The 57671-nt window shown below is 42.5% G+C and carries 40 protein-coding genes; 23 read left to right on the forward strand and 17 right to left on the reverse strand.

The features are described from left to right. Positions 1 to 455: 455 nt before the first annotated feature. Together V7K40_RS16865 and V7K40_RS16870 are read right to left on the reverse strand one after the other, a co-directional pair. Positions 456 to 1508 (reverse strand): aldo/keto reductase, encoded by a 1053-nt coding sequence (locus tag V7K40_RS16865; protein ID WP_334961922.1) that lies wholly within the window; start codon positions 1506 to 1508, stop codon positions 456 to 458. 254 nt (positions 1509 to 1762) lie between these two features. Next, positions 1763 to 3622, reverse strand: a complete 1860-nt coding sequence (locus tag V7K40_RS16870; protein ID WP_334961561.1) for a protein kinase — start codon at positions 3620 to 3622, stop codon at positions 1763 to 1765. 348 nt (positions 3623 to 3970) lie between these two features. Here V7K40_RS16870 and V7K40_RS16875 point away from each other — a divergent pair, with 348 nt between their 5' ends. Further along, positions 3971 to 4168, forward strand: a complete 198-nt coding sequence (locus V7K40_RS16875) for a hypothetical protein (RefSeq protein ID WP_334961563.1) — start codon at positions 3971 to 3973, stop codon at positions 4166 to 4168. A 37-nt stretch (positions 4169 to 4205) separates the two neighbouring features. Here V7K40_RS16875 and V7K40_RS16880 read toward each other — a convergent pair whose 3' ends face one another. After that, entirely contained in the window at positions 4206 to 5282 is a 1077-nt protein-coding gene (locus tag V7K40_RS16880; RefSeq protein WP_334961564.1) for a tellurite resistance TerB family protein, read from the reverse strand. A gap of 679 nt (positions 5283 to 5961) precedes the next feature. Between V7K40_RS16880 and V7K40_RS16885 the strand changes: the two genes are divergently transcribed. From V7K40_RS16885 to V7K40_RS16895, 3 genes are all read left to right on the forward strand, one after another. Further along, positions 5962 to 7890 carry an alpha-amylase family glycosyl hydrolase gene (locus tag V7K40_RS16885; RefSeq protein ID WP_334961567.1) on the forward strand — a complete coding sequence of 643 codons (1929 nt, stop codon included), beginning with the start codon at positions 5962 to 5964 and terminating at the stop codon, positions 7888 to 7890. Positions 7891 to 8395: 505 nt separating this feature from the next. Further along, a complete protein-coding gene (locus tag V7K40_RS16890) occupies positions 8396 to 9136 on the forward strand; it encodes a hypothetical protein (protein WP_334961569.1) in 741 nt (246 codons plus the stop codon). Between the two features lie 213 nt (positions 9137 to 9349). Beyond that, positions 9350 to 9628, forward strand: a complete 279-nt coding sequence (locus tag V7K40_RS16895) for a hypothetical protein (protein ID WP_334961571.1) — start codon at positions 9350 to 9352, stop codon at positions 9626 to 9628. A gap of 347 nt (positions 9629 to 9975) precedes the next feature. On the opposite strand, the gene V7K40_RS16900 is transcribed toward V7K40_RS16895, so the two are convergent. Then, positions 9976 to 10380, reverse strand: a complete 405-nt coding sequence (locus V7K40_RS16900; RefSeq protein ID WP_334961924.1) for a hypothetical protein — start codon at positions 10378 to 10380, stop codon at positions 9976 to 9978. A 190-nt stretch (positions 10381 to 10570) separates the two neighbouring features. Between V7K40_RS16900 and ppsA the strand changes: the two genes are divergently transcribed. From ppsA to V7K40_RS16915, 3 genes are all read left to right on the forward strand, one after another. Next, complete coding sequence (ppsA, locus tag V7K40_RS16905; RefSeq protein ID WP_334961573.1) at positions 10571 to 13066, forward strand: phosphoenolpyruvate synthase; 2496 nt, start codon at positions 10571 to 10573, stop codon at positions 13064 to 13066. A 119-nt stretch (positions 13067 to 13185) separates the two neighbouring features. Beyond that, positions 13186 to 13776, forward strand: coding sequence for a GNAT family N-acetyltransferase (locus V7K40_RS16910; RefSeq protein WP_334961575.1), 591 nt, complete (start codon positions 13186 to 13188; stop codon positions 13774 to 13776). A 13-nt stretch (positions 13777 to 13789) separates the two neighbouring features. Beyond that, positions 13790 to 15298, forward strand: a complete 1509-nt coding sequence (locus V7K40_RS16915; protein ID WP_334961577.1) for a phospholipid carrier-dependent glycosyltransferase — start codon at positions 13790 to 13792, stop codon at positions 15296 to 15298. A gap of 286 nt (positions 15299 to 15584) precedes the next feature. Here V7K40_RS16915 and V7K40_RS16920 read toward each other — a convergent pair whose 3' ends face one another. Further along, positions 15585 to 16745 (reverse strand): calcium-binding protein, encoded by a 1161-nt coding sequence (locus V7K40_RS16920; protein WP_334961580.1) that lies wholly within the window; start codon positions 16743 to 16745, stop codon positions 15585 to 15587. A gap of 589 nt (positions 16746 to 17334) precedes the next feature. Here V7K40_RS16920 and V7K40_RS16925 point away from each other — a divergent pair. The 5 genes from V7K40_RS16925 to V7K40_RS16945 all read left to right on the forward strand — a co-directional run bounded on the left by V7K40_RS16925 (position 17335) and on the right by V7K40_RS16945 (position 23204). Next, the gene (locus V7K40_RS16925; RefSeq protein ID WP_334961582.1) at positions 17335 to 17619 is read left to right on the forward strand and encodes a helix-turn-helix domain-containing protein; all 285 of its coding nucleotides are present in this window, start codon (positions 17335 to 17337) and stop codon (positions 17617 to 17619) included. 12 nt (positions 17620 to 17631) lie between these two features. After that, positions 17632 to 18045, forward strand: coding sequence for a winged helix-turn-helix domain-containing protein (locus V7K40_RS16930; protein ID WP_334961584.1), 414 nt, complete (start codon positions 17632 to 17634; stop codon positions 18043 to 18045). Further along, the gene (locus V7K40_RS16935) at positions 17939 to 20668 is read left to right on the forward strand and encodes a peptidase domain-containing ABC transporter (protein WP_334961586.1); all 2730 of its coding nucleotides are present in this window, start codon (positions 17939 to 17941) and stop codon (positions 20666 to 20668) included. Before V7K40_RS16930 ends, V7K40_RS16935 begins: the two co-directional genes overlap by 107 nt. A gap of 78 nt (positions 20669 to 20746) precedes the next feature. Beyond that, the gene (locus V7K40_RS16940; RefSeq protein WP_334961588.1) at positions 20747 to 22270 is read left to right on the forward strand and encodes an HlyD family efflux transporter periplasmic adaptor subunit; all 1524 of its coding nucleotides are present in this window, start codon (positions 20747 to 20749) and stop codon (positions 22268 to 22270) included. 196 nt (positions 22271 to 22466) lie between these two features. Then, positions 22467 to 23204, forward strand: a complete 738-nt coding sequence (locus tag V7K40_RS16945; protein WP_334961590.1) for a peptidylprolyl isomerase — start codon at positions 22467 to 22469, stop codon at positions 23202 to 23204. Between the two features lie 113 nt (positions 23205 to 23317). On the opposite strand, the gene V7K40_RS16950 is transcribed toward V7K40_RS16945, so the two are convergent. The 9 genes from V7K40_RS16950 to trmB form a co-directional block, all read right to left on the reverse strand. Continuing rightward, positions 23318 to 24646, reverse strand: a complete 1329-nt coding sequence (locus V7K40_RS16950; RefSeq protein WP_334961592.1) for a tetratricopeptide repeat protein — start codon at positions 24644 to 24646, stop codon at positions 23318 to 23320. Between the two features lie 448 nt (positions 24647 to 25094). Continuing rightward, the gene (locus V7K40_RS16955; protein ID WP_334961594.1) at positions 25095 to 25265 is read right to left on the reverse strand and encodes a hypothetical protein; all 171 of its coding nucleotides are present in this window, start codon (positions 25263 to 25265) and stop codon (positions 25095 to 25097) included. A gap of 840 nt (positions 25266 to 26105) precedes the next feature. After that, the gene (locus tag V7K40_RS16960; protein ID WP_334961596.1) at positions 26106 to 26759 is read right to left on the reverse strand and encodes a PEP-CTERM sorting domain-containing protein; all 654 of its coding nucleotides are present in this window, start codon (positions 26757 to 26759) and stop codon (positions 26106 to 26108) included. Between the two features lie 75 nt (positions 26760 to 26834). Further along, positions 26835 to 27056, reverse strand: coding sequence for a hypothetical protein (locus V7K40_RS16965; protein ID WP_334961598.1), 222 nt, complete (start codon positions 27054 to 27056; stop codon positions 26835 to 26837). Between the two features lies 1 nt (position 27057). After that, the gene (locus V7K40_RS16970) at positions 27058 to 28335 is read right to left on the reverse strand and encodes a nif11-class peptide radical SAM maturase 3 (RefSeq protein WP_334961600.1); all 1278 of its coding nucleotides are present in this window, start codon (positions 28333 to 28335) and stop codon (positions 27058 to 27060) included. Between the two features lie 75 nt (positions 28336 to 28410). Next, positions 28411 to 28779: a Nif11-like leader peptide family natural product precursor gene (locus tag V7K40_RS16975; protein ID WP_334961602.1), complete on the reverse strand. Its 369-nt coding sequence runs from the start codon at positions 28777 to 28779 to the stop codon at positions 28411 to 28413. A 66-nt stretch (positions 28780 to 28845) separates the two neighbouring features. Continuing rightward, positions 28846 to 29283 carry a nitrogen fixation protein gene (locus V7K40_RS16980; RefSeq protein ID WP_334961604.1) on the reverse strand — a complete coding sequence of 146 codons (438 nt, stop codon included), beginning with the start codon at positions 29281 to 29283 and terminating at the stop codon, positions 28846 to 28848. Between the two features lie 30 nt (positions 29284 to 29313). Next, complete coding sequence (locus tag V7K40_RS16985) at positions 29314 to 29550, reverse strand: hypothetical protein (protein WP_334961606.1); 237 nt, start codon at positions 29548 to 29550, stop codon at positions 29314 to 29316. A 602-nt stretch (positions 29551 to 30152) separates the two neighbouring features. Then, complete coding sequence (gene trmB, locus V7K40_RS16990; RefSeq protein WP_334961608.1) at positions 30153 to 30857, reverse strand: tRNA (guanosine(46)-N7)-methyltransferase TrmB; 705 nt, start codon at positions 30855 to 30857, stop codon at positions 30153 to 30155. Positions 30858 to 31747: 890 nt separating this feature from the next. Between trmB and gyrA the strand changes: the two genes are divergently transcribed. From gyrA to V7K40_RS17005, 3 genes are all read left to right on the forward strand, one after another. After that, on the forward strand, positions 31748 to 34354 hold the full coding sequence (gene gyrA, locus V7K40_RS16995; RefSeq protein ID WP_334961610.1) for a DNA topoisomerase (ATP-hydrolyzing) subunit A: 2607 nt from the start codon (positions 31748 to 31750) through the stop codon (positions 34352 to 34354). Next, a complete protein-coding gene (gene lnt, locus V7K40_RS17000; protein WP_334961612.1) occupies positions 34335 to 36026 on the forward strand; it encodes an apolipoprotein N-acyltransferase in 1692 nt (563 codons plus the stop codon). The genes gyrA and lnt overlap by 20 nt, the downstream gene beginning before the upstream one ends. 280 nt (positions 36027 to 36306) lie before the next feature. Beyond that, positions 36307 to 37593 (forward strand): hypothetical protein, encoded by a 1287-nt coding sequence (locus tag V7K40_RS17005; protein ID WP_334961614.1) that lies wholly within the window; start codon positions 36307 to 36309, stop codon positions 37591 to 37593. Positions 37594 to 37764: 171 nt separating this feature from the next. On the opposite strand, the gene V7K40_RS17010 is transcribed toward V7K40_RS17005, so the two are convergent. Next, positions 37765 to 38235: a GAF domain-containing protein gene (locus V7K40_RS17010; protein ID WP_334961616.1), complete on the reverse strand. Its 471-nt coding sequence runs from the start codon at positions 38233 to 38235 to the stop codon at positions 37765 to 37767. Positions 38236 to 39061: 826 nt separating this feature from the next. Between V7K40_RS17010 and V7K40_RS17015 the strand changes: the two genes are divergently transcribed. The 8 genes from V7K40_RS17015 (at position 39062) to V7K40_RS17050 (ending at position 54916) form a co-directional block, all read left to right on the forward strand. Beyond that, positions 39062 to 40837 (forward strand): ShlB/FhaC/HecB family hemolysin secretion/activation protein, encoded by a 1776-nt coding sequence (locus tag V7K40_RS17015; RefSeq protein WP_334961618.1) that lies wholly within the window; start codon positions 39062 to 39064, stop codon positions 40835 to 40837. Positions 40838 to 40977: 140 nt separating this feature from the next. Next, positions 40978 to 43455 carry an S-layer family protein gene (locus tag V7K40_RS17020; RefSeq protein ID WP_334961620.1) on the forward strand — a complete coding sequence of 826 codons (2478 nt, stop codon included), beginning with the start codon at positions 40978 to 40980 and terminating at the stop codon, positions 43453 to 43455. Between the two features lie 70 nt (positions 43456 to 43525). Beyond that, positions 43526 to 45964, forward strand: coding sequence for an S-layer family protein (locus tag V7K40_RS17025; RefSeq protein ID WP_334961622.1), 2439 nt, complete (start codon positions 43526 to 43528; stop codon positions 45962 to 45964). 150 nt (positions 45965 to 46114) lie between these two features. Next, positions 46115 to 48661, forward strand: coding sequence for a CHAT domain-containing protein (locus tag V7K40_RS17030; protein ID WP_334961624.1), 2547 nt, complete (start codon positions 46115 to 46117; stop codon positions 48659 to 48661). A 188-nt stretch (positions 48662 to 48849) separates the two neighbouring features. Then, on the forward strand, positions 48850 to 49758 hold the full coding sequence (locus tag V7K40_RS17035) for a DUF928 domain-containing protein (protein WP_334961626.1): 909 nt from the start codon (positions 48850 to 48852) through the stop codon (positions 49756 to 49758). A 255-nt stretch (positions 49759 to 50013) separates the two neighbouring features. Continuing rightward, positions 50014 to 52791 carry a CHASE2 domain-containing protein gene (locus tag V7K40_RS17040; RefSeq protein WP_334961628.1) on the forward strand — a complete coding sequence of 926 codons (2778 nt, stop codon included), beginning with the start codon at positions 50014 to 50016 and terminating at the stop codon, positions 52789 to 52791. After that, positions 52788 to 54089: a response regulator gene (locus V7K40_RS17045; RefSeq protein WP_334961630.1), complete on the forward strand. Its 1302-nt coding sequence runs from the start codon at positions 52788 to 52790 to the stop codon at positions 54087 to 54089. Before V7K40_RS17040 ends, V7K40_RS17045 begins: the two co-directional genes overlap by 4 nt. Positions 54090 to 54574: 485 nt before the next feature. Next, on the forward strand, positions 54575 to 54916 hold the full coding sequence (locus V7K40_RS17050) for a hypothetical protein (protein WP_334961632.1): 342 nt from the start codon (positions 54575 to 54577) through the stop codon (positions 54914 to 54916). Between the two features lie 73 nt (positions 54917 to 54989). Here V7K40_RS17050 and V7K40_RS17055 read toward each other — a convergent pair whose 3' ends face one another. Then, complete coding sequence (locus V7K40_RS17055) at positions 54990 to 55994, reverse strand: transaldolase (RefSeq protein ID WP_334961634.1); 1005 nt, start codon at positions 55992 to 55994, stop codon at positions 54990 to 54992. Positions 55995 to 56147: 153 nt separating this feature from the next. Beyond that, on the reverse strand, positions 56148 to 57578 hold the full coding sequence (gene pyk, locus V7K40_RS17060) for a pyruvate kinase (RefSeq protein ID WP_334961925.1): 1431 nt from the start codon (positions 57576 to 57578) through the stop codon (positions 56148 to 56150). Between the last annotated feature and the right edge of the window lie 93 nt (positions 57579 to 57671).

Genomic DNA, 57671 nt, shown 5'->3' on the forward strand with positions numbered 1-57671 from the left:
TCTGCGGACACAAGCTGATCCAATGCACAGAAAGAGCCGCCAGTCTGAATGCCTGTTGCCATCACGCGCCAAAGGTTGCGGATCTGCCAGAAGTTTGGAGCCGTATCTGGCGTTGTAATATAGGGGCGAGCAGTAGTCATGATTTTTTCCTTAGAAACGTTGTTTATCTTCAGAGAATTTGCCACGTTTGATGATAGTAGAGTGGCAATCCGGGCACTCCACAGCAATCCAAACCAGGGCAAAGGCATCTAAATTACTGTTGATCGCAACTTAGGATAACGCTCTTCCATCAGTCTCATGAGAGAATAACATAGTGAAGTGGCCCAAAGCCCTGTTGAGTCTATATTTGAGGACAGTTTGCCTGTCGAAACGATAAAATTTGTAGATGATTACTGTAAATGGTATAGGAAGCTGTTTTCTACTCCATTTTTTGCAACACAATCGATTAGATTGCGTTAGGTGTTTGTGACCAGTTGGCGAGGATTATCAATTGCCTCATACATGCCGCTAAACGAGTTACCGCGCATCAAGTCACTCTTTAAAAAGTCATGGGGGAAACCCAGTTCGATCTGACTGACTCGATTTAGCTGCTGCAACTGCTCTGGCGATAACGTTACCTCTAAGCACTTCAGGTTATCTTGCAGTTGTTCCAGCTTCCGCGCACCCAAAATCAGAATCATTTGTGGACTCTGGGCACGAATCCAGGCGAGCGCAATTTGAGCAGACGAGCGTCCCAACTCTTGAGCAATTTCTCCAACGGTTTGAGCAATATTCAAACTGCGTTCTGGAATGTCTAAGCCACGTGAGGTAGATTGCCCGTTGCCATTCGATTGGCTATATTTTCCCGACAGCACACCTCCCGCCAACGGTGACCACGGTGTGACTGCCAGATCGAAGGCGTTTGCCATCGGTAACAAATCGCGTTCTGGCGTGCGTTCGATTAAGCTGTACTCAATTTGCAGTGCGATAAATTGCGTCCAGCCATTGCATCGAGCTAACGTATTCGCTTCTGACACAATCCACGCAGGCGTATCGGACACGCCAATGTAAAGCACTTTACCTTGCCGCACCATATCATCAAACGTTCGCATCACTTCTTCAACGGGAGTGGTGAAGTCCCATGCGTGCAGCCACAGCACATCGACATAATCTGTGTTCAAGCGCTTCAAACTGCCTTCAAGCGATTGCATGAGATTCTTGCGATGGTTGCCGCTGCCATTAGGATTTTTGCTGCTATCTTTCATCTGATTCGATAGCGAATACTTGGTGGCAATGACAAAGCGTTCTCGATCTGAAGCAATCAATTCACCGACAATCTTTTCGCTGCTACCGTTGGTGTATTGGTTTGCCGTGTCGATAAAGTTTCCACCCGCTTCAACAAACGTCTCGAAAATCTGACGGCTCGTGTCTTTGGGCGCACCCCAGCCCCAGTCTTCACCAAAGGTCATCGTGCCGAGACACATTTCAGACACGCGCAATCCACTCTTGCCAAATAATTTGTACCGCATGTTAGTAATTTTATTGTTGGGAGTTGCAATCAAATGACCAATAATCCTTTCTGATGAAACAATACCAACTTAACGAATACATCTACCGATTGAGATATTAGGGCATCAGCCTGAGAAACTGATTGATCGCGTTCACAATAGTTTGGCACTCCTGGCGATCGCAGATAATTGGGGATAAAGAAATTAGTTTGGCTGATGTCTATTCTAGTTGCATAAAGTACTTTAAACTTTTGAGAACAATGTTTCCCAGGTAACTAACACCTTTTGGCTGTCGATGGACTTACAAAATCATGTAAATCTGCATCCCAAATGCTGATGTAAATAAAATCACATTTTTGGCGGATAATCTGACCTTTAACTGAGCCATTCTGAAAACTAAAATTATCAGACTGGCGCTGTTGTACCTGTTTAAGTCCCTGCTGAATTTCTTCAGTGGCTTGCCCATCTAACATTCCATTCAAGGTAGCCTCCATTACCTGCGGATCTACCGATTGGGCAAAAGCTACCTCAGTTTGACGCAGCACTTTAGAATTACGATCAAATAAGTAGCCAAGGTCAATTTTGTTTGGCACTAGTTTGTAAACAACAGCACGCGTCTTGCCCCATGCGCCTCTTAAATCTTGATTTGGTTTGCCGAGGGTAGCTTCTACGATGTTTCTTGCTGTACCTGTAGGGAATGCGGGGACGCTTTGTCTGCTGGTAGTGGCAGCTAATTTACTCCGGGGCTTGTTCTGTGGTGTGGAACGCACTTCTGGTGTGGGAACTGCGTTGGCATTGCCTGCTTTTGGCATCGCCTCATTCTCTGGTTCTGGCTGTGGTGTGAATACTGCTACTGGCGCTGGAGTATCTGAAGTTACAGGCTTCTTTTTTGGCAGTGGTGTGGATACAACAGGGACATTAAAAGTTGGCAAGGGATCGGGAATTACTGGCTGTTGTGGTGGTGAGATCGGTACAACTGAAACTGGAGAAGTTTGGGAAGAAACAGGTGGTTCGGGAGATGTAGGAGTGGAAGGCAAAGATTTTGGCGATGGGGTGGGACTTGTGGCAATGGTTATTTCTGGTTGTTGCTGACGAGTGATGTTAGCAATTGCGATCGCACCAAGCAAGCCACCTACCAGCAAACTACCAACGATCACAGCAGGTTTTTGCCAGTTTCCACTAGAGGAAGACTCTGCGATCGCCGAATTTTTTTGCGGGGAATATAATGGCTGGGTTTGTCGAGTCGATGTCGCAGTGGGAGAAAAAATGACTGTGGAAGCATTTGCACCTGACTCAGGAGGTATATTAGTAGCAGACTGCAAGGCATCGAAGATTTTACTAGCAGTGCTGTAGCGATCGCCAGCATGAGGTTTAATTGCCTGATTGAGTACCGCCGCCAATTGGGAAGAGACGTTAGGGGCGAACTGAAGCCAAAGTATTTCCCCAGTTTTGAGATCAGTTAGTAGTTCTTGCGGGTGTTTGCCAGTCAGCAGATAAATCGCCGTTAAACCTAAGCTGTAAATATCAGTGGCGTAAACTGGGCGGCCAACGGCTTGTTCGCTAGGCATATACCCAGGTGTACCAATGACGAGCGATCGCGTCGGGTGTCCTGGAGAATTCACCACGGAACGGATTGTTTCTTTGACTGCACCAAAATCAATCAAAACTGGCTTGCTATCAACAGAACGGAGAATAATATTATCTGGCTTGATATCCCGATGAATAATGCCTTTGCTGTGGACATAATCCAAGACTGAAAGCAGACTCAAGAGAATTTGCCTAACAGCAGTTTCACTCTCAAATCCTTTGGCTTCGATAATTTTTGTCAGGGTTTGGCCGTGAATCCATTCTTGGACGAGGTAAAATTGCCCGTTCTCAGAAAAGTAGGCGTAGAGTTTGGGAATTTGGTCACTACTTTCACCCAAATACTCCAAGGTTGCTGCTTCCCGTTCAAAGCGCTGTTGGATAAGTTGGTAGGTTTGTGGGTCATTATTGGTTATCGGTTTGAGTTGCTTAATCACACAGCGACGGCGAGATGGCATATGGACATCTTCTGCCAGAAAGGTTTCGCCGAAACCACCAGCGCCGATTACTTGGATAACTCGATAGCGATTGTTTAGCAGGGTTAAAGTCATGAAAAATCACAAGCGTAGACACCGGAGACACTTCGCCCCTGGGCTTGTCGTCAGACATCGCCCTTTCCAAATGTACATCACATGAGTTGATGAGTTATGGACACTGAATTGAGAACGCCACCGTTCCCAATACCAATTACTTATTAAACCCTAAGAACCCCATCCCGCCAAAGCTATGCTTTGTCTCCCCTAAGAGCTTGCTCTTAGGGGATTAAGGGGAGCCAGCGTTAACTAGGGGTCCCCTAAGTGGAGCATCTGGCGTATGCGGTGCAATGACTGTGGGAACCATAACTAATTAGCCGGACATGATATAAGTACAACATTTGATTAATTCGTAGCGAAATAAATTTGGCAATACCCGGTAATGCCAATGCATCGGCTGCATTGTTAATGCATCGGTTTACATTGTTAATGCATCGGTTTACATTGTTAATGCGTCGATTTGCATTGTTAATGCGTCGGTTTACATTGTTAATGCATCGATTTACATTGTTAATGCGTCGGTTTGCATTGTTAATGCGTCGGTTTGCATTGTTAATGCATTAGTTTGCATTAAAAACGCTACACTTTACGCAAAGCTGTACTAATTGAACTCTATAGTTTCAATAAACTCTAAAATACTCTCCTTGATGTCTTCGGCCTCTTCTTCAAGGGAATCAGGAGTTTCGCCGTTAATAAAGCTGTGCTGACTACTAACTATATACAAAAATTCACCACTGATAAAGGTGAGCAGCCCCCGATAAGCGTCTAATCTGATCGCAGTTCCATTATTTTCTTGCTTAGAAATTGTCGAACCTTTGGGCATATCGATTAACACGTAGTAAGCGCCTCGCAAGGTATCTTTCAGATATTCGCTATACTCCACAGAAGCATCTGGTACATTGACAAAAATCGCTTGCGGTACATACTTGTCTACTAAGATTGTTTGTAAATATTCTTCTTGTCCAACAGACTCCAGTTCCTCTAACTGTTCTAGAGGAAAAGGATAATAATCGATTCTCAGCAAAGTACCGATGTCATCAGAAAAGCCAACTACTCCTTCCTGGCTTTGAATTCTACCACCCTGCTGCGGATCAACTGGAATTTGCACAGTAAAGTTACCTAAGGGTGATTGATATGTCTGTTGAGTAAAATCTTCTATGACTACTGTTTCATCTTCGTCGTCTGTATCTTCGTCGTCTGCATCTTCGTCATCTGCATATTCTTCTTCAGTTTCTTTAAAGGCTGCAACTACTTCCTTGATGATTTCCTCTGCTTCTTCATCCTCCAGTTCTAAGGCTGCTTGTAGCTTTTTGAGGTAGGCTTGTTTCGGTTTCGGGATGGCGAGTTCATCGTCTAAAAGCACTATCACCCCAGCTGCAAAACCATCGAGCACTAATTCATCAGACAGAGATACTTTGGCGGTATTAAACAGGGGCCCAATTCCCTCTTCTTCGGCAATGCCTATGAGTCTATCAACTATTTCGGCGATTTCATCTTCTGAATATTCCTCGAAGACCTCGAATTCCCAGAGGATACCCGCTAAACTTTCTGCATCTACATCGTCAATGGATGAATCAGCGATCACAGTCACAGTTGCGATCGCCGCCACCGCTTCCTCTGGACTTAGTGATTCCTCTGATGTCTTTGGTGAGTTAAAAACCAAGTCATATTTTGTCATAATTGCTACCTAAATTAATTCTTTGATAGTAATAACAGATTGAAAGTGACAATGGTCAGTTTACCAATGCAGCGAATCTTCTAGAGAAAAAGTTGACTAACTAAGTAGGACGGCGTAAATAAAAAGGTTTGTAGTGTTCCCATAACGTCTCGTAGAGAGGACTTTAGTCCTCTGGTGCGTCCGCTACGCCAGCAAAAAAGGGCTGGAGCCGCTGACTACGAAATCAATTACAATAATTTTACATTGCAAAACACATAGTTTGATTTATTCCCACCGACTTAACTTACGTCGTTTACTCGGTATTGCTCAGGGATAACGAAACCTTGTTGAGAGCTAATCTCCAGCGCTAATTAAGCCTTGCTGTAATCAGACTCTACAAAATGCTGACTTCCCATATCATCGGCTCAATATTTACCGCTGGCCACTTTGACTAAATATTGTAAATTTTTATGATCAAGCAATTACTGTTAATAATTGCTATCTATATTGATTAGTTTTTATTCTCTAGCAAATGAATTATATCTATCGATAGAATTAGGAACTAGCTAGCGATAGATCCTTACACCGTGGGCCGGATGTCACAATACCGAAATTTGTAGTTACACACAATACTCGAAACGTTGTACTGTTGGTTCTACAAACGTGAAAACGTGAATTTCATGAAATTTTGAGTTTTTTTATGGTACAAACCCCTCCATCTCAGTTTTCACCAGATCAATACAAAGTTGATTCTGCACACGAAAAAGTACAAGCTATTATAGAAACACCACCATCAGAGACTGAGATTGACCTAGAGTTTCTTTACACCAGAGATATTGAATTTCGTCAGGAAACCATTTACTTTCTTGTGGTCGATCGCTTTTATGATGGCGATCAAGATAACAGCGAAGGTGCAAACTCAGAACTGTACGATCCAAGTAGACAAGAATGGGGTAAGTACTGGGGTGGCGACTTGCAAGGTGTCATCGATAAATTAGATTATCTCAAAAATATGGGAGTGACTGCCCTTTGGCTAACTCCACTGTTCGAGCAGGTTGAAGAATTATTTGTTGGCAATGCAGCGTTACATGGCTATTGGACAAAAGACTTTAAACGGCTCAATCCTCGCTATATTGCTGAAGGAGAGAATCCTTCTTTAAATGCTACCCAAGAAGAAAAAAATACAACCTTTGATCGGTTAATTGCGGAACTGCACAAGCGCAATATGAAGCTAGTGCTAGATATTGTCTGCAACCATAGCACACCTGATACCAGCGGTAGCAAAGGTGAATTATATGATGATGGCGTGAAAATTGCTGACTTCAATGATGATGTCAATAATTGGTATCATCACTATGGCGAAGTGCAAAACTGGGAAGACGATTGGCAAGTGCAGAACTGTGAACTATCTGGTTTAGCAACCTTCAATGAAAACAATACTGAATATCGTGAGTATATCAAGTCAGCCATTAAACAATGGCTAGACCGGGGTGTAGATGCACTGCGGGTGGATACTGTCAAGCATATGCCCATTTGGTTTTGGCAAGAATTCACTGGCGATATGAGCAATCACAAACCAGATGTATTTATTTTTGGTGAATGGATTTACAGTAATCCTGCTGACGATCTCTCAGTGGAATTTGTTAACCACTCAGGCATGACAATTCTAGACTTTGGGTTGTGTGTGGCAATCCGAGCCGCACTGGGCCAAGGTTCAGAAATGGGATTCCAAACAATTCAATACATTTTTGACCAGGATTATCGCTATAAAGGTGCAGCAGAGTTAGTCACTTTCATCGATAACCATGATATGTGCCGCTTCCAATCGCTGAACCCCGATCCAGCGATGCTGAAGGTTGCGATCGCCTTAATTATGACATCTCGCGGCATTCCCTGCATTTACTACGGTACAGAACAGTATCTGCATAACGACACCGACGGTGGTAACGATCCTTATAACCGCCCGATGATGGAAAATTGGGATACTGAGAGTGAGATTTATCGTTGCATCAGGCTGCTGTCTGGTTTACGGCGACTAAATCCAGCCGTGTCAATGGGTAGCCACTGGCAAAAATATCTCACCTCCGACATTTACTGTTATGTGCGTCGTTATCGTGACTCCCTATGTTTTGTAGCTTTAAACCGGGGAGGAGAAGTTACTCTCCCGGAAGTAGAAACAGAATTGCCCGATGGGGAACATACCTGCGTAGTGACTCGCAATAAGTATGAGGTGAAAAATGGTAAGATTTATGACTTATTACTAGAAGAACGGGGAGTGATTGTTTTCAGCCACGTTGGGGAACGGATAAAAGCACAGACAATTGTGCGCGTTCAACTCAATGGTGTGGATACCAAACCCGGTGAAATCATTGTGGTAATTGGAGATTGCCCAGAGTTGGGTAATTGGGATATCAGCAAAGCATATCCCCTAGAGTACATCAACTCGAATACTTGGTCTGCTGAGATTCCCTTTGATGAGAGTGCTGGTAAGCTGATTGCTTATAAATATGCCATGTGGCGGGAAGGGCGATCGCCTCTGCGTGAAAATCTTGTAAATCGTCGCTGGGTAATTGCTAAAGAAGGGACTGTAAAATGGCGTGATACCTGGGCATCGGGAAGAGAGTCTTAGAAATTTCAGATAAACAATGAAGTGTGAAGGAGCAAAATTTTCATCCTTCGCACTTCATGTATGTGAATTGATAGCGCTTCTCCTACCCTGCCTTAAGAGGATGTTTTAAAAGGGTCTTTTGCTCTCATAGTTAGTACAGCAAAGCATCTAAGTACATGGCGCAACCTTGATTTTGCCTTGCATTTAACCTAGTGCAGAACTGCAAATTTATACCTTTCGGCAGTTTTAAAACATCCTCTAAGCTGCTATATGTCTATGTATGCAATACTCTAATTTTTAAATACTTCTTGAATATATTTAGTTTACAGTGACCGGGATCACACCAGTTTATTAGTAAAAATAGATAGTATCAAGCACATAAACACCAAATAACTGTCAAAAGGAGGAGTTAATAGGCTCTACTTTTACAGTATAAAGGGATGCATGATACCCTGATAAGCACTAAACTCATCAGTTTTTAATTCTTACCAAGTCATCTAAAAAAATGAGAAAAAGGTAAATAGTAATGCTCGACCTATTACAAAAAAATCAATTAAGTGTTACAAAAACACTAAAAGTTAAAAATGAAATTTTGGCACGAGTTCAAGAGCGAAAGCCAGAAACTTTAAATGCCGAAATGAAATTTTACAAAACTGAATTACTTCCCTATTTTATAAAGTTGAGCCAACATAATCCTGTTTTGAGTGTAACAGAGCAATTACGGCTTTTAGTGGGTGTTTGGACACCAATATGGTCTACCATATCGTTTCATGAAAGTTTACCAAAAAGAATACAAGAGCAGTCCTTCCAAATTTTTCAGCGTGATGGTTATTGTGCTAGTATAGCTCGCTATATACTGGGAAAAGAGTCGTCTTTATCCCAGAATTTCGAATCAAATTTACCAGCTTATGATTTCATGGTGATCCAAAAATATGGAGTTCAAAATGGTAAATGGTGTCTTCAAAACATTGATAGATTTCAGGCTTTTAAAAATAGAGAAATTCCTCTAACTTTAGAATCAGTCTACAGCTGGTTTACTAATGTAGTTAATACTAAAGTCAAACTGAATGCGTCAAAACTGGCTTTGCCTAAAGCTGTCAAATTAGAAAATTTAGAGATAAATCATACTAATGAATTTCAACAAACATCCTTAGCAACTTCTCAAGTGTTTGAGAATTTATATATAGATAATGACTGGCGACTTGTGAAAACTCAAACAGATGCCTCACATCTACCTAATTACACAATTGCTGTGAGGAGGCAATAAAGATAATAATTTCTGCAAATCGAAAAGTTTTTGGGAGATGCCAAGTAAAATACTCAATCTAAAAATAAGCAAAACCAAAAATCCTACTCTTCGTTGAAAAAATACTTTATTGAAGCTGTAAAAGATGAGCTTTCTGAGTTAGGCAGTTAGGCTTTATTCCTTGGGATTTGTTAGAATGACGCCCAGAGGCTTGATAGCAAAAGAACCGAGTCTATGTCTATCCTCATTTCTCTTAGTCCAGAAGTAGAAGCACAACTTTATGAAAAAGCTGCACACGAGGGGCAAGATATAAGTGTTGTTGCTGTTGAACTGCGAACTTGTATTCTGGAGTGGGAGTTGCAAGACTCGGAAGAAGTTTTTGCAGGTATCCAGCCTAGTTTGGATAATTTTGAGGCGAGAAGTTCCTATTCATTTCAGGTGTTTGCCAAGGAACAACGCTACAAGGATAATCTACCAAATACATTTGGCGAAAATATGGGAAAGTTTCTCTAACTTTGCTCTCAAATCCCCTCTTGGGCAAACCATCTGAATAAATACCTGATCTCAAATCCAATATCTAATTTTTTTGCTATGGTGATCCCAAAGGGATTGTTAAGTACTTATACCATTTCTTTGTGAGGCTGCGCCAAATTTTTTTGGCTTCTTATTTCTTTCTTTGTGTCCTACCCTGCGGTCAGCCACAACTCTTGCAGAGGCGGCGCGAACGTGGTTCGTTCCTCATATATGGCGCATCTTCATACAGAATTGGTATTACCAGATGTCAATCAGTTGATTTTTTAGTATATATATTAGACTTTAAGTATATACAAATAATTTATCTAAAAAGTGCATCTATTTTGTTACTTATTGGGTTGGGCAATACGTATTTCGATATCCTCCAAGGTTTGTAACAATAAACGAGTTGCCTGCAATTTCCAACCCCATTTCTGAATTCTGTAAGCTAATACAGTCCCAACTACAGATGCTAACAAGCCTATGGGTTGATTTAAAGAAATTCCCACTAACAAACCTAATCCAGCAATTCCCCAAAATGGTAAGGCTACCGCTTGTCTTTGTTCTTCGACAATTTGGGTAATTATATTAGATTTTATAGTAGCAAGTAATGCCTCTTTGACTTGCTGCTGTTCTGTTGCTGATACTGTTAAACCTATTTTACGGCGCAGTTTTTCAATTTTACGGGCATCAGTGCTGTACTTAGTTAGCTCATCTTCTGCCATTTTCAGCAGTCGTTCTAGTTGCACCATTGTGGATTGCTTCAGGTATTCAGATATAGCCATTATCTCGAATAATTGTTATTTCTAGACTATAGTTTCCAATTTAATTGCACAATCCAAAATCACCTCGCTGGCTGCAAAATCTAAAATTGAAGATAGGAAAAATATACTAGTGGTTAGGCACTGATCAAATTGAGTATAAACTGAAAAGGTAATTTTTATGGTTAATGTATCTAAAAGCACTTTATCTCTATCTGCAAAAGAGCGATCGCTGATTCTGTGGTTTGATGAAGTTGGCATTGCTGATATCCCTGTAGTTGGTGGTAAAAATGCCTCACTGGGGGAAATGATTCAACAGCTAACGCCCAAAGGTATTAACGTTCCCACTGGATTCGCCACCACCGCTTATGCTTATCATCATTTCATCCAATCAGCGGGGTTAGAAGCAAAGTTACGCAAACTTTTTGCTGACTTAGATGTTGAGGATGTCAAAAATTTACGAGAACGGGGAAAAAAAGCGCGATCGCTATTAATCCATACCCCATTTCCTGTAGAATTGCGAGAGGCGATTGCTAAAGCTTATCAGAGTCTCAGTGAACAATACAACGCAGAGACAGATGTTGCAGTCCGTTCCAGCGCTACCGCCGAAGACCTTCCCGATGCTAGTTTTGCTGGACAGCAGGAAACTTACCTCAACGTTGTCGGTGCTGAAGGAGTTTTAGCAGCTTGTCATAAATGCTTTGCTTCCCTATTTACTGATCGCGCCATTTCTTATCGCCACACCAAGGGATTTGACCACTTTAGCATTGCTCTAACTGTGGGCGTGCAAAAAATGGTGCGCTCTGACTTAGCAACCTCTGGGGTGATGTTCTCCATTGACACGGAAACCGGTTTTAAGGATGCTGCGCTGATTACAGCCGCCTACGGTTTAGGGGAAAATGTTGTTCAAGGGTCTGTAAATCCTGATGAATATTATGTTTTTAAACCAACTTTAAAAGCTGGTTTCCGCCCAATTATCGATAAAAGATTGGGCAGTAAAGAACTGAAAATGATTTATGATGATGGCTCCAAGTTTACGAAAAATGTTTCGGTTTCGACCAGCGAAAGAGGTAAATTTGCACTGAGTGATGAAGAGATTTTACAATTAGGAAGTTGGGCATGTTTAATTGAAGACCATTATTCCCAAGTCCACGGCATTTTCACTCCAATGGATATTGAATGGGCAAAAGATGGGATTACTAACCAACTTTTTATTGTGCAAGCGCGTCCTGAAACCGTCCAGTCACAGAAGACGGGAAATGTGTTGCGGAGTTATCGGTTGGTATTGGGGAATAGGGAATGGGGAATAGGAAATGGGGAAAATTCCTACTCCTCACTTCCTGATTCCCAATCCCCAATCCCGCTTGTTACGGGACGTGCGGTTGGGGAAGCAATTAGTCAGGGAAAAGCACGTCTAATTTTAGATGTTCACAAACTAGACCAGTTCCAAGTCGGGGAAGTTTTGGTGACAGAGAGAACCGATCCCGATTGGGAACCAATTATGAAACGCGCTAGTGCGATTGTCACCAATTCTGGGGGGCGCACCTGCCATGCAGCAATTATTGCGCGAGAATTGGGTGTACCTGCGATCGTGGGATGCAGCAATGCTACAGAAATTTTGAAACCTGGTCAAGAGGTAACAATTTCTTGCGCTGAAGGGGAAGAAGGAAAAGTTTATCCAGGGTTATTACCTTTTGAAGTGAAAGAAGTCCCTTTAGAGAACTTACCCCGCACCCGCACTCAAATTTTAATGAATGTTGGTAATCCCCAAGAAGCATTAAGTTTATCGGCAATTCCTAACGATGGAGTCGGTTTAGCGCGGACAGAATTTATCATTGCTAACCAAATCCAAATTCATCCAATGGCGTTAATTCACTATGACTTATTAAAAGATGAATTTGTCAAATCTAAAATTGCTGAAATTACTGCACTTTACAACGAAAAACCCCAGTATTTTGTTAATAAATTAGCTCAAGGTATAGGTAGAATTGCGGCGGCATTTTATCCCAAACCAGTGATTGTGCGAACCTCAGATTTCAAAAGTAATGAATATGCTAATTTATTAGGTGGGCGACAGTTTGAACCCCACGAAGAAAACCCAATGCTGGGTTGGCGGGGGGCGGCACGTTACTATGATCAAGGTTACAGGGAAGCTTTTGCCCTAGAATGTCATGCCATCAAGCGGGTAAGGGAGGAAATGGGTTTGACGAATGTTATCCCGATGATTCCCTTTTGTCGTACTCCCGATGAAGGGCGTTTGGTTTTGGCAGAGATGGCAAAAAATGGTTTAAAGCAAGGTGTTAACGACTTGCAGGTTTATGTGATGTGTGAGTTGCCCAGTAATGTTATTCTGGCTGAGGACTTTGCTGAGGTATTTGATGGCTTCTCGATTGGTTCCAATGATTTAACTCAGCTAACACTGGGGATAGACAGGGATTCAGCGTTAGTAGCGAGGTTGTTTGATGAGCGCAGTCCTGCTGTCAAGCAAATGGTGAAAATGGCTATAAAAGCTGCAAAAAAACATAACTGCAAAATCGGCATTTGTGGGCAAGCACCCAGCGATTACCCAGAATTTGCTCAGTTTTTGGTTGAACAAGGAATTGACTCAATTAGCCTGAATCCAGATTCAGTTTTAAAGACGATGCTGGAAGTGGCAAAAGCCGAGAGTCCCGAGTAAAAAAATCCGTAGGATGGTTTGTAGTTGATTCAAGACTAGTACAATCAACAGGAGTGATATGTTGAAAGGCGTTGGCACAGCCCGTCGCAGTCATCGATCCTATTTTAACCAAAAGCAAGATGACAAATCTTTTGGAAACCGAACGCTTGATCATTCGCAGTTGGATACCCGAACGCGATGCCGAGCAAGCCTTTGTAATTTATAATGACCCTGAAGTTACGCACTTTCTCGGTAAAGCTTCTCGTGTCACAAGCATTGAGTCACTGCGTCAGCGCTTAATTGAAGGTATCAAGCGCTCGCACCGACGCAATAATGGTACTGGATCTTGGGCAATTGTCGAAAAGGAAACTACAACAATTGTGGGAACTATCCTTCTTAAACAATTGCCCGACAAAGATGGTTTACCCACTCAAGATTACGAGGTAGGCTGGCACTTGAGGCGAGCATCTTGGGGTAAAGGGTATGCAACAGAAGCAGGACGAGTTATGCTCAACTACGGATTTAGTGTTTTGAACTTGCCAGTGATTTATGCCGTAGTGAAGCCAGAAAATCATGCTTCAATCCGTGTAACTCAAAGACTGGGTATGAAACCAATAGAGACTACAAATAAGTATTACGGTATTGAGCTACTCCTGTTCCAACTAGATGCACCTGAAGAGTGGAAGGGGAGCAGGGAGAGCAGGGGAAGCAGGGGAAGAAAGAATAACTAGTATCTAATGACAAATGACTAAAAAGTGGTTCCGAATTGGCATGGTGAGTATATTTCTTCTCTCACTTGCCTTACGGTTTTGGGGACTGGAGCGATTTAACACTCTGGTATTTGATGAAGTTTACTTTGCAAAATTCGGTAATAATTATCTCACGCATACGCCATTTTTTAATGCCCATCCGCCGCTAAGTCAATATATGATCGGCATCGGCATTTGGATTGGCAGTCACATTCCTTTTTGGCACGATACTGTCAATGGACTGACAGGTTCATTGCGATCGCCTTGGACTTATCGTTGGTTAAATGCCCTCACAGGCTCATTTATCCCTTTAGTTGTGGCTGCGATCGCTTATCAATTGAGTTATCGCCCTAGCTTTGCAATCCTAGCAGGTTTGTTCACAGCTTGTGATGGTATCTTTCTAGTTGAGTCTCGCTATGCTTTAAGTAATATTTATATCGTCATCTTTGGTTTATTAGGGCACTGGTTTTTATTATTGGCATTAGATAACCAAAATCGGCGACGTTCATTTTGGTTAGTTTTTGCTGGTATTACTTTTGGTGCGTCAGTCGGTACTAAGTGGAATGGTTTATGGTTTCTGTTAGGTGCTTATCTTATTTGGATAGTAGCTTGGGTAATTAGAGGAATGCATTCTTTTCCTAACTCTAAACTCTTTTTTACATCCCTCTCGTTGAAGGACGTACAAAGCAGGAGTCAGGAAGCAGAAGTTAGTACTTATTCTCCCTCATCTCAGACACCACTACAAAACTTGACTCAGCTAAATATTTTCCAGATGCTATTTTATCTAGGAATTATCCCAGCTTTTATCTACAGCATCATCTGGATTCCCCACCTTCAACTAGATAAAACATATGGATTTATTGCAGTACATCAGCAAATTTTGAAGTTTCACTTACATTTAGGTGGCAATAGTCCTAACGTACATCCTTACTGTGCTGCCTGGTACAAATGGCCTTTGATGACTCGACCAATGGCATATTATTATCAAACAGCTGAAAGTATCACCGAACCATTACCTGTAATGGGCCCACCTTTACCTGCCGGTGCTGGACAAGTTATTTATGATGTCCATGCAATGGGCAATCCATTTTTATGGTGGTTTGGTGTCGCTGCCATGTTGTTTTTAGTAGGGATGCTGGTGTCACAATTAGTGATTTTTTGGGTGAAGGAAAAGCGTTTTTCTGTGCCTGCAACTCTTAGTGTTGATACTTGGATTGCGTTGTATTTAGTTATAAATTATGCCGCTAACTTATTACCTTGGGTGAAGGTGACGAGGTGCGTTTTTATCTACCACTATATGTGTGCAGTAGTATTTGTATTTTTAGCGATCGCTTGGTTTGTTGATCAGTGTCTTCGCAGTTATTATCAACAACTCCGGGCGGTAGGTGTCACCATTACTTTTATCATTCTGGTTGCTTTTATTTTCTGGATGCCCGTTTATTTGGGTTTACCTCTCTCCCCTAACGGTTATAAGCTGCGAATGTGGTTCAATTCTTGGATTTAATTAAAAGGGCATTGCCCAAACAGGGTATGGAGCATAAGGCATGGAAAGAATAATAACTCCTAACTCCTATTCCCTTCCCGCCATAAGATTAACAGTAAACCAAAAACTTTTTCTCCGAAGAGATTTGACTGGCCCAAAAGGAGGGTAGGGGAAACTGGAGGAGTAAAGAAAATCATTCAGTTATGGCTAAATTGGCAAAAAATATTGCTCAATTGCCATCCAATTCCTCCCCTACCGAATATCTCTAAAAGTTACACCAAATACTTTATTTTAGTGCTATTGGTTTTTAAACCAATTGAATGTCTAGATTAGCTTGGAAACCAATAGGCTTATTTTCAATGATGGCGAATCTAGAATCTTGGAAGAACAGAGAACCATTTAGGGGATCATAACTGAAGTCGCTGATGGAAGTAGCACCAAACCCTGCTTGAGAAATCTGAATTTTGTCACCTTCAACAGCCTTAAAGTCTTTGATAATGTCAACACCCTCTAATACGTTGCTAAAAACAAATTTATCTGCACCTAATCCACCAGTGAGAGTATCGTTGCCGTTTCCACCAGCGAGTATGTCATTGCCACTCCCGCCAGAAAGTATATCGTTACCGCCATTGCCAAATAACAGATTATTTTGCCTATCTCCAACAATGGTGTCACTTTGATTTGTACCTTTGACATTATCAAAGTTTATAAATGTGAACTTAGCTGTATTTCCGTCAGGAAGATTATTCACTACGAAACTTTGAGTTTCAAGGTTAGCGTTGACTGATGCATCTCCAATTATAAGGGGTGCTGAAGGAGCAATGGAGGCATCTATAGTGTTATTTTCACTAGCATCAACAACAAGTTTTTCAAAATTGTTAAGGAAATCTGTACCTAGTCCACCACTTTTTTTAAAAGTTCCATCAATAAAGATGGTAGAGCTTACACCTATTTTGCTATAATCAGCTGTATCAGTACCACCTCCACCATCTAAGGTATCGTTGCCTGCGCTGCCTCTAATAATGTCATTGCCACCTTCGCCAAATAATTGATTATCCTGAGCATTACCAGTAATGGCATCATTTTGACTTGTACCAATTACATTTACAAAATTCTTCACATTGACTATTATTGGCGGCGAACCTACAACTCTGATTTCTAGTCTTTCTTTAGATAAGTCAGCTACTATTGATACATTTGTGCTGTCAGAAGTAGCATCAATACTGTTAATCTGTCCAGTAGCACCAATGACGCCTTCAAAAAAATCTTTAAAGGTGTCAGTTCCAATAGCACCTTTTTGAATAACCACTGGTTGGATTGTTATAGGTTGTCCTAAACTGCTGTAGTCAACAACATCGTTACCATTTCCACCCTTTATGGTATCATCGCCTGCACTGCCGATAAATGTGTCATTCCCGGCAGTTCCGATCAAAGTGTCGTCTGCATCAGTGCCTATAATTGTTGCCATAATTTTGCTTCCCTGGTATTGAATTAACTGCGATTTAGTAAGTTAATATTAGCTATATTATATTAAAATTTCAAAAGCATCTAAATTTATTTTCAGAAAAGTTTTTTTATAATTTTGCTACTTTCCAATGAGTCGTTAAAATCTGTTATTATTCGTAACTCATTTAGGATTGCTATACCGTGCTCTTACGCGTGATCTATTCAATTTAAAACTGCTCTCAAAGGAATTTTCATCCGTAGTAACGGCAATTCTGCTATGACTTATATTTCTCTGAAAAAATAAAATTATCTTTACAAAAACTTTATTAAAATTCAGCGACTAATTTCGGAATTTATAAATAGGATTTGTAGCCTAACTCCATACAACAAAAGCAATATACAAAACTTTGTTATAAAAAATATCATTTATGAAAATTAAATTCGTTGCATAAAATAAAAAACAAAACGTAATAAGTATTAGAGCTACAAGGAAAAATTAGCTTTTGTATATCTCTACTTAGATGAAATAGAAGTGCCAAATCATACATCATTTACAAGACATTCGGATGTCTAAAAAACTAGTTAATTGTACGTGTATCTCCGACTACCAAATGAAAAGTGAAACAAAATATACAAATATCACTAACAGTAAGTATTTAACATCATTTCAACGTAAATTACTGTTAGGAAGTTTGGAAAAAAGTTTACCTGAATCTTACCGACAGCGGATTGAAATCATGTTGTTGGCAGATGAGGGAAAAACTCAAAGGTCAATTTGTCAAATTTTGGGGTGTTGTCCAGCAACAGCACGGCATTGGACACACATAGCCAGAACTGGGATGGCGCATCAATGGCTAGATTGTCCCATTGGTCGCCCAAAGGCTGTGAATGACTAGTATTTAGAGCGTTTGAAGGAATTAATTAACAGTAGTCCCCGCGATCATGGCTATGCTTTTCGCCGCTGGACAGCTAACTGGCTTGGAAAACATCTAGCAAAAGAATTTGAGATTGAGGTAAGCGATCGCCACATCAAGCGACTGCTCAAACAGATGGGATTATCCACACTACCAAAACCTAACAATGCTGAACAAAACAGCACTGAACAGGCTCAAGGTTCCAAAATTTTGATTGCTGACCTCAAATCGACAGCTATTCCAGATAATACCGAATTTTTACCTATTAACTTTGCAAAATTAGGAAAAGATTTAGACATTCATGGCGCAAGATATATCCGCTCAGTTAGTAACTCTGCAACAGTTCAACAATACTCTGGGTTATTCTCTTTCAACAGAGGAATTTCAACACTGTCTTCAACAAGTTAAATTTATCAACCCGAAAGTCGGCAAATTCTGGCAAGGAACTGATGTTGAATCGGGTATATATATTGCGATCGCTGGTAAGGTCAGGTTGCTCTCTAGCGCTGATGAGTTAATCACCACTTTGGAGGCGGGAGACACATTTGGGGAATTTACCTTGTTCAAAGAAGTTGACTTCAGACCTTATGGAGCAAGGGCTTCAGTAAACTTGCAACTGTGCTTTATTCCGGGTGAGGTTTTGTGGCCATTGATGGCTAAATATCCCCAAATTCGTGAGCATTTGTGGGCTAAGGCGCTATCTCGTAATCCCCAACAAATGGACTCAGATAACCCGCCAGTACTGCCATCTGACTCAAAACGACTGCATGAAACAAAGATTTTGTCAACGCCAGCAGTAGAGCCACGCGAGAAAAAGATTAGCAAAGCCTACTTTCCCAACTCCACGCAGCAAGTGGGGCATTTATTACAGCGGGTGATTCGGCGCTATCCGTTTTTTGCCCAACAAAGTGGATCGGATTGTGGTGCAGCTTGTTTAGTAATGGTGTCTCGCTATTGGGGGAAAAACTTTAGTGTAAATCGGCTGCGGGATATCGCCAATGTTGACCGCAATGGCTCATCCCTGCGGGGGTTATCCGCGGCGGCGGAAAGTATTGGGTTTAGCACGCGACCTGTGAAAGCGAGTCTTGACCAATTGGCGAAGCAAAAATTGCCTGCGATCGCCCACTGGGAAGGCAAGCATTACATTGTTGTCTACGGAATTACCCCCAAACACGTTATTGTAGCCGACCCCGCGATCGGGCAACGCAGCCTCAGCCACGCCGAATTTAAAGCCAACTGGACTGGTTACACATTGCTGCTGCAACCGACAGCCATGTTAAAGGATACCAAAGAGACTTCTACTCCTTTTTGGCAATTCTTTGAATTAATGAAGCCTCACTCCTTAGTGATGCTGGAAGTGTTTGTCGCTTCCTTATTTATCCAGATTTTTGGACTTGTTACTCCGTTATTCACCCAGTTAATTTTAGACCGAGTAGTAGTGCAGCGTTCTGAACTAACCTTAACGGCGGTGGGGTTAGGGTTACTAATTTTTAGTTTATTCCGTGTGGCGATGACAGGGTTGCGGCAATATCTATTAGACCATACAGCGAATAAGCTCGATTTAGCACTGATTGTGGGATTTATTCGCCATACTCTGCGGCTACCTTTGAGTTACTTTGAGTCCCGTTATGTGGGGGATATTATCTCTCGTGTACAGGAAAACCGCAAAATTCAACGCTTCCTCTCCGGTGAGGCGTTATCCATCCTACTAGATTTAGTCACTGTCTTTATCTATTTAGGATTGATGTTTTGGTACAGCTGGAAAATGGCGTTGCTGGTGTTGGTGATTATACCGCCTTTTTTCCTGCTAGCATTGATTGCCACACCTTTTTTACAAAAGATTTCTAGAGAAATCTTTAATGCTGTTGCTAATGAAAGTAGCTATCTGATTGAAGCCCTTTCGGGTGTGCGAACAGTTAAATCTACAGCAGTAGAACAGACAGTGCGTTGGCATTGGGAAGAGTTATTAAGCAAAGAAGTAAAAACTAACTTTTCCGGGCAAATTATCAGCAATCGCCTGCAAATATTCAGCAACACAATTGAAGCAGTAGTAACTACCATCTTGCTGTGGTTTGGGGCGTACCAAGTGATTCACAACGAGTTAACCATTGGGCAATTGGTGGCATTTAATATGCTGCTGGGAAATATTATTAGACCCTTCCAACGATTAACAGTTTTGTGGAATCAATTGCAAGAAGTGGTGATTGCGGTGGAACGGATTAATGATGTGTTGGATGCAGAACCAGAAGAGGATTTGCAGCACCAGGCGCGGCAATCTTTACCACCCATTCAAGGTAACATTCGCTTTGACAACGTGACGTTTCGCTATCACCCGGAAAGCGATATCAATATTTTGGAAAATCTCAGTTTTGAAGTACACAGCGGGCAAATGGTTGCCCTGGTGGGACGGAGTGGTTCGGGGAAAACCACAATTTCTAAGCTGGTTTTGGGGTTATATCCCCCCACAGATGGCAAAGTGTTGATTGATGGACAGGATATTACCAGTCTTTCGTTGCGTTCTCTACGCGAGCAGGTTGGGGTAGTTGACCAAGATACCTTTTTGTTTGGCGGAACGATTCGGGAAAATATTAGCTTGGCACATCCTGGGGCAACTTTGGCAGAGATTATTGAGGCGGCGCGATTAGCGGGTGCTGATGAGTTTATTAAAAAGTTACCTATGGGTTATGAAACCCAGATTGGTGAAGGAGGGGGGATGTTGTCTGGAGGACAGCGACAAAGAATTGCGATCGCTAAGGCGTTGTTAGGTAATCCCAAGCTGTTGGTTTTAGATGAAGCGACTTCCCATCTGGATGCAGAGTCAGAAAGGATTATTCAGACGAATTTAAACACAATTCTTAAGGGCAGAACCACCTTAGTAATCGCCCATCGCCTTTCAACTGTGCGTCATGCAGATTTGATTTTGGTGCTGGACCGCGGCGTGTTGGTTGAGAGTGGGACTCACCAAGAGTTGATGGCGAAGCGAGGACATTATTTTTATCTCAATCATCAGCAATTGGATGTTGCAGGGTGAAAAAAGAGGAAAAGTAAAAAGCTTTTCTTATCTCCCCACTGCCAAAATCCCAAATCCAAAATTGAATCAGGAAAAATTATGCCAAACACATTCAATGGAAGAGTTCAAACCCAAATCTATGAGGTAGAACAGGGCGAGGAAATTTTAAGGGAACAAACCCCAGCTAGATCAACTGATGATTGGGCTTATGTAACCAAGGATTTACTTGATAGCTTGCCCCAGGTTTGGACAAGGGGATTACTGTATTTTTTAGTGGTATTTGTGTCGATTATTTTACCTTGGGCGATACTATCTAAGGTGGATGAAACGGGTACGGCAAGAGGGCGACTTGAACCAAAGGGAAAGACGGTTAGGCTGGATGCTGCTGTAGCAGGTACTGTTGCCGAAATTCGAGTAAAGGAAGGTGATTCAGTTAAAGTTGGGCAGACTTTATTGGTGTTGGAATCGGAATTAGTTAAGGCGGAAATGCGGCAAGCACAGGATAAGTTAGAGGGACAATTAAATCGACTTTCTCAGTTAAATTCATCTAAAAGTCAGTTAGTTGTATTTTTAACAACGCAACAGCAACAGAACCAATCTCAACAGTTAGAAAAGCAGGCTCAAATTGACCAAGCGCGACAGAATATGAATGCTCTTAGGAATTCTTATGACTTACAAAAAGACGAAAAACTGGCTCAAGTCAATCAGGCACGGCAAACTCTTGAACATAGTCAAACTGCTAATAAGTTAGTAAACAGTAGTTTGGCGAGTACTGAGCGAGAAGTGGAACGCTATCGCAGTCTTTGGCAGTCAGGAGTTGTTCCAGAAATTAATGTTGTGGAGAAACAAGATATAGCTAAAGACAAGCAACAGTTATACGAACAAAATCAGTCAGATATTCAGCAGGCTAAACTACGTTTGGTAGAACAACAAAGTAGTTACGAGCGGACTATTCGACAAGCAAATGCAGATATTGAGCAGGCACAGTTGCGACTGAAAGAACAGGAAAGGAGTTATCAAACCTTAATTCGTTCCAGCAAGCTTGCTTTGTTAAAAATCGATGAACAACAGAAGAATTTGGAAACAGAAATTACTACGCTTCAGGCAGAAATTGCTCAGAGTAAGAGTCAGATTGTCTCGTTAAAATTTCAGTTAGGACAACGAGAGTTAAGAGCCACCGTGAATGGTAGATTGTTTCAGTTACCGATACAACGGGCTGGATCTGTGGTGCAGCCTGGAGCAATGATTGCGGAGATTGCACCCCAAGGTTCGCCTTTAATAATTCGGGCGCAAATGGCGACAACTGAGAGTGGTTTTTTGCGAAAAGGATTGCCAGTCAAGTTAAAATTTGATGCTTATCCGTTTCAAGATTATGGAATAGTAGAAGGAGAATTACTAAATATTTCTCCTACTACCATAGAGGTGGAAACACCTAATGGAAAGGTGGCAGCTTATGACTTGGAAATTGCCCTAAAACAAAATTGTATTCCCTCGGCTAATAAGTGTATTGCTTTGCATCCTGGGGATACGGCGACAGCTGAGGTAATTGTGCGCCAGCGTCGAATTATTGATTTTCTGCTTGATCCGTTTAAGCAGTTGCAGCAGGGTGGGGTGAAATTGTAGAAAACTTACAGCGTTTTTCAAGTAAATAGACCACACGGTAGGGACGCAAGGCCTTCCGCCCCTACGAGGATCTGTGGTTCAAATAAATGAAAATTTCTGTGACCCATTTCCTACGTCGGAAGGACATGAGAATTAGGAATGTAAAGACGCTATTATCTCATGTTTAATTTTGCTAACCAAATTTAGGATAAATATCATGTCACAACCTATCACCATTACCAAGGAAGATATTCTTCAAGAAATCAAGCTATCTTATAAAATTCCTGAGATCCTTGAGCAAATTGTTTTCCGCAAGGTAGTTATAGCCGCTGCTGAACAATCTGCGATAAAAGTGGAAACAGAAGAATTGCAAAAAGCAGCAGATATTTACCGCTTAATCAACAAACTCAACAGCGCTGAAGAAACTTGGAAATGGTTGGAAAGATATAGCTTGTCATTAGATGATTTTGAAGAAATGATTTATAACAGTGTTGTTTCTGGGAAGTTAAGCCAATATCTATTTACAAATAAAATTGAACGCTTCTTCTTTGAACACCAACTAGATTATGTTGGTGTGGTGATGTATGAAGTTGTTCTGGATGATGAAGATTTAGCCTTGGAACTCTTCTATGCAATTAAGGAAGGTGAGATGAGTTTTTATGATGTTGCTCACAAATACATCCAAGATACAGAGTTACGCCGTAAATGTGGATATTCAGGCATAGTGCGCCGCCAGGATTTAAAGCCGGAAATATCTGCTGCCGTTTTTGCAGCTACCCCGCCACAGTTTCTTAAACCAATTGTAACTTCTATAGGAATTCATTTAATCTTTGTAGAAGAAATTATTCAAGCTCAATTAGATGAACAACTTCGCCAAAAAATTGCCTTAGATATGTTTTCCGAATGGCTTAAAGAACAAACCGAAAACATTCAATTTAATATTGATATAGACTGAAAATAGCTAGTTGTCTTTGCTGATTTTGCGATGACTAGGAGAATATCTATATGATTCAACACCAGATTTAAATCATCTCCCAAAATCAGCAACTGCTGCTGACGATTATACGATTATTGTCTTATTCCCTGTGCCGCAGTCTTTAATTCAGAAGAAACTTCACTAATAAATAAGTGCTGGGAATTGACTGGATTCATTTGTTTTTGTTTCTGTAGTTCCATTAACCGCAGTTTGCTCCAGTTAACAAGCGCTGAGTTACCGAGATCAGGAGCTAATTTAGCCAATCGTTCTACAGCAGAGATAGCTTCTGAATCAATCTGGAGCGCCGTCAAGTAAGAATCACTAGCTATCTCTATTTCACCCAAAGCCTCGTAGCACTGACCTTTCATAAACCAAGCGACAGCTGTTCCAGGAGGGCCAAGTCTAGTTGCTGAAGCATAAATCTTCGCTGCTTCTTCAATTTTACTTACCTTGATTAATAGCTCTCCCAGCTCAAGACGATATCTGGAATCTAACGGCTCCATCGCGATTAACCGTCGCGCTCTTTCTTGGGCTAAATCTAAGTCACCGAGCCACAACGCCTCTTTAACTCGGCTCTCTGTGAGAATATTCATGTTTTCGTTGGCTACTATCTGCTGTATTTCATTCTCACAAATCAGGGATTTTCCATAAAATTCACACAGTTCCATCTCTTGAATTACCTTCTCTTTATCCCGATGCAAAAGTGGGACAAATGTAACAGCACGATAATAAATACTCATCAATAGATTGTATTGAAAATCATTGAGTAAAGGTTTAATATCTTGAATTTCTTGAGTAGCAATTGCACGCCAATGCTCTGCACTTGGTAAATCTCTGAAAGTGGTTGCATACCTGACTAGTAGTAGAATAGACGCTTGGGCTCTTATCAAACTGCTAGATGGAGCATTAGTAGCGATAATTTCAATTTCTTTCAAGTCGTCAAGATAACCATAATCGGAGTTTGAAACCACACTGGAAACAGCTCTACACAAAGCTAGTGCAGCCAAATTTTGATCGCTAGCAATTTCTGCCTCTGACATTTGTGGCACATACTCAAGGACTGTCTGATGTAGGGATAAGCTTCTCACAAGATTCATAACCAGGAGCTTGGAGACTGGTTTTAGCTCCTGGTAGTGAATTAAATAATCACATAGTTGGTTCCATCGTTCAGTTCGTAACTCATTTGGAAGCTGTAGTGGGTTGTCAACGTTGTATTGGAGTAGCCTATTTTCTTCTAATAGAGATTTCCGAAACAATGAAGAATAATTGACTTGTAAATTATAGATTGCTGGAGGATTGTTGATTAAATTTTGATAGCTTAACTCTATTGCATATAGATGTGGAGAACCACCAATATAAGGACTTAAATCAAAATAAGGACGATTCAGCCAAGCTATAGGTGAATTGTTGAATAAAAGCATAGTTTTCTTTCCTTATTAGTGTAACTTAATTGCTAGAATTAACCAAATACGGATCGGTTAAGGTTTATTGTTGGATTTTCAATACCTAACTTTTTGAAAAAGTTAGGTATCTGAATACCTGAATAATTAAGGTTTATCATCTTATCCAAACAGTATTGAGAATGAAACTAGGGTAATAATTTAAAATTGTGCTTTGCCGAATCGCTAGCCTTAATAAATTTAATTCTATAAGCGTAAATTTTATAAAGAATATCGCTTCAAAAAAATAATCCTGGACTCTAATTTATTGCTTACTGAATTAAACAGTTATTTCTGATAAAATTAACCCCCAGTGGAAATATTATTGTTAACCACAATGGGGGCAAAGTTGAAAAGACTAAAAAATACATACCTGAATTATAAAAATACTATCTTTAATTCAGGTATAATTTTAATTTTTTGGTCAATTCTATAATAAGTTGCAGCACCAACAAGGTTTGGCGACGGCTAAACCACCACGCAAAGTTGTGAAAGCAGTAAATTCTACTGAATTTTTGGTGGTAGAATCACCTCTCAAATCAATCATTTCAGCAGACTGTTCAGCGTTGTTGTTTAGTTGGTTGATTTTAATTTTAGACATGATGTTACTCCTTGATAATGTGTTAATTGAGGAATGTAAACTTTAATTTTCCTCGTTTGAGATTAGACTTTAAATCGTCTTATCTCATTTCTATAATCTGTGATCTACTCTATTAATTCAAGTAGTTTTTTGGCATAAAAGTGACCTAAATACTACATTTTAGCCCCATTTCTAACATTATAGTTTGGGCATTACCACAACGTAAAAATAAAGATTTAACCCTACAATAAATAAGCAGTACTACCCGACAAAAATAGTGTAATAAAAACTAAATTACAATAAAAATAAAGTATATTAAAAAGAGATAAAAATAAAATATTTATGTCACCATATATTATCCAATTGAGCAAAAAGCATAAAAAAACAGCCCAAGAGGAATCTTGGACTGAATTGTAACTACAATCATTGCACCCTTTTAAATTACCCAAAAAAATTACTCAAGTGTGTAAACGTTCTTTTAACAAGCACTTAACGCGGACAACCTCGATAATATGACTCAAGCTTAAGTCGAACCCAAACTATACAGCTTCGATGAATTTCTAAGCTGGTATCTGGAAAATTCGGAAGTCCGATACCAACTGTATGATGCAGTAATTATCAAAATGCCCAAGCCAAAAAGAAAACATTAGACCTCTTGCATAAATGCTTAAATTGTCATGTTGAGCAAAGCGAAACATCTGGTGAGATTCTTCTCTCCACTGTGTTTTGCTCAGAATGACATTCCTGATTTTTTGACTTTTGCAAGAGGTCTAGTTTCGATTTGACAAGACTTTAGCCAATCCGCCATCGCATACAATTCAGCAGTAAAACAGCCGAAACTGCGTACAGAAAGGCTTTATCTTAACTTTCCCTCTTTCTCAACATCTTCCCAAAGGATTTCTTGTTGAACAGGACTTCAAATCCTAGTGCAGAAACTAAACCGAAGATGGTGGAGGGTTCTGGGACGGGGACACCATCATAACGCCCCCCGACTAGCAGCGGACCAGCATTTCCTACCTCTGGTGGAACCGTTAAATCTGGTTCAGTAAGGGTTTGAGCGACAAAACGCGTCCCCAGGAGAATGACTCCTCCTGTAAAAGTAACGCGTGGGGCGCGGTAACGCTTTCCAGATACCTCCAAGATAAAGTTATTATCAACTTCGATATTGGCAAAAAGATTAGATACGCCAATCTTTCCATCTAGATTAACATCTGCCCAGATTACATCATCATCAAGTTTATCCAAATCAGGAAGTAAAAACAGATCCATTGTTGTGATATCCAGTCCTGTACCCTGATTGAGAAAGTTTTCTTGGCCGCTGATATCAGGTGCAGGCCATACAATAACCCTACGGGGGGGAACCACGCTGCCAATTTCAAAATCGAACGAAGGGAGATTAGGATTGGGAGTTGTCAGAACGGGTTCGACTAATATAGCAGCAGCAACTGGAGCTAAAGAAAGAAAACTTGTGACTATCGTACTAAAAACGAGCGTTCCTATATTTTTAGTATTCATGACCTTAAAGAAAGAGACGTAAGTAGGTGTGTGGGAAAATTTACAAGTATGTCCCTAGCCAGTATGAACGTTCGCTTAGGGTCTCCCAGAGAAGTGAAACGTAGCAATTTTAAAAATACCAGCTTCCTTCTCAATGCGATCTAAAGCCTTCTTAGCTCGAAAAATCAGTCGCAAATAATCTAACTGACTATTCCAAGCTGAACGAGGTAACAAGGTTTGTAGAGGCTCTACCTGACTCTGAGATTGGTCAATATGGGTAATAGTTGTATCTTGTGGAGGGATAAAATTACTTGACATATTATTTATCTGAATGAGATTTAGAACTAACTAAGGATGGAACTAACTCTGGTTCTTCTTCCCAACCTTCTGGCCATTGAATGCGATCGCTAGTAAAATGAAGTGGATCGTTTTTTGGCCAAGGAGTATTAATCGGTTCTTCAATCAGAGCAAACTCGCCGTTATCAAAGGGATTCCCATCTGCACGACGCTGAAGATATACGCGCTCTCGAATACCGTCTTTTTCCTGAGTCAGGGCACGATGATGACAATAAGGATTGTTACCTCTCTTATCAAAGAAAACGTGAGCTGTCCAACTGCAACCACCACGACATAGTTCAGCAAATTCGCAAGACTTGCAGAAACCCCACAAATGTTCTGTTCCTTTGGGAGTACCAGCCCCCAAATTAAACCGCAGTTGCTCGGTTTCTTCAATAATTGTCCGCAGTGAATAGTCGCGGATGTTACCGCCAGTGTATGCCGTGGTAGGTAGTGAGGGACAACCTTTGATAGCACCATCGGCTTCAATGCCTAAAGAAGACAGCCCAGCACTACATCCCTGCCAAAAAGTCCAAGCATCCCCTCCTCCTCGCAACATCCGTTCATAGGGCCCGTAATAGCCGATATTATTTCCCGGTTGTACTTGCACTCCTTCTTGCTTTGCCTGTTGAGCAACACGAGCAATCATGGGATATACATCTAGTAATTCATAAGGTTGCAGCAGAATCTCACTATTATCTGCTGCATTTCCCATCGGTACAGTCAACTGAATTTGCCAAGCGAATATTCCAGCATCGCGCAGATGCTCGTAAATACGAGGAAATTCTGGTGCAGAGAGACGATTGATTTGAGTATTGCAGCCAAAGCGAATACCTGCTTCCTTGAGATTGCTCATAGTCTTAAACGCCCATTGCCAAGAGCCTTGTCTACCACGGAGGCGATCGTGAGTTGCTTCTAAGCCATCAACCGAGACAGATACCACTTTAATTCCAGCTTCTTTCATCCGCCGTGCTGTCTCCAGAGTGATACCATAACCTCCAGTGGTCATACCGCAAAGCATCCCAGCTTTGGTAATTGCTTGGGCAATCTCAAGCCAGTCAGGACGCAGAAATGCTTCACCACCAATTATGGTCACTTCAGTGATTCCAACTTCCGCCATTTGTCTAACTAAATCAAGGGCTTCTCCTGTAGAAAGTTCGTTCGCCCTTGTATGACCAGCACGAGAACCGCAGTGCTGACAAGCTAGATTACACTTTAATGTAATTTCCCAAACTGCATAACTAATTCGGCGATAAGTCATTAAAATATCCTCAATTAATTTCTTGAGAAAAGGACGAATATATCCCCATCCGTCCCCATAAACCTAAACTGTTATCTAAATAACATCTGATTGAATAACTCCATACGCAAGCTGGTAACCAGGTGGCTTATGCGGACAATCAATAGGTTCCGAAACAATAACTCCATATAGCGGCCGTATAATAGGCTTTCCAATAATTGATGAAGCCCCACCAAAAACGGCTTCTAGTTCTTCTTCATTTAAATCCTTGAGTTCATCCTTGCCAGCTGTTGACTCTAATAATTGAGTTGTATATTCTTCAAACTCTTCTGAGGTGAAATCGTAGCCAGCACTTTTAACAACTTGGCTGCATTCATCCTTACTTGTAACTGCTTGCATTTGAGTGCGGAAAGCTTCATCATTTGCTAGCCTTGCATAAAAGGCTTGAATATTTTCTACAGACATAATTTTCTCCTTGTGAAGATTTTTATTGCAATAATTTTGTTGAAAAAGATTGAGCTTTGATTTGTTCTAATCAGATGTTGGTGTCGCCACCTTAACTGCTAGCTCAGATGCGTTGTAGTTATCTGTAATAACTTGCGGACAACGCATACAAGCTGCTTTACCTTCCTGCTGCCACCACCGACAATCTCGGCGTATAGAACAGGGAGGTAATACTTCTACTATTGCAGGTAACTTTTCTACAATTCGCATTGCTAGACGACAATCTTTGCCATCAAAATGCTGACAACCTTTAGTAGCGCAAGGTGCCGCCGTCCTAAAAATTTCAGCAGGTGTAATTGGACTAGCTTTTGCTATCAGTTCATCAGTGATAGGCAAGGGCTGTTTAAGATAAGCTACATGGGGTTCTGCAACTGTTCCACTGATGATTCCGAAAACCACGCTATCCTCAGATTCTGGTCTAGCACTGGGGCAAAGTGTAGTTTTATCCACAACAATCTTTTCCATGAATTGAGCCTCCAGTGGAGAGAATATTTATTAAGACTCAGCTAGAGTAGGATTTGCTACAATTCCTGTAATAATAGGAAACTTACCAACTATTGTGGGAACCACCAATGCTGATATTCCACCTGCAACGCTTTTTGCTTCTTCGTCAGACAAAGTATTTTCTGAATCTAAACCTTGGTTCCGTCGTGCCACCGCATTTTTTACTGCATCATCAATCAAATCGTTAATTTCAATTTGACTGTTATACTTTCTTTCTTTCCTTTCCATGTTCATTTTCCTCTTAACTTTCGAGTATTTTTAGGTTCAAATACTAAGCAATTTAATTGCCGAATATTTCATTATTTTAGGAAAAGAGGAAACTATTTAACTCAATTATAAGAACTCTAATTAAGACATAAATGTAACTTTTATGTCACTAAAAAATGAAATTATTTTTTTATTCCTATTTTATGTTAGGGTATGTAATAGCTATTTAAACTATAGCAATCCGATTTGATTGTGTGAAAAAATCTATGTAGGGGAGCCAGCCGTGTAGGCGGGTTTACCGACTTGAGCAGACTGGCGTTGTGTTATCGCCGAGAGTACGGCACCCTACGTGTATTTCACAAATCAAATATGAGTCCGATATAAACTCTGCTACACCAATTAAAATTGAATATTTTAAGAAATTTTTACTATTAACTAAAACATTTATGTCACGAAAAGTTTGCTGTTTTCTGGCTGACAGGCAATGTCTAACGACAAGCAAATCTCGAGAATTAACAAGGGTTAGTAATAAAAAGATATAAAAAGCTTTCCACCTCCATCATGCAATCTCTACAAAACCAAGTCAAACTTGGCGTTTATAGCGCTACATCATCGTGCTGTTACTACTCCTCATTCACAATTTCTCGCCTGACAAATAAAGCCCGATAAATAGGTTCACCTCGCGATAGGACGCTTGTTTCCCGTTCTGTGGGGACTGGGAGTGGGTTTTGGGCTAGCCATTCTCCAGCACCCATTTTTTGATAAGCTGGGTGAGCGGCAAAGCGATCGCGCATTTCCACAGCGACAAATTCCATATCTGATTGCAGAAATATAACCGAACCAACGGCAAGATAACTGGCTAAGTCTGCCACTAGTTCTGGTTGGACTACACGACGTTTAGCGTGGCGGGTTTTAAACCAAGGATCAGGAAATTGAATTGTAACGCGTTGTAAACTTCCTGGAGGGAGGGAAGATAAAAGTGAGTGTAATGAATTATTCACATTGCAAAACAAGTAGTGCAGATTTGTTAAACCTAACTCAAAACGCAACTTATTCGCCTCCACCACCAGCGGTTCCCGAATTTCTAAGCCTAGATAATTCCAATTTGGTTCTATCTTGGCCATATTCATCAAAAACTGTCCCTTAGCGCAGCCAATATCTAAATGTAGTGGTTGATTTGGCTTTGCATAAATTTTTTCCCAGTCAACGGGACTTGCTGGTGTTTGATACTTTTTACCAAGTGGATTAACATGCTGGCGGACTCGGACTGCTGCCAAAATTTGCTCTCCTTTACGTTCAAATATCCTATGGTGTCGGGCGTAACCCATCAGTTGGGTTTGTTAACAAAGATGTCATAACTGTGAAACTTCTTTTCGATTGATGAACTGTCACAAACGTTTGAAATTGTACTCTATCAGGAAGCGTAGCTTGCCGCACTTCTCTACGAGATGCTGCGCGTAGCTTGCTTCCCGGTAGGGGTACGACAAGCTACTTCGACTGTGGCTCCATCGAGCGACTTGTGCTGAACGCAGTCGTTGGCGCAGCCTCTCGAAGAGAAGCAAGCCGAGATGCTCAGTACAAGTCAGTGACCACCGTAGGCATCGCCTCATCGAAAAAAAAGCCAACTTCTGCTTGAGTGTTAAGGAAAACGTAAAACCTTTATCGCCTGAGACTTTGAAGGAATTCTTGCTTGAGTGCAAAATAGTTAGTAATCTCTGCAAAAGTAAGCGGTATAACTTTTGTTTCTGCTCGGATTGGCTGTAATAAAGCGTTTAGGCTGCAATGTGAACTGTTAGCTTTTCTATATACGCAACGGTCACTCATACCAGGTATCCGAAAGTAGTCACCTATTTCTAGTTGTTGGAAAGTCATTAGATCCTCAGAATTTTTGGTAAATAACAGTTATAAAAGTAAGAGCTTAATAAAGCCAATTTAGATTGTTCTCTTAAATTTACCCCGTCATATTTCAAGTTAAGTAAATTTGCACTAAGCAAACTTTTAGTTCATTCCTCTCTTTAACTAGCTAATAGCCTTTTTACTGTGATTTATTATACCCTTTTTTAACTAGATATTTGGGTTAGTTATTCAGGCAAAAAAAGGCATTATATATGCTAAGATTGTATCAAATTATGGCAATTATTCAAGAGCAATTTAGAATAATTTTGCGCTTTATTGAATAAAAAAGCTAAAATCTACGATTTTTGGAGATTTTTAGGTTATGACAACCTCACAGGAGAGGATTATCCCGACAGACTTGCGAAACGAAATGTCGCAGTCTTATCTGGAATACGCCATGAGCGTGATAGTGGGTCGGGCGCTGCCAGATGCCAGGGATGGTCTAAAACCTGTGCATCGTCGCATTCTCTACGCAATGCACGAGCTAGGTCTGCTCCACGATCGCCCGTTTAAGAAATGCGCCCGTGTAGTGGGGGAAGTGTTGGGTAAATATCACCCCCACGGCGACACGGCAGTATATGATGCCTTGGTGCGGATGGCGCAGGATTTTTCCATGCGATCGCCCTTAGTTAACGGACATGGTAACTTTGGTTCAGTAGACAATGATCCGCCCGCGGCAATGCGATACACAGAATGCCGCTTGCAAGCTTTAACTAGTGCCGGTCTACTGCACGACATCGAGTATGAAACCGTAGACTTCGCCGATAACTTCGACGGTTCCCAGCAAGAACCGACAGTTCTACCAGCGCGGATTCCGCAGTTACTCCTCAACGGTTCCTCTGGAATTGCCGTGGGCATGGCAACCAACATTCCCCCCCACAACTTGGGCGAATTGATTGATGCTTTGGTGGCTGTAATCCACAATCCAGAAATCACCGATCTCGAATTAATGCAGTATGTCCACGGCCCAGACTTTCCGACTGGGGCGCAAATTTTGGGGACATCTGCCATTCGAGAAGCTTACACCACTGGGCGTGGTTCCATCACCATGCGTGGTGTCGCTAACATTGAAACCGTTGAACAGCGCGGACGCCCAGATAGAGAAGCAATTATCATCACTGAATTGCCCTATCAAACCAATAAAGCGGCACTGATTGAAAAAATCGCCGAAATGGTAAATGAAAAGCGGCTAGAGGGCATTGCAGATATCCGTGATGAAAGCGATCGCGAAGGGATGCGAATTGTGATCGAACTCAAGCGTGATGCTTATCCCCGCGTCGTTCTGAACAACCTCTACAAGCAAACACCACTGCAAGCCAACTTTGGGGCGAATATGCTGGCGTTGGTGAATAGCGAACCCCAGGTACTCACCCTCAAGCAGTTCTTAAGCGTCTTTTTGGATTTCCGCATTGAATCCATTGCCAGACGCACCCGTTACGAACTGCGGAAAGCCGAAGAACGCGATCATCTCCTGCAAGGGTTATTGATTGCCCTGTCCCAGTTAGATCCAATTATTAACTTGATTCGCCATGCCCCCGATGCGCCCACAGCCAAAGGTGAGTTGATCACAACTTACGGACTCTCCGAAGTGCAAGCAGATGCGATTTTGCAGATGCAATTACGGCGGTTGACTGCCTTAGAAGCAGACAAAATTCGTCTGGAACACGAAGAATTACAAGAGAAAATTACCGACTTACAAGATATTTTGGCCCGCCGGGAGAGAGTGCTGGAAATCATCGAAACTGAAGTTGGGCAACTGAAAACTAGCTTTGCCACACCCCGCCGCACGGTGATTTTACCAGGAGAAGGGGAATTAGATGATCGTGACTTAATTGCCAATGAAAAAGCAATAATTTTGGTTACAGAGCAAGGCTACATCAAACGGATGCCAGTTAACACCTTTGAAGCGCAAAGCCGTGCTACCAGAGGTAAAGCCGCAGCCAAGGTGAAAGATGATGATACCGTTGAGCATTTTTTGACTTGCTGCGATCACGATAGTATTTTATTCTTTAGTGAACGTGGTGTCGTTTACTGCCTGAGAGCTTATCAAATTCCCGTGAGTTCGCGTACTAGTCGCGGGACACCAATTGTCCAAATGCTACCCATTCCCAAAGAGGAAAAAATCACCTCAATTGTACCTGTTGACGAGTTTAGCAATGAAGAATATCTGGTCATGCTCACTAAGGGTGGCAATATCAAAAAAACCGAATTGGCAGCCTTTAGTCACATTCGTGCCAATGGTTTGATTGCCATTTCTTTAGAAGAAGGTGACCAACTCCGCTGGGTGCGACGCGCTAGAGTAGAGGACAGTGTAATCATTGGTTCTCGTCACGGGATGGCGATTCACTTCCGGTGTAACCACGAACAGCTGCGTCCTTTAAGTAGGGCGACTCGTGGGGTAAAAGCCATGAAACTTAAAAATAAAGATGAACTGGTGGGTATGGATATTCTCCCCGCAGCAATTCTTGAAACTTTGGATACAGTTATAGAAGCCGAAATTGAAGATATCGAAACAATCGAAACGGAAGATATCGAAATTATCGAAGTTAATGAAGACTCCGTAGAAATACTTAGCAATGGCATTATTGGCCCTTGGGTGTTAGTAATTACAATGGGAGGATATGGTAAGCGCGTACCAGTTGCCCAGTTTCGCCTGCAAAACCGTGCTGGTCAAGGTTTAATGGCAACCAAATTCAAAAACCGCAAAAACAAAGACAAGTTGGCAACCCTACGCATTGTCAACAATGATGATGATGAAATCATGATGGTGACAAATCGCGGTATTATCATCCGGCAAGCGGTGAATGCGATTTCCATCCAATCGCGATCGGCAACTGGAGTCAGAGTACAGCGTTTAGACGAAGATGATGCCATTACCGGAGTGGCAATAGTTCCACCTGATGCTGTCGATGCAGAAGAAGCAGAATAAAAAGCAGGGGGAGGGGTTAACCGCCTCACTCCCTTACTTGATTGCCTTAGCCAGTGGCATTTTAATGGGGCTAACCGTAGCCCCTGTAGGTGCATGGTTCTTGGCTTGGATTGCCCTAGTCCCCTTATGGGTGCTAGTTGTCACTTCAGCCAAAAGCAAAAACCAATTCCCCCCGGCTTTCCTCTGGGGTATCGGTTATCACGGTGTCGCCTTATTTTGGATTACGGGAATTCATCCGATGACATGGTTGGGTGTTCCTTGGTTACCAAGTTTGGCAATTACCCTTTTTTGTTGGGGATTTATCAGTGTATTGGGAGGGGTATTCGTTGCTATTTGGGCGGCTGTAATGGTTCGCCTGAGTGGACGAAAATCGTGGCTACGTATATTAATTGGTATAGCTGTCTGGTGCGGTCTAGAAAGTCTATGGAGTGCTGGACCTCTGTGGTGGAGTTCTCTTGCTTACACCCAAAGTCCGCACAATCTCGTGATTTTACATCTGGGCCAACTCTCTGGGCCTAATACTGTGACAGCAGCAATAGTTGCTGTGAATGGCTTAATTGCTGAAGGATGGACGAACCGCCTTCTCTGCGAGACACTACGTGAACGCGCAGTGTCTCGCAGAGAAGACGCCAAGTCCGCCAAGATTTCCTCTGTGTCGCGCCAGTTGCTTCAAGTCGGGGAACCGCAAGGGCGCACTGGCTTCTCTGCGCCTCTGCGGTTTGTTAATAAATACTGGGTTATCGCAACAGGACTATTAATTACCTTACACCTGATTGGTTTTATCTTATATAGCCGTCCCATCGCCCAACCCCCAGAAGCAGCTTTGAAAGTGGGGATTGTTCAGGGTAATATCCCGAACCGACTTTTACGAAGTTCTGAAGGGTTTCGTCGCGCTCAAGAAAATTACACCAGTGGATATCTAACTTTAACAGAGCAAGGTGTAGATGCAGTCCTCACCCCAGAAGGAGCCTTACCTATTTTCCAGCGCAACTTGATGGAAACTGCCTTAGTCGCAGCAGTGAAGAAAAAAGGGGTAGTTGCTTGGATTGGGGCTTTTGGCGAACGGGGAGACAGTTATACAATTAGCTTGTTTACTTTCAACAGTAAGGGTGAAATTGTCAGCCGCTACGATAAAGCCAAACTAGTGCCTTTGGGAGAATATATTCCCTTTGAAGGAATTTTAGGCGGGATAATCCAACGCTTATCACCTCTGGATGCACACCAAGTTCCGGGTTCGGCAAATCAGGTATTTGACACTCCTTTTGGTCGGGCGATCGCTAGTATATGTTATGAATCTGCTTTTGCTGAACAATTTCGCCGTCAAGCTGCTGCGGGTGGGCAATTTATCCTCAGTTCTTCTAACGATGCCCATTACACTGCATCCATGCCATTCCAGCACCATGCACAGGATATCATGCGGGCAATTGAAACTGATAGATGGTCAGCACGAGCAACTAATACAGGATATTCAGCCTTTATAGATCCTCACGGTAGAACCTTGTGGATATCTGGATATAATACCTACGAAACTCATGCTGATACAATTTATCGCCGGCAGACACAAACTTTATATGTGCGTTGGGATGATTGGTTAACACCTTTGTTGTTGATATGCTCTGGAGGAGCTTGGCTGGTAACTCAATTTAGCGATCCAAATAAAATAAGTAATTAGTAATTAACTACGTCATCCTAAGTTACATTTACTGTTACTTACAGTTTAATCAATATTGCTAATGTATTTTTCCTCTTTACCTTCATTTTGGACTTTGGACAAATAATATCAAGTATGGTTCATTAATTACTATTGGAAGCATCTGTGCAAAAATCATAAAACTTTTTTCCGCCTGCGGTCTTAATATTAGCCTTTCATAGGCTAAATATAAATACGCAATGGGAACTTCTGGTGGCATAAAAAGTGTCATGAAATCAATAGTATTTTAATTAATTTGAGTATGATGTCAAAACTTATTACATCTACGATTACCGCTACTATTGTTGGTACAGGCTTTGCGATCGCAACTTGTACTCAAATATCCGCAACAAAACCTCCACAGCTTTTACAACAAGCTATTCAACTCCGTGCTCAAGGTCTAGATGGATTAGAAAAGTTTCTTAACACCCATGCAACAGAACTCAATAATCCCTCACCTCAAATGCATCAAGCTTTAGATACACTTTGCCAACAAAAAGATTGCCACGCCTCAAAACTTTACTGGTACACTGATTTAGAACAAGCAAAAGCCGCAGCTCAAGCAAGTAATAAACCTATTCTCTCGTTACGATTGTTGGGAAGACTAGACCAAGATTTAAGTTGCGCTAACAGCCGCTTTTTCCGTGTCGCCTTGTATCCTAACACAGAAATATCTAAATACCTGCGGCAAAACTATATTTTACACTGGCAGTCTGTGCGTTCAGCCCCGAAAATAACTGTAGATTTTGGTGACGGACGCAAGCTAGAACGCACAATTACAGGCAATAGCATTCACTATATCTTAGATAGTTATGGTCATCCTGTTGATGCAATACCGGGATTATATGGCCCTCAAGCTTTTCTGCGACAGTTAGTTGATGGTGAAAAAGCAATTAAAGAGTATACCAGACGCCAAGGTACAGCACGGCAAAACTTTTTACGTGATTACCATCGTCAACGTTTAGCATCAATTCAACAGCAATGGAATGCAGATTTAGCAAAACTAGACATCCAAAATCCACCACGTCTGGTAGAAATGCTTACTTTGAGCAATGAACCACCCAGCGCTCCAGTTGCAGGAATGATTGCAGTGACTAAAATGGCAACAGAAACTCCGATGTTACGGAATATATCTCCTACTATAAATAATCCAACATCTTTACAAAAAATTACTGATGAAGCGACATGGCGGCGCATTGCTCAACTCTATAGAAGTGATGCGAAGTTAGATAAAAATAGCATTGCGTTAATCAGTTCTAAACGTTTCCAAAAAGGAAATGCTGAGAGTTTGCAGCGTGTTGTAAGTAATTTTGAAGCAGCAATGGCTTTGGATACTGCGAGAAATGAATATATGCTGCATAGCCAGATTCATCAATGGTTTATTCAAGGAAATGGCACAAATGAAGTGAATTCATTGAATGAAAAAGTCTATGCCGAATTGTTTTTAACTCCTAATTCTGACCCTTGGTTGGGGTTAATGAGTAGTGAAGGTTATAGTGCAATTGATAATGATGGAGTTCAAAGTTCTTTAGGAACAAGTCAAAAGTAAAGCTAGAGGAGTCGTAAATCATTCGTCAAAAGTTAGATCCCCAACAACTTTTACGAAGTCGGGGATCTGGACACCGCGAATTTTCACAAATCAGATAGGATTGCTATAGAGGAATATGACTTGATTCTTGGTAATAAAAAATAAACTAGGCACTCGTTTTAGCTACTCCTGTTAACTGACGATTTTCCGGCTAATGGCCTCTCCAATCTCCATCAGTGTCTCTTCCTCTTCCGGAGTAAATTCGTAGGAAACCAGCTTGGCAATGCCCAAGGTACCATGCAATCGGCCATTCAGCATAAGCGGCACCGTGATCGAGCCTTTTACCTTGGTTTCTTTTGCCGAGGGTCTGGCCATTCCCAATTCCTCGGTTTGCAGGTTGCAAATCTGTACGGGTCGCTTGCGTTCGGCGGCGACACCGGCCATCCCTTTGCCGATGGGAATTACCGTCATTTTAGGCAACAGGAATTCCGGAATGCCCTGGTAAGCCTTTAGGTGCAATAATTGGCTGTCCTGATCGAAGGTATGGATGGTACCTGTAGAGCAGTCAAAAGCGGCCAGGATTTCGGTCAGCAGCCCGTTCCAGTCGATGGCAGACCCTTCGTTAGCCAGGGGATCATAAATGGGTTTGGTATCTGAAGTCATAATGGTAGGAAATGGGGTCAAATGAACAATCGATGCTGTTGGCAAAGTCAAAAGTAGCCAAAGTAGACAGGTATCCGGTAGAGTCTCACCCTAAGATTGCCTGTATAGTAAGTGTTTCAGGATTAGCATAACTTTCTGTAGGGTTGCTCATTTCACCCCTCTTCTCTATGGAAGACGCCAAGGACAAACGACAAATTTGTACCCAGGTATTTACGGAGACAATCATTGCTCACATTTATCTTTGATCTACGCATTATATTAAAAAGCATTATTTATTCTTACTATGCAAACTCAGTATAAATTACATTTTAATACTCCTTATTACTTTTTGTCTCAGTATAAATATTTATGAAAAAAATAATTTTATCTCAAAGCATCACAAAGTAATATAAATTTGCTTAAGTAATTATACGTATTTTTTCTAGATATTTTAGTGCTATTTTTAACTTTTTTAATCTAAGTCATGTTGTTAATTTTAATATTCTCACTAATTATAGATTTTATTAATTTAAGTAAATTAACTGAAATAGAATTCCTATATAACATATTTTGACTGACTTTCAACCAAAACCGTATAAACTTGTAAGTATAAAAAAATTGATTCACTTAAGTAATGGCAAGCACACGCTTTATCCATAGTTGTGTTTTATGAAGTGGAGAAGGCAAGATGTAAACTGTCAATATTTGTCGTACTCCTACTATGTTGGTAAAAATTTATCTTTACTTGCCATATGGTTAAAAACTAGCATTCACTTTTTTTATATGTAGTTATAAAGTTGACATTCACTTTTTCAAATGCAAGAAATTAATAAAAGATGGATAAAGCATGGCTATCATCAGACCTACACAAACACTAAACACATCTCTAAATTTTCTCGTTAGGCTAAAATCTCTGACGTTTGTTCTAGTAGGAGTATTATGCAACTATCAGGATGCGACGTCTAGGACGGGCTATGCCTACGCCCAAACTCCTGATCCTCAGATGTATCGGTTAGAAGATGTTCCTGTTAGACCCTTACGGTCGGATGTATTGCCGCAGCCATCAGATAATAATCAATTACTTCTTCCTCCAAAACTACCAGAGCAACCAATTTCGGGACAGGATGATCCTAATGCCAGATTTCAGGTTGATCGCATTGAAGTAGTTGGCAGTACAGTTTTCAAACCAGAACAGTTGACTGCTATCACAGCTCCTTTTGTTGGGCGGGAACTGACATTTATCGAGTTGTTGCAAGTCAAAGATGCGATCACGAAACTCTATGTTGATCATGGCTATGTAACCACGGGGGCGTTGATTGTACCGCAGACAGTAGAAGCTGGGGTGATCAAAATTCAGGTGATCGAAGGTAGTCTGCAAGAAATCAAGATTATCGGCAATAAGCGATTGCGTACCCAATACATTCGCGATCGCATCCTACTTGGTGCCAAAACACCCTTGAACGTGCCGCATTTACTAGAAAAACTACAACTACTCCGCCTCGATCCGCAGATTCAAAACTTGTCAGCCGAGTTGCAAACAGGTGTGCATCCGGGAACTAATATATTGCAAGTCGAGGTTGAAGAAGCTGATACCTTTAAGCTGATAACAACCCTAGATAATGGGCGATCACCAAGTGTGGGCAGTTTTCGTCGGGGAATAGATTTGCAAGAAGCCAATTTACTGGGCTTGGGCGACACCCTCAGCGTCGGATACGCCAATACCGATGGCAGTAATACAATCAATCTCAATTACACACTGCCGATTAATGCCCGCAATGGCACTGTATTCTTTGGTTTTAACCAGGGATGGAACCGCGTTATTGAAAAACCATTCAGCGTCCTTGATATTCAGTCAAACACTCGATCTTACGAATTGGGCTATCGCCAACCATTGGTGCAAAAGCCAACCCAAGAGTTGGCGATCGGGCTGTCATTCTCACGTCAGGAAAGCCAAACTGAGTTGGGTATTGATAACATTGGGCCATATAAACTGTCACCCGGTGCGGATGCGAACGGAAAAACCAATATTTCTGCCCTGCGCTTTTTTCAAGAATATACTCAGCGAAGTAACCAGTATGTATTTGCTGCGCGATCGCAATTTAGCTTTGGCGTAGATTGGTTCGATGCGAATGTCAGTCAGGATGAACCAGATAGCCGCTTTTTCGCTTGGCGGGGACAGGCGCAGTGGGTGCGACAATTAGCACCGGACACGCTATTTTTAGCTAGGGGCGATTTCCAACTAGCAGCAGATTCATTAGTGCCCTTGGAGCAATTTGGCCTCGGTGGACAGCTAAGTGTACGGGGCTATCGCCAAGACTCATTAATTACAGATAATGGCATGTTATTGTCGGCTGAATTCCGGTTGCCTATTGTTCGTGCTCCCAAGATTGGCGGAGTGCTGCAACTGACACCCTTCATTGACGTGGGCAAAGGCTGGAATGTCAAGGGCGAAAATCCATCGCCGAGTCTGTTGGTTGGTACTGGGTTAGGGCTGTTGTGGAAACAGGGCAATAATTTCTCAGCCCGTCTGGATTGGGGCATTCCTCTGACATCAGTCGAAGGTGAAAAGCGATCGCTCCAGGAAAATGGGCTGTACTTCTCAATAGGTTATTCACCGTTTTAATCCAACAAGCTACTTCAGTAGTCCTGAGTGCTGAGAGAGTTATCAGTCCTGAACAAGCACTCATTGCTCGGCACTGTTTTGGTGAATGTTAAGAGCAATTTAGGGAACCCTAATTATTAAGTATAAATAGAAATTGGACAATGCAAACGACCTCTGTTGCTTTGGGTTTAGTAAATGGAATATTGACAGCTGGGATGCTCCTCTGGAGCGGCTTTGCCAATGCCCAGGTGACTCCCGACGCCACCCTCAACACCACCGTCTCCCAAAGTGGTAATAACTTCACCATCACTAACGGTAGTGCCGCAGGTAGTAATCTGTTTCACAGCTTTCGTGAGTTTTCCGTGCCCACCGGTGGTTCAGCCACCTTTAATTTAATCAACACGCCTAATATCTCCACCATTTTCAGTCGTGTAACTGGGGGTAGTATTTCCCAGATTGATGGCGTAATTAAAACAATTAACAGTAGTAATCCCGTCAGCCTGTTTCTGCTCAATCCCAGTGGAATTATTTTCGGCGCAAATGCTCAATTGAATATTGGCGGATCGTTTATTGGCACTACTGCTAACAGCATTAAATTTGCTGATGGTGCTGAGTTTAGCGCAATTAGTTCTCAAGCCGCCCCGTTGTTGAGCATCAATGTTCCCATTGGGTTGCAAATGGGCAACAATCCTGCACCAATAACGGTTCAAGGTACAGGACACTCCTTGACTACGACCAGTGCATCGGCTCTGCTTCCCATCACTCGGATTCCCAGTTCTACAGAACTGTCGGTACAGCCTGGAAAAACCCTAGCTTTGGTGGGTGGGAACGTACATTTGAATGGGGCAACTCTGAGAGCCGAACAAGGGCGAGTAGAATTGGGCAGTGTAGGTAGCGCAGGGCTGGTCAGCTTGATGCCAACCGCACAGGGCTATACGTTGGGGTATGGAAATGTGCAACGCTTTGGCGATATTCATCTGGCACAGCGATCGCTATTAGATATCAGCGGGGTGAATGCAGGTTCTGTGCAAGTTCAGGGTCAGCAAATTCAATTCACCGATGGCTCTCTGGTGCTGGCGCAGAATTTCGGCAATCTCCCTGGTGGTGACATTCGCTTTCAGGCTACGGAGGCAATTGATCTGATTGGTACAACACCCGATGCTAAGATTAAAGGCGGGGTGCGTAATGAAGCCTTTGGCATTGGAGCTAGTGGGAACATCAGCGTCATTACTCCCAGGCTGACCGTCAAGCAGGGAGCGGCATTAAATAACTTAACATTTGGAGTGGGTCCCAGTAGCAATATCCAGATCGATGCAATGGCGATTGATATATCTGGCTTCTCACCCATTGATCCCAGTGTTGCTTCCAACATTAACACTACTACGCTAGGCACTGGGAACGCAGGTAATGTTTTTGTCAATGGTGATAGTCTACTGGTGTCTAGCGGTGCCTCATTGTCTTCGGCTACCTTTGGCAGTGGCTCTGGCGGTAAAGTGACGATTCGCAACACCAACACCACGGTGACCGGAGAAAGCCCCTCTGGAGTTTACAGCAACATTAGCTCAATTACATTTGCAACCGGAAATACCAAAACCTTGACACTAGATACTGCCAAATTGCAAATTCTGAATGGGGGAGTAGTTGCCGCCACCGCATTTTTTGCAGGTAATGGGGGAGATTTGAACATCAACGCTACCGAATCGATCGCAATCAGTGGTCGAGGTCAGACAAATAATAGTAGCATTAACGCGTCCAGCATCCGACTCGATCCGTCATTGCGGCAGCGATTCGGTTTGCCAGATATGCTAACAGCTAATGCAGGTACTGTGAGCATTTCCACACCGAACTTAACGCTGACGGATGGTGGGACAGTCAGTGTCACCAGTCAAGGCAGTGGAAATGGTGGCAATATTAACATCAATGCAGATACCATCCAATTAAAGAATAAAGGGTTTATTCAAGCCCAAACAGAATCCGGTAATGGTGGCAATATTACCTTACAAACCAGAAACCTGTTGTTTCTACGAGGCAATAGCCTGATTACCTCAACAGCTGGTGGTAACGGTAATGGGGGTAATATCAACATCAATGCACCGATCATTCTCGGATTAGAAAACAGCGATATTATTGCTAATGCAGTGCGAGGTCGTGGTGGTAATATTCAAATCACTACCCAAGGCATCTTTGGTCTGAAATTTCGTGACCAACTTACACCAGACAATGATATTACTGCAAGTTCACAGTTGGGTGTGAATGGTAATGTGCAAGTCAATACCATTAGTGTCGATCCAAATTCCGGTTTAGTCCAACTGCCAGCGAATATAACTAATCCAGCGCAGCAAATAGCCACTGGTTGTTCTACAAACCAAGGCAGTCGCTTTGTGGCAACAGGACGAGGTGGTGTGCCGCAAAATCCCAATCAGCAAGTAACGAGCGATCGCACCTGGGACGATGTGCGAGATTTATCTGCTTACCGAAAAACTGGCAATGTCACTCCCCAAACGCATGTATCACCAAAGGTTATCGTTGAAGCCACTTCTTGGCACCGTAACGCTGATGGCAAAATTGAATTAATAGCGGCTCCATTTCCTACCTACGTGCAGCAATCATTAACCTGTGCTGCTTCAGCTAAGAGTTAACTACAAATAAGGTTAGCAACAATTCCATTTTGGGAAACCTAAGTACATAGCTCGAAATGGAGACGGGGTGATGAAAGTAATTTTTGCTAGGTTCAGTTTGATCGGTGGAATGTTAATATGTGGGATTTGGAATAGTTGTGCAAATGCTCAAGTAATTACCGATGGAACTCTTAACAGCACAGTATCCCAAAGCGGCAATAACTTCACCATTACCAACGGCAGTCGTGTCGGCAACAACCTGTTTCACAGCTTCAGCCAATTCTCTATTCCTAGCAATGGTTCTGCATTCTTCAACAATGCCGCAGATGTGCAAAATATTTTTAGTCGTGTGACTGGGGGCAGTATTTCCCACATTGATGGTTTAATTACAGCCAACGGTAGCGCCAATCTTTTTTTACTTAACCCTAATGGGATCATTTTTGGTGCTAATGCCCAATTAAATATAGGCGGTTCATTGATTGCAACGACAGCTAATAGCATCAAATTTGCTGATGGAAGTGAATTTAGCGCCATTAATCCCCAAACTAACGCATTATTAAGTATCAATGTTCCCATTGGACTGCAACTAGGTAATAATCCTTCAGCGATACAAGTCCAAGGTACAGGGCATTTAGATATTGAGAGCGATATTATTCCTACGATTCGTAATCCTAGCCCAACAAGATTGCAAGTACAGGCGGGAAAAACTTTGGCATTGGTGGGTGGTAATCTGAATTTGAATGGCGCTACCCTGACTGCCGAAACAGGGCATATAGAATTAGGTAGCCTGGAAGGTGCAGGATTAGTTAGTTTAGTGCCAACCACTCAGGGATATAAATTGGAGTATGGCAACGGGCAAAGCTTTAGTGACATTCAACTAGCACAAAAGTCACTATTAGATGTCAGTGGGGTAAATGCGGGTTCAGTTCAGCTTCAGGGACGAAATATTCGCTTGAGCGATGGTTCGTTAGTTTTAGCGCAGAATTATGGAAGTCTTCCTGGTGGAGACATTCGTTTTCAAGCATCAGAAGCCATCGATATGATTGGCGGAACATCCGCTACCACAATTCGAGGTGGGATTCGCAGTAACACCTTGAGCACCGGAACTGGTGGGAATATAAGTATCATCACTCCCCGGTTAATACTCCAACAGGGTTCAGGGATAGAGAACTCAACACACGGAGTAGCTGACAGTGGCAACATTCAGATTGAAGCGGCAGCAATAGAGATGTCCGGCTTCTCACCCCTGACGCCCATTGCAACAAACATTGTCACTGGCACATACGGTACTGGGTCAGCAGGTGATATCTCTATTAATGGGGATAGATTGGTAATATCTGGTGGAGCTTTATTGACTTCATATACATATGGCAGTGGCTCTAGTGGTAAAGTGACAATTCGTAATCAAAATACCACAGTTATGGGGAAAACCCCTTTTGAAATTTCTAGTAACATTAGTATCAGTAGCTTTGCGAGCGGAAATACAAAAGATTTGATCCTAGATACTAGGAAGTTACAAATCTTAGATGGAGGAGCAGTTGGTTCATTAGTATTTTATACTGGGAATGGAGGAAATGTCAGCATTAATGCTAGGGAGGCGATCACAATTAGTGGTGTCAGTCCTAACACTTACAGTAGCCTCGGTTCATCTGTCATCCGTTCAAGTCCACAACTACTTAAGTTATTTGGCTTACAAGATGTACTGACGGGAAATGCAGGTAGTGTTAGTATTACCACACCAAATTTGACACTCAAGGATGGCGGTATTGTAAGCGTTACCAGCCAAGGTAGTGGAAATGCTGGCAATCTCAACATCACCACAGATCGCATCCAATTAAAAAATCAAGGCTCAATCCAAGCACAGACAGAATCTGGTAATGGTGGCAACATCGGATTACAAGTTGGTAAGTTGTTGCTGATGCGCGATCGCAGCAGTATTAGTGCTACAGCAGGCGGTAACGGTAATGGAGGTAATATCAATATCAATGCACCTATTATCGCCGGATTAGAAAACAGCGACATTATTGCTAATGCGGTGAAAGGTAGGGGGGGTAATATTCAAATCAGCACACAAGGGCTTTTCGGACTGAAGTTTCGTCCCCAACTGACATCAGAGAATGACATCACTGTTAGTTCCCAATTTGGGGTTAGCGGCACGGTTCAAGTCAATACCATTGGCGTTGATCCAAATTCTGGCTTAGTCGAATTGCCAGCAAATGTAATTGATCCATCTCAGCAAATTGCCACAGGCTGCGCGGGTAGTGAAGGCAGTAGCTTTGTGGCAATAGGACGGGGTGGTGTGCCGCAAAATCCTCTTCAGCAAGTGACCAGTGATCGCACTTGGTCTGATATCCGCGACATCTCTGCATACCGGAAAACCCAGAAGGTACAAGCACAAATACCCCAATCTTCTAAGGTTCTCGTTCAAGCTACTTCTTGGCGACGGAATGCACAGGGGAAAATTGAGTTAATTGCGGCTCAATCAGCGCATGTAGAACCATCTTTAACCTGTGCTGCGGTGTCAAATTAATCAGTCCCGACGTTGGATAATGCATATTTCATTTTTGGAGATGTCTAATAGATCCAAGTTATAACTTGGGCAATATAAGTTTACTCATTCTTTAAGCACTTGTGCTGTGACTGATTTTTCAAAAGCTGTTATGAATCTTAGTAATTACTTATGGCTTTCCGAATTAAACAAACTCATTGGCTATATGTCAGCCTCAGTATTTTAAGTTTGTGTTTAGCATTTACCATTACACCTGTAAAAGCATCTCTACCAGTAACAACCACAGTTCTTTCTTCTTCCCAGCCGACCAATTGGCTAGAACAGGGACGGAACCTCTACCGTTCAGGACGCTTTACAGAAGCAATGACAATTTGGCAAACGGTAGCACAACAGTACCATACCCAAGGCGATCGCCTCAACGAAGCTCTAAGTTTAAGTTACCTCTCACTAACACAACAGGAACTTAACCAATGGGAAGCAGCCAGTCAATCTATTGAGCAAAGTCTGAAACTATTGCAAACCTCTATTCCCTCTGCTGATGCAATTCTCTGGGCACAAGCACTCAATACCCAGGCAAATTTGCAATTGCACAATGGCAAAGCCGAAACTGCCCTCGAAAGTTGGCAGCAAGCTCAAAAATATTATGAGCAGGCAGGTGACAAAATGGGCAGCTTGGGGAGTCAAATCAACCAGGCACAAGCTTTACAAAGTTTGGGATTTTATCGCCGTTCTAAAGTGCAGTTGGAGACGCTGACTCAAAAGCTCTTAGCAATGCCAGATTCGGAAATCAAAATCAGTGGGTTACGATCGCTTGGTTTAGCCCTACAAATGATTGGTGATCCAAAAAATCAAGAGGTGTTGGAGCAAAGTTTAGCGATCGCTCGTAAAATTGAAGCCAAACCCTACTTGAGTTCTATCCTGCTGAGTCTGGGAACAACTGCCGTTGACTTGCAAGATCCAGAGGCGGCATTAGATTACTTTGAACAAGCAGAACAGCTAGCCACCAATCCAAGCGATGGCTTGCAAGCACGTTTAGCTCGTTTCAAACTTTTCCTCGACTACGACAAGCCTGAGTTTGCTACCCCATTGGCACCTCAACTACTACAACAACTTAAGGAACTGCCCCCCAGTCACACCTCCCTCTACGCAGCCATCAATTTTGTGGCTACCCTGAATCGGCGCTCAACTCCTGACCAAATCATACCCTTGAAAGACCTGGCGCAACTCATGGCAGTCACAGTCAAGTCTGCACAGCAAATCCAAGATGCTCAAGCAGAAGCTTACGCACTGCATCAGTGGGGAAAACTCTATCGCCGTACACAGCAGTTATCACAAGCACAAGAGTTAACTCAGAAATCCCTCGAGATTGCCCGTCAACTCCAAGCTAACGATATAATCGCTCAATCTGCTTGGCAGATGGGACAGTTGGATAAACAACAGGGCGATCGCTCAAAAGCAATTAGTGCCTATACCGAAGCTGTCAAAGCCTTAAAGTCACTGCGAGGGGATTTGGTTGCCATCAACCCCGATGTTCAGTTCTCTTTCCGTGAAAGTGTAGAGCCTGTTTACCGAGAACTAGTCGGTTTACTTCTAGATAATCAACCGAGCCAAGCTGCATTAGTGCAAGCCCGTGAATTAATTGAGGCACTCCAAATTGCAGAACTTGATAACTTTTTCCAGGAAGCCTGTTTAGATAAAACTCAGCAAATTGATCAGGTTGATCCCACTGCAACCGTCATTTATCCAATCATCCTGCCCGATCGTTTAGCGGTGATTCTTTCCAAAGCCGGGCAACCACTCGATTACTATATCACTTCTAAATCTCAAGCTGAAATTGAGCAGACTCTAGGCAATTTTTTAGTTGCTCTCAATCCTGTCTCAGATTCCAAAGACCGAAATCGATTATCCCAGCAGATTTATGATTGGCTGATTCGTCCAGCACAAATCAATCAAGGATTCAAAGATACTAAGACATTAGTGTTTGTTTTGGATGGCCAGTTGCGTAACATTCCAATGGCTGCCTTATATGACGGTAAACAATATCTAATTGAGAAGTATGCAGTCGCACTCTCACCAGGATTGCAACTTATGGCTACGCGATCGCTAAAACAAAACAAAATGAATGCGATCGTGGGTGGTATTAGCGAATCTCGCGCTGGTTTTAATGCTTTGCCTGCTGTGGACTCAGAAGTTAAACAAATCTCAAAAGCGGTGTCGTCCTTTATATTGCTGAACCAGGAATTCACAAGTCAAGCCCTCGCTCAACGCGTGAAATCCAGTAATGCTGGTATTGTCCACCTAGCAACCCACGGACAGTTTAGCTCCCGCCTCGAAGATACTTTCTTGCTCACCTGGAATGGACAAGTCAACGTCAAAGAGTTGTCCGAACTCCTGAAAAATCGGCATGGTGATCCATCGAAAGCAATTGAGTTGCTGGTACTGAGTGCCTGTGACACAGCAGCAGGGGACGATCGCGCCGTCCTTGGGCTGGCAGGTTTGGCTGTCAAATCTGGCGCCCGCTCAACCATCGCCACTCTATGGCCAGTTAAAGATAAGGCAGCTGCGATGCTCATGACTCACTTCTATGAGCAACTGCGACAACCCAAAATCACTAAAGCCGAAGCACTACGGCAGGCACAAATAAACATGATTCAACAAACTGATTTCCATGATCCGTTTTTTTGGTCTGCTTTCGTTTTAGTTGGAAACTGGCTCTAATCAAGTAATAATACGTAATTAAATAAGATATTGTAATGTGTTTTTTACATGTTTTTATTAACAAATAGTCTATATTTTAGTACATATTATCCCATTATTACTGTGATTAGAGATATTCTATAAGTTACTTCCCACAGTAGCAATTAATGTATTTTGTATCACTTCTCAAGCAATTGAGGTATGACATTATGAAACGTCGATATTTAGCTAGTACATTGAGCCTTATCGCTCTAATTGCTAGCAGTGCCTGGACTAGCGCTAGTGCTGTGACATTTACCCCACCTGCAAAAAATAGCGCTCCTAGCCAAGCGACTGGGGGAGCTTCTCGCGGTAATATGTTTACCCCTGCTTCTGGCAAGGGTGCGCCCAGCCAAGCGACCGGGGGAGCTTCTCGCGGTAGTATATTTACCCCTGCTTCTGGCAAGGGTGCGCCCAGACATGCGACCGGGGGAGCTTCTCGCGGTAGTATATTTACGCCTGCCTCCGGGAAGGGTGTACCCAGACAAGCGACTGGGGGAGCTTCTCGCACTGGTACTTACTACTTGAATCCATCGACTGTAGAAGCAAAAGGGCCAACAGCGCTAATCGCACTTCTGCCCCAAAGCTTCTATGGCACAACAGTGTCTGAACGTCCCACAATTCTGGTGTATCTCCCTACTTCTAATGCCCAAGAAGCTGTGTTCAGCCTGAAAGATGAAGCTGGCAACATGCAGTATCAGATGAACATTTCAGTTGTAGAGAAAACTGGGGTGATTGCAATCAAGTTACCAGCTGATGCACCCGCTTTAACCGTTGGCAAAAACTACCAATGGTTCCTAGCACTCAAACTGGATGGGCAACTCAGTCCAAGTACGCCTTACGTTGATGGTTGGATTGAGCGAATCCAGCCCAGTGCTGATCTGGCAACCATAATGCAACAACAGGATGGGCTGAAGCGGGCGACTGGTTTGGGTAAAAACGGGGTTTGGTATGACTGTGTGGCAACACTTGCTGCACTGCACACCGCTCAACCTACCAATGCAACTCTCTCCAAGCAATGGGAAGAACTTCTGTCCTCAGTTAGTTTGAAGGAGATTGTAACAGCACCGCTAATATAGCACTTCTCAATTGAGTCGAATACAGACCTAACAAGAACAGCCCCTTCCCTTATAAAGAAGGGGAGTAAATTCAAAGCCTCTGACGCCACGTGAAACAAGAGTGGCTCGCCGCCGAACGCAGTGGCTCCTCCTTTTAGGAGAGAGGAAGTGTATTAACGAGCGCTATAGCATCCGCTAACTAACATAATCAACAGGTGTTGGTGGGGCATTACTCCACCAACACTGACCAACATCAATGAACTGTATGGCACAAATATGTGGCACAGATTTCAGACTTTCATCCAACGCACTCGCAGCGTCTTGATCATTAGCCCCAGTGTTGCTCTGACAGTTATTGTCGGGCAGTCGTTGGGGCTTTTTAATTTACCTGAATGGAAACTTCGTGATGAATGGGTTCGTTTGCAATCATCAGACAAAATAGCCAACGAGATTGTGATTGTCACAATCGATGAGCGTGATATTCAATCGGTGGGTAAATGGCCAGTTCCAGACTGGGCATTAGCACGATTACTCGATAAAATCCGGGCGCAACAGCCTCGATCCATCGGACTGGATCTCTATCGAGATTTGCCCGAAGGAAGTGGACATGAGCAACTCGGGCAAATTTTCCGCAGTACTCCCAATTTAATTGGAGTTGAGAAAATTATTGGTGAGCGCGTCAATCCGCCACCAGAATTGAAAAAAAGAGATCAGGTAGGATTAGCGGATTTAGTCCTCGATGACGATCGCTCTGTCCGTCGCGCCCTGCTCACAGCGGTGGATGCCAAAGAACAAGACACCATCAAAGCAGGGCTGGCAACCAGTGTAGCGCTCAAGTACCTCGAAGTCGAAGGGATTACCTTAGAAAGCATTGATCCCCAGCGGCAAAAGTTCCAATTGGGTAAGGAAGTCTACCAGCCATTGCAAAATCAAGAAGCAGGTTATGCTGATGGCGATTTAGGAGGCTATCAAATTCTGCTCAACTGGCATGGAACGGATGCAGCATTTCACACAGTGACCATGCGCGATGTGTTAGCAGGGAAAATTCCGGCAGATACAATGCGCGATCGCATGGTGTTTATTGGATCAATCGCCTCTAGTACCAACGATTTTTTCAGCACACCCTTCAGTTCCTCCTGGATATCTGCTCAAAAACCGACACCTGGTGTTGTTATCCATGCCAATATTGCCCATCAATTGGTACAAGGAGCTAAAACAGGAAAAACAACCCTCCATGGCGTTTCCAGCATTTCTCTGTGGCTCTGGATTGTTTTGTGGTCTGTTATCGGTTCTATGAGTAGTTGGTGGTTAGCCAGTGCGCCTAGAAAGCTACAGATTCCAGGGGGCCAGATTCTTTGGATAACTGTAGGTATCAGTGGGGTCTGCTTGGGGAGTGCTTACGGGATATTTTTAAATGGGATTCTGATTCCGGTTACACCAGCTTTAGCCGCATTCATCAGCAGTGTAATTGCGACAATGAATGCCTATAAACAGCAGCAGCTAGAAGAAGCGAATCGCCAACTGGAAATTGCTAACGATCAACTATTAGATTATTCCAAAACCTTAGAGGCAAAAGTCGAAGAGCGAACTCATGAACTGGTTGAGGCAAAGCAGGCTGCCGATGCCGCTAATCAAGCAAAAAGTGAGTTTCTTGCAAATATGAGCCATGAGCTACGGACACCGCTCAATGGCATCCTTGGTTTTGCACAGCTACTAGAGCGATCGCCAAACATGACAAACAAAAACCGCGAAGGAATCAATATTATCTCTCAATGCGGGACGCATCTTTTGATGTTGATCAATGATATTCTCGATATCTCAAAAATTGAAGCTCGTAAATTGGAATTGGTAGCAACTACTGTGCATCTGCCGACCTTTTTACACGGTGTTACCGAGATTTGTGGGATCAGAGCCGAGCAGAAAGGGATTACTTTTAATGTCTTAATCAGCGATCGCCTTCCCCTTGCCATTGAAGCAGATGAACAACGGCTGCGACAAGTATTGATTAACTTGTTAGGCAACGCGATCAAATTTACAGACATCGGTAGTGTGACGTTCAAAGTAGAGGCACTGGAGACTGGGCAAGATTCTTCCCAATCCCCAACCACTAAGATTCGTTTCCAGATTGAAGATACAGGTATTGGTATGTTACCAGACCAACTAGAGAAAATCTTTTTGGCCTTTGAGCAAGTGGGTGAAGCAGGGCAGCGATCTGAAGGTACTGGTTTGGGATTAGCCATCAGTCAAAGAATTGCAGCATTGATGGAAAGCCAAATTCTAGTGCAGAGTCGCTTGGGTGAAGGAAGTATATTTTGGCTAGATTTGACAGTCCCACTATCACTTTCCCATGACTGGCATGAACAGGCGATCGCCCCAACCCAGCATTCGATTACCAGAACTTCGGGTGGTGCGCCTCAGGTTCTGATTGTCGATGACGATTGCAATCACTGCTCGATGTTGACGAGTCTGCTGCAAGAAATTGGCTGTCGAACCTTGGAAGCAACCGACGGTAAACACGGGCTAAAAATGGTAAAACAATGCAACCCGGATGTGATTCTGCTCGATTTAGCCATGCCCAATATGGATGGTTTTGAGCTAATGATTCACCTGCAATCTGATCCAAAAACCCGTTCTATTCCAATCATCGTCTCTAGTGCCAGCGTATTCGAGGAAAATCGGCAGCGGAGTTTACAAGCAGGAGCAAAAGCATTCTTGCCCAAACCCCTCCAAGTTGACCAGCTATTCAATACACTGCGCTCGGTGCTAGAAGTTGACTGGAGTTATGCCCAATCTACACCTCAGCAGTCATCTCCTGAAGGTGAGTTACCTGATAACGAATGGGTTCTGCCATCGCAAGATGTTTTACAACAACTTTATCATCTGGCAATGATGGGCGATATCGCGGCGATCGAGAAAATGTTAGAAGAGTTAATTGCACAAAACAGCCAGCTAGCTCCTTTCGTAGTTGAGTTAAATAAACTCACTGTCAATTTCCAAACCGGACAAATACGTAAATTTATAAAATCATTTGTAATAATGGAGTCACGGCAATGATGGCTGATTCTCTCTCGAAGCCAATACGTATCCTTTTGGTAGATGATAATCCAAACAATCTCAAAGTGCTATCAGAAATGATTCAGGGATATGGCTGGAAAGCACTCATGGCAACGAATGGAGAGTCGGCGATCGAACAAACTGAATATGCCCTTCCTGATCTGATTCTCCTGGATGTGATGATGCCTGGTATTGATGGATTTGAAACTTGCCGCAGGCTGAAAGCCAATCCCATCACTCAGAATATTCCAGTCATTTTCATGACTGCCCTATCCGATTCTAAAGACAAGGTGAAAGGATTAGAAATTGGCGCAGTTGACTATGTTACCAAACCCTTCCAGCAGGAAGAAGTCATTGCCCGATTAAAGTTACAACTGAAAATCTCCCATCTCACATATACCCTAGAGCAAAGGGTACAAGAGCGCACCGCAGAATTAACCCAATCTCTACAGCAGTTACAACAAACCCAACTACAACTGATCCAAAGTGAGAAAATGTCTACTCTGGGACAACTTGTTGCAGGCATTGGTCATGAAATTAATAATCCGATTGGTTTTATTGAAGGAAATTTCTCTTATATTACAGAATATACAAATAATCTTCTTCACTTGGTCAACCTCCAACAGCAGAAGCTACCGCATCCAGAACCAGAAATTGAAGAACTTCTCAATCAAATGGACTTTGAGTATCTAGCAGAGGATATTCCAAAATTGCTAGCATCAATCGGCCAGGGAATTGAACGCCTTAAGGGCATCAGCCTTTCTCTGAGAACCTTTGCTCGCTCAGATATTTCATCTAAGATGGAGTTTCAGATTCATGAAGGGATTAATAGCACCTTAATGCTATTAAAACACCGATTGCAAAACAAAAAAGACCGCCCAACAATCGAGGTTATCACCCAATACGGTAATTTACCTCCAATCAGTTGCTATCCCGGACAGCTGAACCAGGTCTTCATGAATATCATCGCTAATGCCATTGATGCATTGGATGACCTCAATCAAAACCACTCTTATCAAAAGATTGCTGCTTGCCCAAACACTATCACTATCACTACATCAGTTAATTATCAGCAAGAAACTGTCACAATTTGCATTCAAGATAACGGTATCGGGATGCTTCCTGAGGTACAAACTCGAATTTTTGAGCAATCTTTCACAACTAAACCTGTAGGTAAGGGAACCGGGCTTGGATTAGCTATCAGCTACCAAATTATTGTTGATAAACACAATGGAAAAATCGACTGTTTGTCAATTCCTGGTGAGGGAACTAAGTTTATTATTACTTTGCCGATTTAATATTTGATGTCGAGTTTATCATCTCAACTCAATCTACAACCTTTTTAAATGTTTTATAATACTTTGCCGATTGGGAAAAGTTACATTTTGCTAGGAAGCATCCCAAATGTGTAAAAATATAATTTGTCATAATGAGCGGAATGCAGTCAAGCAAAGCGATCGCAAAGTCAAGATGAAGCAAATTGCAACATTTCTGCCACCTTGTGGGTTCTCCATTCGCAGAGCATTTCCAAGAGTTGGAGTCTGCTTCATTCGCAATTGACAAGTAACAATTTTGGTAAATTTGCTTGGATTGGGATGCTCTCTTTTACTAGACACTTACTATTTTTATACATAGTTTGCTTTAATTTACAATTACCCTAAGACTGAAATTGAAATACATAATTTTATACTAGATTAAGTTTAAAAAAAGTTTGTGAGCGATCATTTGTTGACTTTAAGGTGTTTAATAAACTTATTACCAAAAGTCTAGTAGAAGTAAAAATATGAAAGGTTTCAGGAAGTTATCCTCAATAGCACTATTGCTATGTGCCTTTGTGTATCCGCCCTCATTAGCTGAAGCAAAGGATATTTCTTTAAGTAATGTTCACAATGAACACAGCGCTGCACCAGAGGCTAACCTAGTTGGAGATAAAACCGGAGAGCTTTTAATTGCTCGACGGCGGTCAGGACGATACCGAAATATCCGACGACGGCAGATTATCCGACGACGGCAGCGTTTTAGACGATACGAAAATTTCCGACGACGGGAGCGTTTTAGACGATACGATAATATCCGACGACGGGAGCGTTTTGGAGGATATGGTAATATCCGACGACGGTATTGATGACTGCTGATCCAACTAAGCCAATTGTTAATGGTTAGTGGTTATTAGAATAACCACTAACTATCGTTACGTTCTAATGAGTTGCTACTACCTCTCCTTCAAGGCGAACCAGTCGGTCTGCCAAAAGTTTTTCAAGGTCTTCTAGTGCCTTAGTGAAACCTTTGATGCCCTCGTCTAGTTTGTCAAATGCCATGCGGTCAGCAGCGTGCATCTTGTCAAAGGTAGCTTTGTCAATGGATATCTTTTCAATTTCCAAGTTTGCTACCTTGGCGGGGTCAAGTTTGCGTGGCAGTTCTCCAATAGTTACGTGTAATTCAGCCAAAAGTGACGGCGAAATTGTCAACAAATCACTACCTGCAAGTTCAGTAATTTCACCAAGGTTGCGGAAGCTAGCTCCCATAACTTCGGTTTTATAGCCGAATTTCTTGTAGTAGTTGTAGATTTTGGTGACAGACAAAACTCCTGGATCTTCGGCTGCTGGGTAGCTATCGCGTCCGGTATTTTTTTTGTACCAGTCGAGAATCCGACCGACGAAGGGAGAAATTAGAGTAACGCCAGCTTCTGCACAGGCGATCGCTTGGTGAAGACCAAACAACAAGGTAAGGTTACAATGAATACCTTCTTTCTCTAGAATTTCTGCGGCGCGAATGCCTTCCCAGGTGGAGGCAATTTTAATTAACACCCGATCGCGGTCAACTCCAGCTGCTTTATACTGAGCAATTAATTCCCGTGCCTTAGTCAGGGTAGCTTCGGTATCATAGGACAAGCGAGCATCCACTTCTGTAGACACACGACCGGGAATGATTTGCAAAATCTTTAATCCAAAGGCTACTGCCAAACGGTCAAAAGCTAGAGAAACTATCTCTGCTTGGGTGCCTTTGGCTCCAGCATCTTTCTTCGCCTGGAGTAAAGTTTGATCGACAATTTCCTGATATTCCGGCATCTGCGCCGCAGCAGTAATCAAAGAAGGATTGGTGGTAGCGTCTTGGGGTTTGAACTTTTCAATTGCCTGGATATCCCCTGTATCTGCGACCACAACAGTCACTTCTCGCAATTGTTCCAGTAAATTCTTAGACATAAAATGCTCCGTGATGAATGTTACAGGATTTACTTATTCCCCAGTTCTTTACACTCTCTACTATTCCTTCAATTCTGATTCTGGCAATTTTTCTAAATCATTGCCCAATTTTTTACTATCTTGAGCCACAACCACAGCCCTATTCTAAGTGCCTTATGCTGAAATTGGCTGTCCAATGGAATGCACTTTGATTAAACTAGTTGTTCCCGATTTACCAATTGGAACGCCAGAGGTAATCACTACTTTATCGCCCTTATTCGCTAAACCCATGTCTACAACTGTATTTACCACATTGGTAAACATCTCTTCGGCATTGTGGACTGGTGGGATAAGCAAAGGTTCCACACCCCAAGAAAGCGCTAGCTGGCGATAAGCAGTAACATCAGGGGTTAGGGCAATAATCGGAGAAGTTGGCCGGTATTTAGACACCATTCTGGCTGTACTTCCTGAGGAAGTGTTACAGAGAATTGCCCGTGAGCCTGTTTCATAGGCGATGCGACACACTGATTCTGCCACAGATTCGGTGACGCTGAGACTGCCTGCTTCATGACACCAGGCATGTCTACTAGCCTCATCTAGAGCCTGTTCTGTCCGCACGGCGATATTGTGCATCATCTGGACGGCGGCGATGGGATATTGTCCGACAGCGGTTTCACCAGAAAGCATTACTGCATCGGTACCATCTAAGATAGAGTTAGCAACATCGGTTGCTTCGGCGCGGGTGGGGTCAGGGGCGCTAATCATCGACTCTAGCATTTGCGTGGCTGTAATCACCGGCTTGCCAGCACGATTGCAACGGCGAATAATATCTTTTTGAATTAGGGGTACTTCGTGAATTGGCACTTCCACCCCTAAATCGCCACGGGCAATCATAATCGCGTCGGCAACTTTCAGAATGGAGTCAAAGTTTTCTACTGCCTCTGCTCTTTCGATTTTGGCAATTAAGCGGATGGAAGCGCCAGCGGCTTCAATCATTCGCTTGGCGGGTTCTAAGTCTTGTGGCGATCGCACGAAGGACACCGCTACCCAGTCTACACCCAACTGAATCCCAAAGCGCAGATCCAGCAGGTCTTTTTCGGTGATCGAACTGACAGGTAAAGGAGTTTCCGGCAGGTTTACTCCTTTGTGCGTAGAAATTAATCCGCCAATTTTCACTTGGGCCCGAATGTGATCGGCATCACGATCAGTAACAATCAACTTGACGCGACCATCATTAATCAAAATCGGTTCGCCTGGTCGCACCATTGCAAATAAAGTCGGCAATGGTAGGGGTAGTTCCTCAATAGTCTCACCCTTTTCTTGCAAAACAAAGGTAACTTCACTACCAGCTTCTAAATTTAACCCTTCCGGTGGTAAAATTCCCAAGCGAATCTTGGGGCCACACAGGTCTTGCATAATTGCGATCGGCTTTTGCTGCTCAGTACTAATCTGCCTGAGATAGTGAGCCGTTTTGGCGTGGAATTCATAAGCCCCGTGGGAAAAATTCAGGCGCGCCACATTCATTCCAGCTTCTACTAAGGCTTGCAATCTTTCAGGTGCAGATGTAGCCGGCCCAACAGTACAAATGATTTTGGTTCGACGCATAGGGATTGGGGGTTGAGGAGTAACTTGCAAATTTGGATGCTTTGAGCGATCGCCCAAAGCATCCAAATTTACACGTGCTTCATATCACTGGGT

Origin of the sequence: Nostoc sp. (genome assembly GCF_036917195.1) — a bacterium.
Classification (GTDB): Bacteria; Cyanobacteriota; Cyanobacteriia; order Cyanobacteriales; family Nostocaceae; genus Nostoc.

Excerpts from the sequence above, each read along its gene's own strand:
- V7K40_RS17010 (WP_334961616.1), bottom strand. The coding sequence starts at position 38,235 with ATGACTTCAGATACCAAACCCATTTATGATCCCCTGGCTAACGAAGGG.
- V7K40_RS16950 (WP_334961592.1), bottom strand. The coding sequence starts at position 24,646 with ATGCTTTTATTCAACAATTCACCTATAGCTTGGCTGAATCGTCCTTAT.
- V7K40_RS17050 (WP_334961632.1), top strand. The coding sequence starts at position 54,575 with ATGAAAGGTTTCAGGAAGTTATCCTCAATAGCACTATTGCTATGTGCC.
- V7K40_RS17015 (WP_334961618.1), top strand. The coding sequence starts at position 39,062 with ATGGCTATCATCAGACCTACACAAACACTAAACACATCTCTAAATTTT.
- V7K40_RS16900 (WP_334961924.1), bottom strand. The coding sequence starts at position 10,380 with ATGGTGCAACTAGAACGACTGCTGAAAATGGCAGAAGATGAGCTAACT.
- V7K40_RS16980 (WP_334961604.1), bottom strand. The coding sequence starts at position 29,283 with ATGGAAAAGATTGTTGTGGATAAAACTACACTTTGCCCCAGTGCTAGA.
- V7K40_RS16955 (WP_334961594.1), bottom strand. The coding sequence starts at position 25,265 with ATGTCTAAAATTAAAATCAACCAACTAAACAACAACGCTGAACAGTCT.
- V7K40_RS17030 (WP_334961624.1), top strand. The coding sequence starts at position 46,115 with ATGGCTTTCCGAATTAAACAAACTCATTGGCTATATGTCAGCCTCAGT.
- trmB (WP_334961608.1), bottom strand. The coding sequence starts at position 30,857 with ATGGGTTACGCCCGACACCATAGGATATTTGAACGTAAAGGAGAGCAA.
- V7K40_RS16975 (WP_334961602.1), bottom strand. The coding sequence starts at position 28,779 with ATGTCTGTAGAAAATATTCAAGCCTTTTATGCAAGGCTAGCAAATGAT.
- V7K40_RS16895 (WP_334961571.1), top strand. The coding sequence starts at position 9,350 with ATGTCTATCCTCATTTCTCTTAGTCCAGAAGTAGAAGCACAACTTTAT.
- V7K40_RS16880 (WP_334961564.1), bottom strand. The coding sequence starts at position 5,282 with ATGACAAAATATGACTTGGTTTTTAACTCACCAAAGACATCAGAGGAA.
- V7K40_RS16915 (WP_334961577.1), top strand. The coding sequence starts at position 13,790 with ATGACTAAAAAGTGGTTCCGAATTGGCATGGTGAGTATATTTCTTCTC.
- V7K40_RS16885 (WP_334961567.1), top strand. The coding sequence starts at position 5,962 with ATGGTACAAACCCCTCCATCTCAGTTTTCACCAGATCAATACAAAGTT.
- V7K40_RS17045 (WP_334961630.1), top strand. The coding sequence starts at position 52,788 with ATGATGGCTGATTCTCTCTCGAAGCCAATACGTATCCTTTTGGTAGAT.
- V7K40_RS16965 (WP_334961598.1), bottom strand. The coding sequence starts at position 27,056 with ATGTCAAGTAATTTTATCCCTCCACAAGATACAACTATTACCCATATT.
- V7K40_RS17040 (WP_334961628.1), top strand. The coding sequence starts at position 50,014 with ATGTGGCACAGATTTCAGACTTTCATCCAACGCACTCGCAGCGTCTTG.
- V7K40_RS16940 (WP_334961588.1), top strand. The coding sequence starts at position 20,747 with ATGCCAAACACATTCAATGGAAGAGTTCAAACCCAAATCTATGAGGTA.
- ppsA (WP_334961573.1), top strand. The coding sequence starts at position 10,571 with ATGGTTAATGTATCTAAAAGCACTTTATCTCTATCTGCAAAAGAGCGA.
- V7K40_RS16985 (WP_334961606.1), bottom strand. The coding sequence starts at position 29,550 with ATGGAAAGGAAAGAAAGAAAGTATAACAGTCAAATTGAAATTAACGAT.
- V7K40_RS16925 (WP_334961582.1), top strand. The coding sequence starts at position 17,335 with ATGAAAAGTGAAACAAAATATACAAATATCACTAACAGTAAGTATTTA.
- V7K40_RS16920 (WP_334961580.1), bottom strand. The coding sequence starts at position 16,745 with ATGGCAACAATTATAGGCACTGATGCAGACGACACTTTGATCGGAACT.
- V7K40_RS16960 (WP_334961596.1), bottom strand. The coding sequence starts at position 26,759 with ATGAATACTAAAAATATAGGAACGCTCGTTTTTAGTACGATAGTCACA.
- pyk (WP_334961925.1), bottom strand. The coding sequence starts at position 57,578 with ATGCGTCGAACCAAAATCATTTGTACTGTTGGGCCGGCTACATCTGCA.
- V7K40_RS16945 (WP_334961590.1), top strand. The coding sequence starts at position 22,467 with ATGTCACAACCTATCACCATTACCAAGGAAGATATTCTTCAAGAAATC.
- lnt (WP_334961612.1), top strand. The coding sequence starts at position 34,335 with ATGCAGAAGAAGCAGAATAAAAAGCAGGGGGAGGGGTTAACCGCCTCA.
- gyrA (WP_334961610.1), top strand. The coding sequence starts at position 31,748 with ATGACAACCTCACAGGAGAGGATTATCCCGACAGACTTGCGAAACGAA.
- V7K40_RS17055 (WP_334961634.1), bottom strand. The coding sequence starts at position 55,994 with ATGTCTAAGAATTTACTGGAACAATTGCGAGAAGTGACTGTTGTGGTC.
- V7K40_RS17020 (WP_334961620.1), top strand. The coding sequence starts at position 40,978 with ATGCAAACGACCTCTGTTGCTTTGGGTTTAGTAAATGGAATATTGACA.
- V7K40_RS17035 (WP_334961626.1), top strand. The coding sequence starts at position 48,850 with ATGAAACGTCGATATTTAGCTAGTACATTGAGCCTTATCGCTCTAATT.
- V7K40_RS16910 (WP_334961575.1), top strand. The coding sequence starts at position 13,186 with ATGACAAATCTTTTGGAAACCGAACGCTTGATCATTCGCAGTTGGATA.
- V7K40_RS16865 (WP_334961922.1), bottom strand. The coding sequence starts at position 1,508 with ATGCGGTACAAATTATTTGGCAAGAGTGGATTGCGCGTGTCTGAAATG.
- V7K40_RS16935 (WP_334961586.1), top strand. The coding sequence starts at position 17,939 with ATGGCGCAAGATATATCCGCTCAGTTAGTAACTCTGCAACAGTTCAAC.
- V7K40_RS16870 (WP_334961561.1), bottom strand. The coding sequence starts at position 3,622 with ATGACTTTAACCCTGCTAAACAATCGCTATCGAGTTATCCAAGTAATC.
- V7K40_RS16970 (WP_334961600.1), bottom strand. The coding sequence starts at position 28,335 with ATGACTTATCGCCGAATTAGTTATGCAGTTTGGGAAATTACATTAAAG.
- V7K40_RS17025 (WP_334961622.1), top strand. The coding sequence starts at position 43,526 with ATGAAAGTAATTTTTGCTAGGTTCAGTTTGATCGGTGGAATGTTAATA.
- V7K40_RS16890 (WP_334961569.1), top strand. The coding sequence starts at position 8,396 with ATGCTCGACCTATTACAAAAAAATCAATTAAGTGTTACAAAAACACTA.
- V7K40_RS17005 (WP_334961614.1), top strand. The coding sequence starts at position 36,307 with ATGATGTCAAAACTTATTACATCTACGATTACCGCTACTATTGTTGGT.